53 protein-coding genes and 1 riboswitch (1 of these 54 running past the window's edge) are annotated in these 55,667 nt (G+C 72.1%); of the genes, 28 read left to right on the forward strand and 25 right to left on the reverse strand.

The window, feature by feature from the left end; all coding sequences use genetic code 11:
• The first annotated feature begins 166 nt into the window (after positions 1–166).
• A complete protein-coding gene (locus tag AB0J33_RS27945) occupies positions 167–862 on the forward strand; it encodes a cell division protein DivIVA (protein WP_363617528.1) in 696 nt (231 codons plus the stop codon).
• 133 nt (positions 863–995) lie between these two features.
• Positions 996–1,955 carry a class I SAM-dependent methyltransferase gene (locus tag AB0J33_RS27950; protein WP_363617530.1) on the forward strand — a complete coding sequence of 320 codons (960 nt, stop codon included), beginning with the start codon at positions 996–998 and terminating at the stop codon, positions 1,953–1,955.
• A gap of 20 nt (positions 1,956–1,975) precedes the next feature.
• On the opposite strand, the gene AB0J33_RS27955 is transcribed toward AB0J33_RS27950, so the two are convergent.
• Positions 1,976–2,638 (reverse strand): NAD(P)H-binding protein, encoded by a 663-nt coding sequence (locus AB0J33_RS27955; protein ID WP_363617532.1) that lies wholly within the window; start codon positions 2,636–2,638, stop codon positions 1,976–1,978.
• Between the two features lie 117 nt (positions 2,639–2,755).
• On the opposite strand from AB0J33_RS27955, the gene AB0J33_RS27960 reads away from it, so the two are divergent.
• From AB0J33_RS27960 to gcvP, 3 genes are all read left to right on the forward strand, one after another.
• Positions 2,756–3,823: a MerR family transcriptional regulator gene (locus AB0J33_RS27960; RefSeq protein ID WP_363617646.1), complete on the forward strand. Its 1,068-nt coding sequence runs from the start codon at positions 2,756–2,758 to the stop codon at positions 3,821–3,823.
• Positions 3,824–3,909: 86 nt separating this feature from the next.
• The gene (locus tag AB0J33_RS27965; RefSeq protein WP_363617534.1) at positions 3,910–4,752 is read left to right on the forward strand and encodes an NAD-dependent protein deacetylase; all 843 of its coding nucleotides are present in this window, start codon (positions 3,910–3,912) and stop codon (positions 4,750–4,752) included.
• Between the two features lie 90 nt (positions 4,753–4,842).
• Positions 4,843–4,941, forward strand: a riboswitch (glycine riboswitch).
• A gap of 74 nt (positions 4,942–5,015) precedes the next feature.
• Positions 5,016–7,838, forward strand: coding sequence for an aminomethyl-transferring glycine dehydrogenase (gene gcvP / locus AB0J33_RS27970; RefSeq protein ID WP_363617536.1), 2,823 nt, complete (start codon positions 5,016–5,018; stop codon positions 7,836–7,838).
• 147 nt (positions 7,839–7,985) lie between these two features.
• Here the strand turns inward: gcvP and AB0J33_RS27975 are convergent, their stop codons facing one another.
• Positions 7,986–8,186, reverse strand: a complete 201-nt coding sequence (locus AB0J33_RS27975) for a DUF5999 family protein (protein WP_007460326.1) — start codon at positions 8,184–8,186, stop codon at positions 7,986–7,988.
• Positions 8,187–8,282: 96 nt separating this feature from the next.
• Between AB0J33_RS27975 and AB0J33_RS27980 the strand changes: the two genes are divergently transcribed.
• On the forward strand, positions 8,283–9,530 hold the full coding sequence (locus AB0J33_RS27980; RefSeq protein WP_363617648.1) for a chorismate-binding protein: 1,248 nt from the start codon (positions 8,283–8,285) through the stop codon (positions 9,528–9,530).
• 32 nt (positions 9,531–9,562) lie between these two features.
• Positions 9,563–10,072, forward strand: coding sequence for a peptide deformylase (gene def / locus AB0J33_RS27985; protein ID WP_363617538.1), 510 nt, complete (start codon positions 9,563–9,565; stop codon positions 10,070–10,072).
• Here the strand turns inward: def and AB0J33_RS27990 are convergent.
• A complete protein-coding gene (locus tag AB0J33_RS27990) occupies positions 10,069–10,839 on the reverse strand; it encodes a TSUP family transporter (protein WP_363617540.1) in 771 nt (256 codons plus the stop codon). The genes def and AB0J33_RS27990 overlap by 4 nt on opposite strands.
• Positions 10,840–11,019: 180 nt before the next feature.
• On the opposite strand from AB0J33_RS27990, the gene AB0J33_RS27995 reads away from it, so the two are divergent.
• The 3 genes from AB0J33_RS27995 (at position 11,020) to AB0J33_RS28005 (ending at position 14,845) form a co-directional block, all read left to right on the forward strand.
• Positions 11,020–11,799, forward strand: a complete 780-nt coding sequence (locus tag AB0J33_RS27995; RefSeq protein ID WP_363617542.1) for an endonuclease/exonuclease/phosphatase family protein — start codon at positions 11,020–11,022, stop codon at positions 11,797–11,799.
• A 184-nt stretch (positions 11,800–11,983) separates the two neighbouring features.
• Positions 11,984–14,092 carry a M14 family zinc carboxypeptidase gene (locus tag AB0J33_RS28000; protein WP_363617544.1) on the forward strand — a complete coding sequence of 703 codons (2,109 nt, stop codon included), beginning with the start codon at positions 11,984–11,986 and terminating at the stop codon, positions 14,090–14,092.
• Between the two features lie 96 nt (positions 14,093–14,188).
• Entirely contained in the window at positions 14,189–14,845 is a 657-nt protein-coding gene (locus AB0J33_RS28005) for a fasciclin domain-containing protein (RefSeq protein ID WP_363617546.1), read from the forward strand.
• A gap of 37 nt (positions 14,846–14,882) precedes the next feature.
• Here AB0J33_RS28005 and AB0J33_RS28010 read toward each other — a convergent pair whose 3' ends face one another.
• Positions 14,883–15,884, reverse strand: a complete 1,002-nt coding sequence (locus tag AB0J33_RS28010; RefSeq protein ID WP_363617548.1) for a tyrosine-type recombinase/integrase — start codon at positions 15,882–15,884, stop codon at positions 14,883–14,885.
• Between the two features lie 431 nt (positions 15,885–16,315).
• Between AB0J33_RS28010 and AB0J33_RS28015 the strand changes: the two genes are divergently transcribed.
• The 3 genes from AB0J33_RS28015 to AB0J33_RS28025 all read left to right on the forward strand — a co-directional run bounded on the left by AB0J33_RS28015 (position 16,316) and on the right by AB0J33_RS28025 (position 20,024).
• The gene (locus AB0J33_RS28015) at positions 16,316–17,071 is read left to right on the forward strand and encodes a hypothetical protein (RefSeq protein ID WP_363617550.1); all 756 of its coding nucleotides are present in this window, start codon (positions 16,316–16,318) and stop codon (positions 17,069–17,071) included.
• A gap of 1,640 nt (positions 17,072–18,711) precedes the next feature.
• Positions 18,712–19,317: a response regulator transcription factor gene (locus AB0J33_RS28020; RefSeq protein ID WP_363617552.1), complete on the forward strand. Its 606-nt coding sequence runs from the start codon at positions 18,712–18,714 to the stop codon at positions 19,315–19,317.
• Between the two features lie 122 nt (positions 19,318–19,439).
• Complete coding sequence (locus AB0J33_RS28025) at positions 19,440–20,024, forward strand: response regulator transcription factor (protein ID WP_363617554.1); 585 nt, start codon at positions 19,440–19,442, stop codon at positions 20,022–20,024.
• Positions 20,025–20,042: 18 nt separating this feature from the next.
• On the opposite strand, the gene AB0J33_RS28030 is transcribed toward AB0J33_RS28025, so the two are convergent.
• From AB0J33_RS28030 to lanKC, 4 genes are all read right to left on the reverse strand, one after another.
• Positions 20,043–21,800, reverse strand: coding sequence for an ATP-binding cassette domain-containing protein (locus tag AB0J33_RS28030; RefSeq protein WP_363617556.1), 1,758 nt, complete (start codon positions 21,798–21,800; stop codon positions 20,043–20,045).
• A complete protein-coding gene (locus tag AB0J33_RS28035) occupies positions 21,797–23,524 on the reverse strand; it encodes an ABC transporter ATP-binding protein (RefSeq protein WP_363617558.1) in 1,728 nt (575 codons plus the stop codon). The genes AB0J33_RS28030 and AB0J33_RS28035 overlap by 4 nt, the downstream gene beginning before the upstream one ends.
• Before the next feature lie 73 nt (positions 23,525–23,597).
• Entirely contained in the window at positions 23,598–23,717 is a 120-nt protein-coding gene (locus tag AB0J33_RS28040) for a SapB/AmfS family lanthipeptide (RefSeq protein ID WP_013734295.1), read from the reverse strand.
• Between the two features lie 5 nt (positions 23,718–23,722).
• Positions 23,723–26,311: a class III lanthionine synthetase LanKC gene (gene lanKC, locus AB0J33_RS28045; RefSeq protein WP_363617560.1), complete on the reverse strand. Its 2,589-nt coding sequence runs from the start codon at positions 26,309–26,311 to the stop codon at positions 23,723–23,725.
• Positions 26,312–26,933: 622 nt separating this feature from the next.
• Here lanKC and zwf point away from each other — a divergent pair.
• Positions 26,934–28,313, forward strand: a complete 1,380-nt coding sequence (gene zwf, locus AB0J33_RS28050) for a glucose-6-phosphate dehydrogenase (RefSeq protein WP_363617562.1) — start codon at positions 26,934–26,936, stop codon at positions 28,311–28,313.
• Positions 28,314–28,352: 39 nt separating this feature from the next.
• Here zwf and AB0J33_RS28055 read toward each other — a convergent pair whose 3' ends face one another.
• Positions 28,353–29,030 carry a TetR family transcriptional regulator gene (locus AB0J33_RS28055; RefSeq protein WP_363617650.1) on the reverse strand — a complete coding sequence of 226 codons (678 nt, stop codon included), beginning with the start codon at positions 29,028–29,030 and terminating at the stop codon, positions 28,353–28,355.
• A 104-nt stretch (positions 29,031–29,134) separates the two neighbouring features.
• Between AB0J33_RS28055 and AB0J33_RS28060 the strand changes: the two genes are divergently transcribed.
• The 3 genes from AB0J33_RS28060 to AB0J33_RS28070 all read left to right on the forward strand — a co-directional run bounded on the left by AB0J33_RS28060 (position 29,135) and on the right by AB0J33_RS28070 (position 32,355).
• Positions 29,135–30,562 (forward strand): DHA2 family efflux MFS transporter permease subunit, encoded by a 1,428-nt coding sequence (locus AB0J33_RS28060; protein ID WP_363617564.1) that lies wholly within the window; start codon positions 29,135–29,137, stop codon positions 30,560–30,562.
• Positions 30,563–30,820: 258 nt separating this feature from the next.
• The gene (locus tag AB0J33_RS28065) at positions 30,821–32,233 is read left to right on the forward strand and encodes an OFA family MFS transporter (RefSeq protein WP_363617566.1); all 1,413 of its coding nucleotides are present in this window, start codon (positions 30,821–30,823) and stop codon (positions 32,231–32,233) included.
• Entirely contained in the window at positions 32,230–32,355 is a 126-nt protein-coding gene (locus AB0J33_RS28070) for a hypothetical protein (protein ID WP_363617568.1), read from the forward strand. Before AB0J33_RS28065 ends, AB0J33_RS28070 begins: the two co-directional genes overlap by 4 nt.
• Before the next feature lie 38 nt (positions 32,356–32,393).
• Here the strand turns inward: AB0J33_RS28070 and AB0J33_RS28075 are convergent, their stop codons facing one another.
• Complete coding sequence (locus AB0J33_RS28075; RefSeq protein WP_363617570.1) at positions 32,394–33,122, reverse strand: SDR family oxidoreductase; 729 nt, start codon at positions 33,120–33,122, stop codon at positions 32,394–32,396.
• A 79-nt stretch (positions 33,123–33,201) separates the two neighbouring features.
• On the opposite strand from AB0J33_RS28075, the gene AB0J33_RS28080 reads away from it, so the two are divergent.
• The 3 genes from AB0J33_RS28080 (at position 33,202) to AB0J33_RS28090 (ending at position 35,312) form a co-directional block, all read left to right on the forward strand.
• Positions 33,202–34,035 carry a patatin-like phospholipase family protein gene (locus AB0J33_RS28080; RefSeq protein ID WP_363617572.1) on the forward strand — a complete coding sequence of 278 codons (834 nt, stop codon included), beginning with the start codon at positions 33,202–33,204 and terminating at the stop codon, positions 34,033–34,035.
• Positions 34,036–34,080: 45 nt separating this feature from the next.
• A complete protein-coding gene (locus AB0J33_RS28085) occupies positions 34,081–34,542 on the forward strand; it encodes a peroxiredoxin (protein WP_363617574.1) in 462 nt (153 codons plus the stop codon).
• 83 nt (positions 34,543–34,625) lie between these two features.
• The gene (locus AB0J33_RS28090) at positions 34,626–35,312 is read left to right on the forward strand and encodes a hypothetical protein (protein WP_363617576.1); all 687 of its coding nucleotides are present in this window, start codon (positions 34,626–34,628) and stop codon (positions 35,310–35,312) included.
• A gap of 6 nt (positions 35,313–35,318) precedes the next feature.
• Here the strand turns inward: AB0J33_RS28090 and AB0J33_RS28095 are convergent, their stop codons facing one another.
• Positions 35,319–35,771: a MarR family winged helix-turn-helix transcriptional regulator gene (locus AB0J33_RS28095; protein WP_363617578.1), complete on the reverse strand. Its 453-nt coding sequence runs from the start codon at positions 35,769–35,771 to the stop codon at positions 35,319–35,321.
• Between the two features lie 97 nt (positions 35,772–35,868).
• Here AB0J33_RS28095 and AB0J33_RS28100 point away from each other — a divergent pair, with 97 nt between their 5' ends.
• Positions 35,869–36,312 carry a hypothetical protein gene (locus tag AB0J33_RS28100; RefSeq protein WP_363617580.1) on the forward strand — a complete coding sequence of 148 codons (444 nt, stop codon included), beginning with the start codon at positions 35,869–35,871 and terminating at the stop codon, positions 36,310–36,312.
• A gap of 147 nt (positions 36,313–36,459) precedes the next feature.
• On the opposite strand, the gene AB0J33_RS28105 is transcribed toward AB0J33_RS28100, so the two are convergent.
• The 3 genes from AB0J33_RS28105 to AB0J33_RS28115 all read right to left on the reverse strand — a co-directional run bounded on the left by AB0J33_RS28105 (position 36,460) and on the right by AB0J33_RS28115 (position 40,247).
• Entirely contained in the window at positions 36,460–37,653 is a 1,194-nt protein-coding gene (locus tag AB0J33_RS28105) for a GNAT family N-acetyltransferase (protein ID WP_363617582.1), read from the reverse strand.
• 168 nt (positions 37,654–37,821) lie between these two features.
• A complete protein-coding gene (cydB, locus tag AB0J33_RS28110) occupies positions 37,822–38,820 on the reverse strand; it encodes a cytochrome d ubiquinol oxidase subunit II (RefSeq protein WP_363617584.1) in 999 nt (332 codons plus the stop codon).
• Positions 38,821–38,834: 14 nt separating this feature from the next.
• Positions 38,835–40,247 carry a cytochrome ubiquinol oxidase subunit I gene (locus tag AB0J33_RS28115; protein ID WP_363617652.1) on the reverse strand — a complete coding sequence of 471 codons (1,413 nt, stop codon included), beginning with the start codon at positions 40,245–40,247 and terminating at the stop codon, positions 38,835–38,837.
• 164 nt (positions 40,248–40,411) lie between these two features.
• Between AB0J33_RS28115 and AB0J33_RS28120 the strand changes: the two genes are divergently transcribed.
• The 4 genes from AB0J33_RS28120 (at position 40,412) to AB0J33_RS28135 (ending at position 44,308) form a co-directional block, all read left to right on the forward strand.
• Positions 40,412–41,173, forward strand: a complete 762-nt coding sequence (locus tag AB0J33_RS28120; RefSeq protein WP_363617654.1) for a lysophospholipid acyltransferase family protein — start codon at positions 40,412–40,414, stop codon at positions 41,171–41,173.
• 175 nt (positions 41,174–41,348) lie between these two features.
• Positions 41,349–42,116, forward strand: a complete 768-nt coding sequence (locus AB0J33_RS28125; RefSeq protein WP_363617586.1) for a glycerophosphodiester phosphodiesterase — start codon at positions 41,349–41,351, stop codon at positions 42,114–42,116.
• Positions 42,117–42,134: 18 nt separating this feature from the next.
• Positions 42,135–43,526, forward strand: a complete 1,392-nt coding sequence (locus AB0J33_RS28130; RefSeq protein WP_363617588.1) for an MFS transporter — start codon at positions 42,135–42,137, stop codon at positions 43,524–43,526.
• 164 nt (positions 43,527–43,690) lie between these two features.
• Entirely contained in the window at positions 43,691–44,308 is a 618-nt protein-coding gene (locus AB0J33_RS28135) for a thymidine kinase (RefSeq protein WP_363617656.1), read from the forward strand.
• Between the two features lie 14 nt (positions 44,309–44,322).
• Here the strand turns inward: AB0J33_RS28135 and AB0J33_RS28140 are convergent, their stop codons facing one another.
• Positions 44,323–45,528 carry a low temperature requirement protein A gene (locus AB0J33_RS28140; RefSeq protein ID WP_363617590.1) on the reverse strand — a complete coding sequence of 402 codons (1,206 nt, stop codon included), beginning with the start codon at positions 45,526–45,528 and terminating at the stop codon, positions 44,323–44,325.
• Entirely contained in the window at positions 45,515–45,973 is a 459-nt protein-coding gene (locus AB0J33_RS28145) for a hypothetical protein (protein ID WP_363617592.1), read from the reverse strand. Before AB0J33_RS28145 ends, AB0J33_RS28140 begins: the two co-directional genes overlap by 14 nt.
• Before the next feature lie 138 nt (positions 45,974–46,111).
• Between AB0J33_RS28145 and AB0J33_RS28150 the strand changes: the two genes are divergently transcribed.
• Together AB0J33_RS28150 and AB0J33_RS28155 are read left to right on the forward strand one after the other, a co-directional pair.
• A complete protein-coding gene (locus tag AB0J33_RS28150) occupies positions 46,112–47,815 on the forward strand; it encodes an acyl-CoA dehydrogenase family protein (RefSeq protein ID WP_363617594.1) in 1,704 nt (567 codons plus the stop codon).
• 31 nt (positions 47,816–47,846) lie between these two features.
• The gene (locus AB0J33_RS28155; RefSeq protein WP_363617596.1) at positions 47,847–49,016 is read left to right on the forward strand and encodes a PQQ-binding-like beta-propeller repeat protein; all 1,170 of its coding nucleotides are present in this window, start codon (positions 47,847–47,849) and stop codon (positions 49,014–49,016) included.
• Between the two features lie 50 nt (positions 49,017–49,066).
• Here AB0J33_RS28155 and AB0J33_RS28160 read toward each other — a convergent pair whose 3' ends face one another.
• The 5 genes from AB0J33_RS28160 to AB0J33_RS28180 form a co-directional block, all read right to left on the reverse strand.
• Positions 49,067–50,065 carry a tyrosine-type recombinase/integrase gene (locus AB0J33_RS28160; protein ID WP_363617598.1) on the reverse strand — a complete coding sequence of 333 codons (999 nt, stop codon included), beginning with the start codon at positions 50,063–50,065 and terminating at the stop codon, positions 49,067–49,069.
• Positions 50,066–50,136: 71 nt separating this feature from the next.
• Positions 50,137–50,562 (reverse strand): Hsp20/alpha crystallin family protein, encoded by a 426-nt coding sequence (locus AB0J33_RS28165; protein WP_363617658.1) that lies wholly within the window; start codon positions 50,560–50,562, stop codon positions 50,137–50,139.
• 102 nt (positions 50,563–50,664) lie between these two features.
• On the reverse strand, positions 50,665–51,159 hold the full coding sequence (locus tag AB0J33_RS28170) for a GNAT family N-acetyltransferase (RefSeq protein WP_363617600.1): 495 nt from the start codon (positions 51,157–51,159) through the stop codon (positions 50,665–50,667).
• A 72-nt stretch (positions 51,160–51,231) separates the two neighbouring features.
• Complete coding sequence (locus AB0J33_RS28175) at positions 51,232–51,792, reverse strand: hypothetical protein (protein WP_363617660.1); 561 nt, start codon at positions 51,790–51,792, stop codon at positions 51,232–51,234.
• Positions 51,753–52,469: a DUF899 family protein gene (locus AB0J33_RS28180; RefSeq protein ID WP_363617602.1), complete on the reverse strand. Its 717-nt coding sequence runs from the start codon at positions 52,467–52,469 to the stop codon at positions 51,753–51,755. The genes AB0J33_RS28175 and AB0J33_RS28180 overlap by 40 nt, the downstream gene beginning before the upstream one ends.
• A gap of 137 nt (positions 52,470–52,606) precedes the next feature.
• Here AB0J33_RS28180 and AB0J33_RS28185 point away from each other — a divergent pair, with 137 nt between their 5' ends.
• Complete coding sequence (locus AB0J33_RS28185) at positions 52,607–53,527, forward strand: RNA polymerase subunit sigma-70 (protein WP_363617604.1); 921 nt, start codon at positions 52,607–52,609, stop codon at positions 53,525–53,527.
• Positions 53,528–53,538: 11 nt separating this feature from the next.
• Here the strand turns inward: AB0J33_RS28185 and AB0J33_RS28190 are convergent, their stop codons facing one another.
• From AB0J33_RS28190 to AB0J33_RS28205, 4 genes are all read right to left on the reverse strand, one after another.
• Positions 53,539–53,772 carry a hypothetical protein gene (locus tag AB0J33_RS28190; RefSeq protein ID WP_363617606.1) on the reverse strand — a complete coding sequence of 78 codons (234 nt, stop codon included), beginning with the start codon at positions 53,770–53,772 and terminating at the stop codon, positions 53,539–53,541.
• A 390-nt stretch (positions 53,773–54,162) separates the two neighbouring features.
• On the reverse strand, positions 54,163–54,576 hold the full coding sequence (locus AB0J33_RS28195; RefSeq protein WP_363617608.1) for a DUF6069 family protein: 414 nt from the start codon (positions 54,574–54,576) through the stop codon (positions 54,163–54,165).
• Positions 54,577–54,652: 76 nt separating this feature from the next.
• Positions 54,653–55,129, reverse strand: coding sequence for a MarR family winged helix-turn-helix transcriptional regulator (locus AB0J33_RS28200; RefSeq protein WP_363617610.1), 477 nt, complete (start codon positions 55,127–55,129; stop codon positions 54,653–54,655).
• A gap of 112 nt (positions 55,130–55,241) precedes the next feature.
• Positions 55,242–55,667, reverse strand: the 3' portion of a protein-coding gene (locus AB0J33_RS28205; protein ID WP_363617612.1) for a MarR family transcriptional regulator. Its footprint extends 90 nt past the window's final position; the window shows 426 of its 516 coding nt (coding positions 91–516); its start codon lies beyond the right edge, outside the window; it ends in the stop codon at positions 55,242–55,244.

The raw sequence follows: 55,667 nt of genomic DNA on the forward strand, positions 1-55,667 counted from the left end.
GCGCGAGGAGTGAGCTTGCGAGCCCCGCAGTCGCGAACGAAAGGCGGGCCCCGATGAGCGCGAGGAGTGAGCTTGCGAGCCCCGCAGTCGCGAACGAAAGGCGGGCCCCGATGAGCGCGAGGAGTGAGCTTGCGAGCCCCGCAGTCGCGAACGGAGGGCTGCACAGGTGAGCGCGACGCCGATCAGTCGGTATGACGGGATGCAGGTTTCCGGCGGTGTGCAGGTGCGGATCACCGCCGATCGGGTTCGGCGGTGGGAGTTCGGTGCCGCGTCGTTCGCCCGGCGGGGTTACGACAACGCTGACGTGGACCGGTTCCGGGTGCAGGTCGCTGACGAGTTGGACTTGTTGGCGACGCAGATCGCGACGTTGCGGGCGGAGAACGAGCGGCTGACCGACCGGGTGGAGTTGCACCGGCACGGGGTGATTCCGAGTACCGGGGCGGCGGCGAAGGTGCCGGCGGCACGGGAGGTGAATCTGCTGTCGGCGGCGCAGCGTGAGGCGGAGCAGATCATCGCGCAGGCGCACGACTACGCGCGGCGGGTCGCCGAGTACGCCCGGGTGCAGTATGAGAGTTATCTGCACGCGGCGGAGGCCGAGGCGAAGCAGGAGGCGGAGCGGGCGGTGGCGGAGTACCGCAGCGCGGCGGGGTCGAGCTTCGACGACACGGTGGCGACTCGGGAGGCGTTGCGGATCTTCGGCGAGATGATGGTGTCGCACATGCAGGCGGCGGCGCGGCATCTCGACGACGGCAGTGAGCAGTTGGCCCGCACCATGGATCGGATCGCGGCGGAGACGCCGGGGGCACCGTTCGTGGGTGGGGTGGTGGGGCAGTCGGCGTTGCCGCGGCACCAGCAGCGGTGAGCGTCGCGGCGGGGTTCGCTGACGGGACCGCGCTCGGCGCGTTGGTGGCGGTGGCATAGTCGGAGGTGCCAGGCGGGGTTCGTGATCCACGAGCGGGGTCGGCCCGTGACCCGCCCCTGGGAGAGGCGTCTTCGTGTCTGTGTCACCGTCCCCACCCGCCGGGTCGCCGGATCCGCTTGCCGCGTTGGAGGCGTCGGCGTGGGCCCTGGCCGCCGCGGTCGCCACCATGAGTGAGGCTCTGTCGGCGCCGCTCGCCGAGGTCGTCGAGGCGTCGCCGCACCGTAGTGCGGTGCTGGAGGCGGCGGGGTTGCTCTCCTGGGAGGGTGGGGTGCCGGTCGCGCACCCGTCGCTGGTACCTCCCGATGGGCCGACCGGGCTCAGCGCGGTGCAGGCGCGGTTGAGTTCGCTGCGGCAGGCGGTCGCCGCGGCGGCGCAGGAGGCTTCGACGCCGGGCGGGGTCGGCTGGGCGGAGTTGGACGACGAGGTGTTGCTGCATCAGGGTCGGGCGTCCGCGGCGACGGGGCGGGCGTTGGCGACCCGGGTGGTGCCGGAGTTGCCGGGGCTGGCGCAGCGGTTGGCCTCGGGGGACGCCTTGGTTCTGGACATCGGCACGGGTGTGGCGGCGTTGGCCGTCGCTCTGGCTCGTGAGCTGCCCCGGGCGTCCGTGGTGGGCATCGACGTTCTGCAGCGCGCGTTGGACCTCGCCGGTGGGGAGTTGGCGCAGGCGCGCGACGTCGCGGACCGGATCGTCCTGCGCCTGCAGGACGTCGCGGAGGTGGACGAGCCGGGGGCGTTCGATCTGGTCTGGCTTCCGGCCCCGTTTCTTCCCGAGGAGACGTTGACGCTGGCCCTGCCCCGGTTGGTCGAGGCGCTGCGGCCGGGTGGTTGGCTGGTGGCGGGGACCAATCCGCCCGCCGGGGATGCGTTGCGGGCGGCCGTGGGCCGGTGGAACGCGGTGCGCAACGGCGGCAACGCTTTTGACGCGGACCGGATGGCGCAGGTGTTGGCCGCGACGGGGTTGGCTGATGTGCGCCGGTATCCGACCGTCCCGGGAGGGCCGGTGCTGGTCGCGGCGCGCCGTCCGGACGCCTGAGGCTGCCGGGGAGGGTCAGCTCAGCGTCGGGTGGCGGCGGCGCGGATGGCGTCGGTGATCGGGGTGGGCCCGTCGACGAGTTCGAGGGTCGCGCCGGTGGTGCCGGGCGCGTCGAGTAGCGCGGCGAGGACGTGGGCGACGTCGGTGCGACTGATCGCGCCCCGGCCGGCGTGTCGGGTGAGGGTGACCCGTCCGGTGGGTGGGTCGTCGGTGAGCCGGCCGGGTCGCAGCACCGTCCAGGCCAGGTCGCGGCCGCGCAGGTCGTCTTCGGCGGCGCGTTTGGCGCGCAGGTACGCCGCCCACACGTCGTCGGTGCCGGGGGCGGGTGGGTCGTCCACGCCCATCGAGGAGACCAGTAGGTAGCGGTGGACGCCGGCTTGGGTGGCGGCGTCGGCGAGCAGCGCGGCGGCGGCCCGGTCGACGGTGTCCTTGCGGGCGGCGCCGCTGCCGGGGCCGGCCCCTGCGGCGAAGATCACCGCGTCGGCGCGGTCGAGGTGCGCGGCCAGTTCGGTGACCTGGGTGTGTTCCAGGTCGCAGACGACGGGGGTGGCGCCGGCGGCGCGCAGCGTCGTGGCCTGCCCGGGGTTGCGGATGAGGCCGACGGGGGTGTCGCCGCGGCCGGCGAGGTGGCGTTGCAGCAGCAGGGCGATCTTGCCGTGGCCTCCGGCGATGACGACGCGCATGGGCTCAACCTACCGGCGGCGCGGTGGCGGTGCCGGTAGCGGCTTGACCTTGCCCTTCGGGCAACGCTGAGCCTGGTGGGTGCCGGTCGCCGTGACCGGTACGAGGAGGATGTCGACGTGGGGCTCATGACCATCGGGGCGTTCGCCCGGGAGGTGCGGCTGACGCCGAAGGCGTTGCGCCTGTACGACCGGGTCGGGTTGCTGGTGCCGGCGGCGGTCGATCCCGAGTCCGGGTACCGGCTGTACGACCCGGCGCAGTTGCCGGTGGCTCGGCTGGTGGCCCAACTGCGTCGGATCGGCATGCCCTTGGCGACGATCCGGGTGGTGTGTGGCCTGGAGCCCGCCGCGGCGGCGGAGGCGGTCACCGCGTACTGGCGGCAGGTCAGCGTCGACACCGAGGCGCGCGCCCGGCTCGCCACCGTCCTCGTGGACCACCTGTCTGAAGGGGGCACCACCATGTCTGAGCCGAATCCGACCGTCGCCGTCCGCTCGGCGGCCCGTGCGGACATCGGGCTGGTACGCGACAGCAACGAGGACGCCGCGTACGCCGGGGAGCGGTTGCTGGCCGTGGCCGACGGTATGCGCGGGCCTGGCGGCGCGGCTGCCAGCGCCGCCGCGATCGACGCCCTCAAACGGGTGTCGCCCACCGACGTGCCGGGCGCTGACCTGCTGAGCGTGCTGGCGGGTGCGGTGGGCGACGCCGACCGCGCCGTTCGCGGGTTGGCGACCGACGCCGACCAGCCGGTGACCACGCTGACCGCGATGCTGTTCAGCGGTTCCCGGCTGGCGTTGGTGCACGTCGGGGACACCCGGGCCTACCTGCTGCGCGGCGGTGAGCTGTCCCTGCTCACGCAGGATCACACCTGGGTGCAGGACCAGGTGGATCAGGGCAGGCTCGACCGGGAGCAGGCCGCGACGCATCCCCAGCGGGCGGTGCTGGTGCGTGCCCTCGGTGGGGGTCGGCAGGTCGAGGCGGACCTGGCGTTGCGTACCGCGTTGCCCGGTGACCGGTATCTGCTGTGCTCCGACGGGCTGTCCGCGGTCGTCGACCGGGCCGACCTGCGCGCGGCGCTGGCGGCGACGGACGATCCGCGGGACACGGTGCGGGAGCTGATCGGGTCGGCGCGGGCCGGGGGCGCGCCGGACAACATCGCGTGTGTCGTCGCCGACGTCGTCGCGGTGTAGCCGCCGCTGCCCCGCGGCGGGCTCGGGTTGCCGGCCCGTCGCGGGGTTCGGCGTTAGCGGACGGGTTGAGGCAGCATGGAGAGGTGATGGAGAGCCTCGACGCGTTGACCTCGCTGGTGGCGGCCGGTGGGGTGGTGGTGCTCAGCGGCGCCGGCCTGTCCACCGAGTCGGGGATTCCGGACTACCGGGGGCCCAGCGGGGTGGCGCGGCGGCACACGCCGATGACCTTCCAGGCGTTCACCCGGGATCCGCTGGCGCGGCGGCGGTACTGGGCGCGTAGTCACCTGGGGTGGCGGTTGATCGCGGGCGCGGCGCCCAACGCCGGGCACCGGGCGGTGGCCCGGCTGCAACACGCCGGTCTCATCGACGCGGTGATCACGCAGAACGTCGACGGTCTGCACGGCGCGGCCGGCAGCACGTCGGTGATCGAGTTGCACGGTCGTCTGGACGAGGTGACCTGCCTGGACTGCGGCAACCTGACCTCCCGGGAGGAGTTGGACCGGCGGCTGCGCGAGGCCAACCCGGATTTCGTGGCCCGCGTCGCCGCGGTCAACCCGGACGGTGATGTGGATCTCCCCGACGAGCAGGTGGCGGCGTTCCGGCCGGTGGACTGCGGGATCTGCGGCACCGGGATGGTGAAACCGGACGTGGTGTTCTTCGGCGAGACGGTGCCGCCGCAGCGGGTGGCGCGGTGTTTCGCGGCGGTGGAGCAGGCCCGGTCGTTGCTGGTGCTGGGGTCGTCGTTGACCGTCATGTCGGGGCGCCGGTTCGTGATCCGGGCCGCGAAACGGGGCATCCCGGTCGCGATCGTCAACCAGGGTCCGACCCGGGGTGACGGCCACGCCACCGTGTGCGTGGACGCCCCGTTGGGCGTGGTGTTGCCGCAGGTGGCGGCGCGGGTGGGCGCCGGCGCGCCGCTCGGGGTGTGACCGGCCGGGCACCCCGGGTGCGTTCCCCGGGTCTCCGGGGGTAGGACATCTGCCGGAAACACCAACGCTGGTAGCGTTGGGCACGCCGGTAACACCCACGTGGGAGAGACCGCCCGACAGCACGCAGGGCGGCGCCGAAGGGGCAAATCCTCCCCGGAACCTCTCAGGCAAAAGGACCTCGTGGGCAGGCACTGTGGAGCGCCCCTGGTGGGTGCGACAGAGGGGGAGGCCGACACGTCGACCTCGCCCCGGGAGTGCCCCTGATGACCGTAGAGCAGTTCGCCACCCGTCACATCGGTCCCGGCCCCGACGACGAGCGTCGGATGTTGGAGGTCGTCGGGCACGACTCGATCGACGAGCTGATGGACGCCGCGATCCCCGAGGTGATCCGCTGGCACGGCACCCTCGACCTGCCCGACCCGGCCACCGAGGCCGAGACGATCGCCGAGCTGCGGGCGCTCGCCGCGCGTAACACCGTCGCCGTGTCCATGATCGGGTTGGGGTACCACGGCACGCACACCCCGGCGGTGATCCGCCGCAACGTGCTGGAGGACCCGGCCTGGTACACGGCGTACACGCCGTACCAGCCGGAGATCAGCCAGGGCCGGCTGGAGGCGTTGCTGAACTTCCAGACCATGGTCACCGACCTGACCGGATTGGCCACCGCGAACGCCTCGATGCTCGACGAGGGCACCGCGGCGGCGGAGGCGATGACCCTGGCGCGGCGGGCCTCCAAGAGCAAGAGCGGTGTGTACGTCGTCGACGCCGACGCGTTGCCGCAGACCATCGCCGTGATCACCAGCCGCGCCGAGCCGCTCGGTATCGACGTGCGGGTCCTCGACGTCGAGCGCGACGAGTTGCCGGCGGAGTTCTTCGGCCTGCACCTGCAGTACCCGGGGGCGTCCGGGGCGGTACGCGACCACGCGGCGCTCGTCGAGGCGGCACACGCCGTGGGTGCCCTCGTCACCGTCGCCGCGGACCTGCTGGCGTTGACGCTGCTGCGCGCGCCGGGGGAGATCGGCGTGGACATCGCCGCCGGCACCACCCAGCGTTTCGGCGTACCGATGGGCTTCGGTGGGCCGCACGCGGGTTACCTGGCGGTGCGCGCGGGCCTGGAGCGGATGCTGCCCGGGCGCCTGGTCGGGGTGTCGCGTGACGCGGACGGCAACCCGGCGTACCGGTTGGCGTTGCAGACCCGGGAGCAGCACATCCGGCGGGAGAAGGCGACCAGCAACATCTGCACCGCGCAGGTGCTGCTCGCGGTGATGGCCGGCATGTACGCGGTCTACCACGGTCCGGACGGGTTGCGCAGCATCGCGACGCGTACCCATGGCATGGCGGCGCGGCTCGCGGCCGGGTTGCGCGCCGGTGGCGTGGACGTCGCGGACGTCGCGTTCTTCGACACCGTCACCGCGACCGTGCCGGGGCGGGCCGCCGAGGTGGTGGCCGCCGCCGCGCAGCGGGGGGTGAACCTGCGGCTGGTCGACGCCGACCGGGTGGGGATGTCCTGCGACGAGACGACCACCGAGGCGCACCTTCAGGCGGTGTGGGCGGCGTTCGGGGTGCCCGCGTTCGACGGGGCCGTCGACGCGGCCCTGCCGGGCGCGCTGACCCGCGGCGGTGACTTCCTCACCCACCCGGTGTTCCGCAGCCACCACTCGGAGACGGCGATGCTGCGCTACCTGCGCCGGCTGTCGGACTTCGACTACGCCCTGGACCGGGGCATGATTCCGCTCGGGTCGTGCACGATGAAGCTGAACGCGACCACCGAGATGGAGCCGGTCAGCTGGGCGGAGTTCGCGCACATCCACCCGTTCGCGCCGGACGCGCAGACCGCCGGGTACCGGGAGATGATCGGTCAGCTGGAGTCGTGGCTGGCCGAGGTGACCGGCTACGACGCGGTCAGCGTGCAACCCAACGCCGGTTCGCAGGGTGAGCTGGCCGGGTTGCTGGCCATCCGCTCGTACCACGCGTCGCGGGGTGAGACGCACCGCGACGTGTGCCTGATCCCGTCGTCGGCGCACGGCACGAACGCGGCCAGCGCGGTGATGGCCGGCATGCGGGTCGTGGTGGTGGCGTGCGACGACGACGGCAACGTCGACCTCGTCGACCTGGACGCGAAGATCGACAAGCATCGGGACGCGCTCGCCGCGATCATGGTGACGTACCCGTCGACGCACGGCGTGTACGAGACCGGCATCGCGTCGCTGTGCGCGAAGGTCCACGACGCCGGTGGGCAGGTGTACGTCGACGGGGCGAACCTCAACGCCCTGGTCGGGTTCGCCAAGCCCGGCAAGTTCGGCGCGGACGTGTCGCACCTGAACCTGCACAAGACGTTCTGCATCCCGCACGGCGGCGGTGGCCCCGGTGTGGGCCCGGTGGCGGTGCGCGCGCACCTGGCGGCGTTCCTGCCCGGTGACCCGCTGGGCGCGCACGCCGACGCGACGCCGGCGATCTCGGCGGCGAAGTACGGGTCGGCGGGCATCCTGCCGATTCCGTGGGCGTACCTGCGGATGATGGGCGCCGAGGGGCTGACCCGGGCGACCGGCGTGGCGGTCCTCGCCGCGAACTACGTGGCGGCGCGGCTGCGCGGGCACTTCCCGGTGCTGTACGCCGGCAACAAGGGCCTGGTGGCGCACGAGTGCATCCTCGACCTGCGGCCGTTGACGAAGGCCACCGGGGTGAGCGTGGACGACGTGGCGAAGCGGCTGATCGACTACGGGTTCCACGCGCCGACGATGTCGTTCCCGGTGGCGGGGACGCTGATGGTGGAGCCGACCGAGAGCGAGGACCTGGCCGAACTGGACCGGTTCTGCGACGCGATGATCGCGATTCGGGCGGAGATCGAGCAGGTGGGTTCCGGGGCGTGGCCGCTAGGGGACAACCCCCTGGCCAACGCGCCGCACACCGCGGCGATGGTCACCGGTGACGAGTGGTCGCACGCGTACCCGCGGTCGGTGGGCGCGTACCCGGCCGGGGTGGACCGGGCCGGGAAGTACTGGCCGCCGGTGCGGCGCATCGACGGCGCGTACGGCGACCGGAACCTGGTCTGCTCGTGCCCGTCGCCGGAGGCGTTCGAGGACTGACGACGCCGCTGTCGTCGTACGACTGGCGGCGGCGCGCCGGGGCGGGCGGTACGAGCCGCCCCGGCAGCCGCGGCGACCTGGGCGGGCGTCCCTTACCGGGGGACTGGCCTGGCCGACGGCGGCTATTCGGTGACGCTCAGTGGTCGGTCAGGCGACGAGAGCGTGACGGGCGGGGCCGCGGTGCGGTGCGATGCTGCTGCCGTCGGGGAGCAGCTCGCCGGTGTCCTCGAAGACGATGACACCGTTGCAGAGCAGGCTCCAGCCCTGCTCACGGAAGCAGGCGAGGACCCGCGCGGCTTCCCGGTCGGTGGCTTCAGCGGAGGGGCAGGTCGGTTGGTGCTGGCACATCGGGTTCTCCGGACTGTGGGGGCACTGTGTCATGGTTCACATGACCAGTGACGCACAGTACCAAGCGAAAGTGTCCAGCATCGAGCAGGTATCCGCCTGGTGCCCGGGAAATCCACTGAACGGATGAGGAAGGTTGGACCATACGGCGTGGAAACGCTCCCAGACGTGTGCGCCGCGGCGGTCGGCCGGACCGCGTCGATCGACGTGCCCGCCGCACCGGCCGCGTGCCGGGGCGCGCTCACCGAACGCGCCCGCCTGCACTGGTCCCGCGGCGACGGCGGCGACCCCGCGGCCCTCGCCGAGGAGTTCCTCGCCGCGCACGGCCTACCCCTGCACGACCTGACCCGACCGGTCACCGGCCACCACGGCACCGGCGCCTGCGGCGCGGCGCTGTACCTGTCCGCCGCCGCCGGGGCGCTGCTCGCCGGCGCCCCCACCGCAGGACCCGAACCCGCGCCGACCCTGCCCGACCTCGCCGTCGTCGTCTACCAGCACGGCACCGCGCCAACCACCCCGCCCGACCCGCCGGCGCCCTGGCGGCTCGGCGAGTGGACCGAGAGCTGGACCCCCCAGCAGCACGCCGCCGCCGTCGACGCGATCCGCGCCGCCATCGGCCGCGGCGACGTCTACCAGGCCAACCTCGTCGGCCACGCCTCCGCCCCCTACACCGGCGACCCACTGCCCGCCCTGACCCGCCTCGGCGCGCTACCCGGCGCCCGCTACGGCGGCGTCCTCACCGGCGACGGCTGGGCCATCGGCTGCGCCTCCCCGGAAACCCTCGTCGAGGTCACCGACGGACACGTCATCACCCGCCCCATCAAGGGCACCCGCCCGGCCACCGCCGCCGGCCGCGCCGAACTGCTCGCCAGCGCGAAGGAACGCGCCGAACACATCATGATCGTCGACCTGGAACGCAACGACCTCGCCCGCATCGCCCGCACCGGCACCGTCACCGTCGACGACCTGTTCGCCGTACGCCGCTGGTGCGACCTGTGGCAGGCCGAATCGACCGTCCGCGCCACCGCCGCCGACGGCCTCGGCCTCGCCGACCTGCTCCGCGCCACCTGCCCCGGCGGCTCCGTCACCGGCGCCCCGAAACTCGCCGCCCTGACCCAGATCAACAACCTCGAACCCGTCGGGCGGGGCGCCAGCATGGGCGCACTGGGCTGGGTCGCCCCGGGCCGCGTCGACCTCGGCCTGACCATCCGCACCGCCGCCGCCGACGGCCGACGGCTGCACACCTGGGCCGGCGGCGGCATCACCTGGGACAGCGACGCAGCCGCCGAGGTCGCCGAGGCCGCCGCGAAGACCGCCCCGATCCGCGCCACCCTGGCCGGGCGCTGACCGCAGCACCGCACGGCGATACGCTGACCCGCATGACCATGCGGCCCATCCGGATCATCGGCGACCCTGTCCTGCGCACCGAATGCGAACCGGTCACCAGCTTCGACGCCGAACTGCGCGCCCTCGTCACCGACCTGATGGACACCCTGCTCGGCGCCCCCGGCCGCGCCGGTGTCGCCGCACCACAGATCGGCGTCAGCGCCCAGGTGTTCGTCTACGACGCCGACGGTCACCGCGGCCACCTCATCAACCCCACCCTGGAGCTGTCCGACGACCTCCAGGACGACGAAGAGGGCTGCCTGTCCATCCCCGGCCTGTACTTCCCGACCGTACGGGCCCTGCACGCCACCGCCCACGGCGTCGACCAACACGGCGAACCGTTGACCATCGCCGGCAGCGGGTTCCTCGCCCGCGCCCTGCAACACGAAACCGACCACCTGCGCGGCCGGCTCTACGTCGACACCCTGCGCGGCGACACCCGCCGACGCGCCCTGCGCGAGATCCGCGCCGGCCGCTTCGACTCACCCAGCCGCCGCGGCTAGGCCACCCACTGGTCGTGGCCCAGCTTCGCGACCAACGCCAGCACCACCACCAGCAACACCACCCGCACGAACCCGGACCCCCGCCGCAACGCCATCCGCGCACCCACCACCGCGCCGGCGATGTTGCACACCGCCATCCCCGCGCCCAACAGCCACCACACGTGCCCGGTCAACCCGAACACCACGAGCGCGCCCAGGTTCGTCCCCGCGTTGACGACCTTCGCCATCGCCGAACCGTGCACGAAGTCCGCGCCGATCACGGTGGTGAACGCCAACACCAGGAACGTGCCCGTACCCGGCCCGATCAACCCGTCGTACAGGGCGACACCCACCCCGGCCACCGCGACCACCACCGCCACCCGCAGCGGCGTCCGCCTCGCCGGCACCGCCACCACCCCCAGCCGGGGACGCAGCAACACGAACACCGCCACCGACACCAACACGACCAACACCACCGGCCGGTACGCCGACGCCGGCACCGCCCCGGCGAGAGCGGCGCCCACACCCGCGCTGAACACCGCCAACCCCGCCGCCGGCCCCGCCACCCGCCAGTCGAGCTTCGTCCGCCGGGCATACGTCGACGCCGCCGTGGCCGTACCGAAGATCGCGGCCAACTTGTTCGTGCCCAGCGCGGTAGCCACCGGCAAACCGGGGGCGGCCACCAACAACGCCGGCAGCAACAACAACCCGCCACCACCGACCACGGCATCGACCCACCCGGCCATCGCCGCGGCGGCCAGCAGGGTACTCAGCGATACGGCGTCCACGGGCGGCAATTCTCCCCACCAGCAAGGGCGCGACCGGCCCCGAGTGGCCAGCCTCACCTCACCGACCCCTGCTACGCCGCAACCACACCCCCAACGCGCCAACCGCCACGAACACCAGCACCGAGCACAGCAGCACCTTCACCACCCGGCAACCATGCCACGGCCACGTAAGGTGCAGGAGTGCGCCTGGCCACCTTCAACATGCTGCACGGACGGTCCCTCACCGACGGGCTCGTCGACTCCGACCGACTCACCGCCGCCATCCGCGCCCTCGACGCCGACGTACTCGCCCTGCAGGAGGTCGACCGCGACCAACACCGCAGCGGCAACCTCGACCTCACCGCCCTGGCCGCCCACGCCCTCGACGCGCCCCACCACCGCTTCGCCGCCGCCGTCGTCGGCACCCCCGGCGAACAGTTCCGCCCACTACGCCACGAGGACGACGGCCACGGCGAACCCTGCTACGGCATCGGGCTGATCAGCCGACACCCCGTACGCAGCTGGCAGGTCACCCGACTCAAACCGGCGCCCGTACGCTCACCGGTCTACGTACCCGGCCCCCGCGGCGGCCTCGTCCTGCTGCACGACGAACCCCGCGTGGTCCTCGCCGCCGTCCTGGACACCCCACACGGCCCACTCACCGTCGCCGCGACCCACCTGTCCTTCGTGCCCGGCTGGAACGCCCGTCAACTGCGCCAGACCGTCCGCGCCCTCCGCGCACTACCGGCACCCCGCGTCCTGCTCGGCGACCTCAACCTGCCCGCCGGCGCGGCCCGGCTCATCTCCGGCTGGCGCCCCCTGGGCCGACGCCCCACCTACCCGTCCGGGCAGCCCCGCGTCCAACTCGACCACATCCTCGCCGACCGGCACGCCCTCCAAACCCTCCCACCGGTACGCGCCGTCACCGCGCCACCATCCACCATCTCCGACCACCGACCCCTGCTGGTCGACCTCGGCTGACCGGTCGGACACGACACCACCGCGGTCCGAGGTGGGCTCACCGACACCACCGCGTTGCGTCACCGCCGCCCGGAGCCGGGGGAGCAGCACACCGAGTCGCAAGATTCCCTCAAGATCATTGCATCGACGAACCGCGACAACCATGCTGGTCGACACGCGCCACGATCAACTCCTCGGAGACCACATGAGACGTCAGCGACCCACCCTCATCGCCGTATCAACCCTCATCGCCGTCACCCTCACCACCGCACCCACCCCCGCCAACGCCCAACCCGCCGCGCCACCCGACCAGGTCACCGCCCTCACCGCCCACCAGGGCGACGGATACACCACCCTCGCCTGGCAACCCGTCGACGGCGCCACCGACTACCAGATCGAACGCACCCCCGTCGACGCCGACAACAACCCCACCGGCGCACCCACCATCGTCGGCATCTGGCGACCCAACCGCCAGATCAACCAGCAGGCACCCACCTTCGCCGACGCCGGCTACAACCCCGGCGACACCTTCCAGTGGCGCGTACGCGCCCGCACCGGCACCACCGAACAGCCCTACTCCGACCCGGTCACCGCCACCACCACCGCCCCCTGGGGCAACCCCGACACCCCCGGCCAGAACCTGCGCACCCAGTGGGAGACCACCCACGCCGCGCAATACACCAGCGACACCGACGAGTACGCCTACACCGCCGCCATCGACACCCTCAGCGACCGGGTACGCGTCGTCGAACTCGGCCGCACCGTGCAGAACCGACCCATCAACATGCTCGTCATCGGGCACCCCGCCCCGCCGGCCACCCCCGCGGCCGTCGCCGCCACCGCACCCGTGGCCATCAACTGCAACGTGCACGGCAACGAACCCGGCGACCGCGAGGCGTGCCTCATCATGGCCCGCCAACTCGCCTTCAGCACCGACCCCCGCGTCACCGACCTGCTCAGCCACACCACCGTCCTGATCGTCCCCACCATCAACGGCGACGGCCGCGCCAACAACACCCGCGGCAACTCCACCGGCCAGGACCTCAACCGCGACTACTCCCTGATCCGCCAACCCGAGACCGCCGCGTACATCAAAATGGTCCGCGACTACCGACCCGTCGCCGGCTACGACGGCCACGAATTCGGCAACTCCCGCGCCGGTGACCTGCCGATGCTGCCACCCCGACACCAGAACGTCGCCCAACCCATCTTCGACCAGTCCCAGGACATGATCGAAGGCCACATGTACGCCAAGGGCGCCGAAGCCGGCTGGTGGGCCTGCCCCTACGGCTGCGAAGGCGGCGGCAACGTCGGCCTCAGCGAGGAAACCATCCTGCGCAACACCCTCGGCCTCAAGAACGTCACCAACTCCCTGTTGGAACTGCGCAGCTCCGGCGGCCAGACCCGCCCCGACGAGGGCAACACCGCCAACAACCGACGCCGCAAGACGTACTCCGCCCTGTGGACGTTCCAGCAGTTCCTCGACTACCACCGCGAAGACCGCACCGACATCCTCAAGGCCCGCACCGAGGCCATCGAGTTCCAAGCCGCCAACACCGGCCGGCTGGTCTTCCGCGGCTCCCGCCCCATCCCCGCCCACCCGGCACCGCACCCCGGCGACAGCCCACCGCCGCTCGACGCGCCGCCCGCCGACCTGATCCTCGACAACGCACCCTGCGCCTACAAACTCACCGACGCGCAGTACAACGGCGCCCGCACCGACGGACCCGGTGGCGTCGGCACCACCGTCGCCCAGCGCATCGCCGCCCACGGCTGGAAGGTCATCACCATCGGCGACGACCACTACGTGCCCCTCAACCAGCCCGAACGCGGCCTCATCCCGCTTCTCCTCGACACCAAGGGCGTGGAGAAGCTCACCGACGGCGAACGCATCTACCCCACCCTCACCGGCCGCCGCAACGGACCCCTGGTCGTCACCGGCTTCACCTGCGCCGACGACGCCACCATCAACGGCCCGGTCACCGTCCGGGCCGGCGCGGCACTCGTCGCCACCGGAACGACCATCAGCGGACCGGTCAGCGCCACCGGCGCCGCCGGCGTCCTCCTCGCCGACGGCACCGTCAACGGCCCGGTCCGGATCACCAACACCACCGACGCCATCTCCATCATCGACGTCACCATCGCCGGCCCGGTCGACCTGTCCGGCAACACCACCGGCACCGACGCGCCCCTGCTGATCGGCAACACCGTTCGCGGCCCGCTCAGCTGCACCGGCAACAACCCCGCACCGACCAACCTGGGCATCACCAACACCGTCCACGGCCCCCGCACCACCCAGTGCGCCACGCTGTGACCGACAGCTAGACAACCGCCGTGCCGGCGGCGTGGGCCTGGTGCCCGCGCCGCCGGCACAACCCACCGAACAACCCCCGCACCCGTGGAGGCCGCCGTGCCGCACCCCGCCACCGCACCACGTCACCCCCGACGGCGGGCACTCGGCCTGCTCCTGCCGACACTGCTGCTCGCCGCCTGCACCGGCAGTCCCGCAGGGCCCCGCGCCGACGCCGCGCCAACGGCCACCGCACCCCAGGTCACCGGGCCGCTCTGCGCCGCCCTGCCCACCGGCACCGAACCCGGCAACCCGGCCTTCCTCGCCGGTCAACCCGTCGACCAGGCGCTGCGCTGGATCCCCACTCTCACCACCTTCGAAGCGGCCCTCCGCACCAGCGGCGTCCTCACCGAACTGCCCGCCGGCACCGGCGTCACCGTCCTGGCGCCGTCCGACGACGCCTTCGCCGCCACGTTCTCCGAGGACAACTGGGACGACCTGATGACCCACCACACCGACCAGCTCCGCACCCTGCTGAGGGCCCACCTCATCAGCGGAACCCACCCGATCGCCGAACTCACCACCGCCGGCACCGCCACCACCCTGGACGGCGTCACCGTCACCGTCACCCACACCGGGCCCACCGCCCGCCTCGGCGACCGCGCCGACACCGTCTGCGCCGACTACCAGGCCACCAACGCCCGCATCCACATCATCAACGCCGTCCTCGGCCCACTGCCCGCCACCGCCGACGGCACCGGCCACCGCGCACACTGACCGCGCTCACCCCGACGGCACCGGCCACCGCGCACGCTCACCCCGGCGGCACCGGCACCAGGCCCGCCAGCGCGCGGTTGGTCCGATTGGCCCGGACCGCATCACGCTGCTGCCCGGCCGTCACCTCGATGTACGTCTGCGACGACGCCAGCGACGCATGCCCCAACAACCGCATGATCTCCGCCGCGCTCGCACCGTCCTCCGCCAACCGGGTCGCGAAGGTGTGCCGCAACGCGTGCAACCGCGCACCACGCGGCACCCGGTCGCCGATGCCGGCCCGCCGATAACACGACTCCACCAGATACTGCAGACCACCACGGCGCAACGGCTCACCGCGCCGATCCACCAGAAACGCCGAGTCGGGCCGTACCGACCGCGAGCCGAAACGCCGCGCCCGACTGTCCAGGTAGTCCACCAGCACCCGATCCAGATCCGCCTCGATCGGCACCACCCGGGGCCGCCCACCCTTGCCGGCCACCTCGACCCGCCGCTCACCCGGCCGACCACCGAGCGAGTCGACCCGCAACGCGAGCAACTCCGACAGCCGCAACCCCGCGCAGAGCGCCACCGCCAACACCGCCACGTCCCGCTCCGGCCACGGGTCGCGCTGCCGACCGTCGTCCCGCGCGGCGGATGCGAGCAGCACCTCGGGGGTGTCCGCGCCGCGCAGCGGCTTGGGCTGGGGGAGTAGCGCCCGAGGTCGCCCGACCGCCGGCATCGGGTTACCCGCCACGAACCCGTCAGCGACCAGGAACGTGAAGAAGCTGTTCCAGGTGGACCAGGCCCGGTGCACCGACGCGGGCGCCCGGGGAGCGGCGAACCGGGCGAAGGCCGCCCGCATCACCCGGGGGGAGAGCGCGGTGATCGACAGGTCGGCCAGGGGGAGGGGAGGGGTGGCATCCTCCGCGACCAGGGTCGCCACCGCGTGCAGGTCCCTGCGGTACGCGGCCAGCGTGTGCGGGGAGGGCTTGCGGGTGGCCCGCGCGGTCAGGAACTCCTCGATCAGCACCCCGAGCGATTCGTCCTTTTTGTCATGCATAAGGGATATTATGCAGCATTTTCGGGTTTCCGGAAAGCCGCCCATGGAGGTCGGACAGGGGAGAAGGCTCGCCAGTGCGGGTGCGCCTGGGCGCCTGTCGACCTGCCCCACGGGTGGGGCAGGCGTAGCCCACCCGAACGGGTCGACGCACCCGGCGACGCGATGCTGGCCCGACGGCATGCCACAACCCTCATGTTCGGTGTGTCCACACGGCACCGGCGGCGATCCCGTTCCGAACCGTCCGCGCGCCCCGCGACTCGGGCAGCTCAACAGGCGGCGGGGAGGACACCTGCCGGCCGGCGTCCATCGCGACGCGGGAGTCCGTGACGGCGGCCCGCACTGCCAGGCGGCGTCACCCACCGGCTGCGAGGTGCCGGCCGCAGCGCGTGACAACAGGTGGCGCGGATCGGGAAACACGTATCGTGCGCGGCATGACGTCGCGTGCCGCCACCTGTCCCACCTGCGGTCGGCCCGGCACACCCACCGTCTACCGGGACCTGGACGGCCCGACGGATCTGGTCTGCTCCGCGGGGCACCGGTGGCGGGTCACCGGTCGACGCGGGTGGGCCGTACACGCGTCGCCCACCGTCGTCGGCCGCCCAGCCGGGGGCGTACCAACCGGGACGGAGCCCATGGACGTCAGCAAGGACGGCCGGACCTGGCGGATCGGCACGGCCAGCGACGTCGCCTGGCTCGCCGGGCACACCACCCAGGGCATCTCGATCACCACCGCGATCCCGCCGGTGTTCGACGCGTACGCCACGTTCCACCCTCCGGACGGGGTCGGCCCCGACGCCCACGAACACGCCGTGATCAACGAGCTGACCGCCTGCACCGCCGAGCAGCCCTGGTGGTTGGGCTACCTGGACACCGGCGCGCACGACGTCGTCTTCCCGCAGGCTCCGCGGGTGTCCCTCTACTGGGACTGGCCGTACGTGTTGGTCGAGGCCGGCCCGGAGCAGGCCCTGACCTGGCGGAGCGGTCACATGCGTGGTGACGGTCCGCTGCCGGATCTGTTCTTCCCGAAGGATCGTTCCTGGCTCGTCTCCGCGCTGTGGGACGACGCCTGGACCGACATCGGCGGCAGCGCCGCGCTGGTGGCACGTCTACGGGGCAACCCGCTGGTCAACGCCCGTCCGGTCGAGCCGGACGAGGACGCGTGCCCGCCGGGTCTGACCCGCGACTGACCACCGCTGCGGGGACGTCGGGGGGACCGCCAACCCACCTAACTTTACATAATGTTCATTATCGAATCGCTGTCGACGGGAGCGCGAAGCCTGGTGGGACGACATGGTTCCGCAGCAGGCGTATGGCTCGCCGTCGCACCGACGAACGAAGGCGACGGACGGTGATCGGAAGGTCGCCGGGTGCGTTCCTGCGTCCACATCGCTACGATGAGTCAGCAGTCCGAGGCGAAGGGGTCGTGTCCGCGTGCGATGTCCCGTCATTGGAACCGCGTCCACGCCCGCGCCGAGCCGAGTTTCTCTGCTCGCCGCCGACCAGGTTGGCACGTTCGTCCGACGGTGGGCGCTGCTCCTGGCCGCCGTCGGGGCTGGCGTTGTCGTGGCCGTCCTGCTTCAGGAGCCGGCCGCCGCGGACGGGCGTGACGACGGTTCCGGCGGCGGACGTCATCAGCAGGGCGGCGTCCTGGTCGAGCGGGTTGTCCGACTCGGTCTCAGCGAGGCTCCCGAGCGGCGTCACCAGCAGGTCACGACAATCGACGACGGTCGCCCCGGGGCGCCGAGCCGCGCCAGCGAGGTCGTCTCCCCCGGCGGCATCCGGCCACCGGCGGCGGCGCCAGGGCTGGACGCGCGCTCGTCCCGGGCGACGCCGCTCCCCCAGGTCGCCCTGGACGTGGCGCGCGGCGCGGCGCAGCGCGGAGAACGACTGCCGGATCCCCGGTCGGATACGACCGCTGACACACGGCAGCGTCGGGCCGCGCTCCCCGGCCGGGTCCCGATGGGCGTCGATTCCGTCCGGCCTCCGCGACCGGGTGTGCTCCCCGTCGACCCCATGCGGCCTGCGCGCCCGGTCGTGCTTCCCGTCGTGTCCTCCACGGCGGGGCTGGTCGCCGATCGGTCGCTGCACGCCGTGCGCGGCGTGCTCCACCCGACGATCGGGCCCGTCGTCAGCGTGCTCGACCGGGTCGTCGACGCCGCTCTCGGCGAGGTGATCGTTGTGCCGTCACCGCGGCTACCCACGCCGACAGCGCCCGAGGGCGCTTCCGCGGGTGTGTCCGACGCGCTGAGCCCGGCGCCGCCGGCCGCACCGGCCGCGTGGGCGTCGCCAGCGCGTACGACGGTCGTCGCGGTACGCGGCGCGGTTCCGCCGCCGACGCCATCGGCGCCGGTGGCGTTGGTGTTGGCTGTCGCTTCGGTGAGCGGCGCGGCTTCGGTCGGGCGCGGCGTCGGGTGGTCGGGTCCGGTGCCCGCCGGGGCGGGCAGTCCGGTGCGGCCGGTGGCACCGACCGATCACGATGCTGCCGGTGCGAGCGACAGATCGGCGCCCGGGTCGGGGGCCGGGTCGCCGGTGGTCCGGCCGTCGCCCAGCTGCTCTGCACAGGTTTTCGACGTGCTGCCACTCGTGGTGGGAGCCGGCTATTCGGCGGTGAGTGCGCGGCCTGGCTGACGTGGGCTGGATCGGTCGTGGGGGTTGGTCTGCTCCGGCAGGTCGACCGCTGGGCCGACTGGGTGCCCGTGCGTGTCGGTAGGTGACGGCGCTGCGGGCCGATGCCTGTCCGTCCGTCGCGCGTGACCGGCCGTGCCGAGCCCTGTGGGTTGTCCGGGGTGGTGACGGTCCGACGCGTACCTGAGATCGGAGAGACGTGGTGATCCACGTTGTTGTCGCCGAGGACATGGGTTTGCTGCGCGGGGCGCTGAGCGCCGCGCTGTCGGGTGAGGAGGACATGGAGGTTGTCGCCGATGTCGAGGGTGTCGGCGAGTTGGTGCGGGTGGTTCGGCGGTGCCGTCCGCAGGTGGTGGTGCTCGCGTTGACGCCGGATCTGCCCAATCCGGTGGAGGCGGTGGCCCGGATCGGTGTGGAGGCGCCGGAGGTCGCTGTGTTGGCGATGAGTCCTCGGTGGAGTCCGTCGCTGGTGGAGGCGGCGTTGGCGGCGGGTGCGCGGGGTCTGGTCGGCAAGGATGGTTCTCTGCCGGAGTTGGTGCGGGCGATCCGCACGGTTGCGGCCGGGGATCGAGCGTTGGACCCGAGCGCGGCGGCGGCGGTGTTGTGGCCGACGGAGAGTCCGTTGACGCCGAGGGAGATGGACGTGCTGCGGATGGCCGCCGAGGGTCTGCCGCTGAAGGAGATCGCTCTTCGGCTGCATCTGGCGCACGGGACGGTGCGCAATCACCTGTCGGCGATTCTCGCCAAGACCGGTGCGCGTAACCGGTTGGAGGCGGTGTGGCGGGCACGGTGTGACGGGTGGTTGTAGCCGGTCGACGGGGCGGGTCCGGTGGTTCGACCGGGCCCGCTCCCCCGTCGTGCGGATGGGTCTGATGCGTGTTTGAATGCTGACGATGAGTGATCGTTGCTGGGTGCACGGGAAGGTTCGTGATGATCCGTACCCTGCTCGCGTTGGACAGTGCCCTGGTGTTGGGCGCGCTGTCGTTCGTCCTGGCTGCCGAGGACGACATCCGGGTGGTGGCGAAGGTGGACCGGGGCGACGCGGTTCCCGCGGCCGTGCGGGATGAACGTCCCGACGTGGTGGTGGCTGATCTGGATTTCGTCGAGGGGGTCGATGCCAGCCGTCTCGGCCGGTGTCCGGTGCTGGTGTTGGCCCATCCGCGGCGGGCGGGTCGGCTGCGCGGGATGCGCTGCGGGACGCGGATGGTCGGCATTCTGCGCAGTGATGTCACTCCGCAGCGGGTGGTTGAGGGGATTCGGCTGCTCGCGCGACGGCAGCCGGTGCTCGATGCGGACCTCGTCGTCGCGGCGCTGCACGCGGGTGGTCCGTTGACCGGTCGTGAGACCGAGGTGTTGGCGTTGACCGCGCAGGGGGCGCCGGTGGCGGAGGTCGCGGTGTCGCTGGGGTTGAGCAGTGGGACGGTCCGCAACCATCTTGGTCGGATCGCCCGCAAGGTTGGTGCGCGTACTCGGGTGGAGGCGGTGCGGGTGGCGCGTGAGGCGGGCTGGATCTGACCGGTGTGGGTGGGCGGTTCACGTGGGTGGCAGCGGCGTGGCCAGGGGCGGCGTGGCGCGTTCCTCCCAGTGGCCGACGAGCAGCCGGTAGGCCGTGGAGTGGGTCAGCAGGTGCTCGTGGGTGCCGGTCAGGGGCGCGGCGTCGCCGAGGATCAGCACCCGGTGGGCGCGGATGGCGGAGCTGATGCGGTGGGCGATGACGACCAGGCTTCCGGGTCTGCGGGCGAAGGCGTCTTCGACGGTTGCCTCCAGCGCCGGGTCCAGGTGGCAGGTGGCCTCGTCGAGGATGATCAGCGGGGCGGGCGCGAGCCAGGCCCGGACCGCCGCGATGAGTTGTCGTTCGCCGCTGGAGAGCAGGGCCGGTGTGATCGGCGCGGTGAGGCCGCCCAGGCGGGTCGCGAGGGGACGTGCGCCGAGCGCGTCGATGGCGGCTTGCAGGGTGTGGTCGTCGGCGTCGGGTCGGAGGTAGCGCAGGTTGTCGGCGAGTGTGCCGGTGAAGACGTACGCCTCCTGTGGTACGAGCACCCGTTTGCGGGCGAGGATGGCTGGCTCGGTGCCGGTGACCGGGTCGCCGGCCAGGTGGATCGTGCCGGTCTGGGGTGTCAGTAGGCCGGCCAGGAGGGCGGCCAGGGTGGACTTGCCCGTGCCGCTGGGGCCCACCACGGCGAGGTGGTCCCCGTGGTGCAGGGTCAGGGAGAGGTTTTCCAGGACGGGTCGGGCGCGTGGGCCGTAGCGGAAGGTCAGGTCTCGGATCTCGACGGCTGGGGTGGGGTCGGTGGTGGTGCGGGGTCGGGTGTGGGGTCTGGTCGGGCGGGGTGGTTCGGGTTCGGGGTAGGTGCGCAGGATGTTCTCCAGGGTCACCAGGTAGCGCAGTCCACCGCCGCCGATGCCCTGCAGGAGGGTGTGCAGGGCGGGTTGCAGGCCGGTGGAGATGTAGATGAGTGCGCCCAGCACCGCGCCGGCGGTCATGCCCTGCTCGACCAGCCACGGTGTGGCGATCAGCAGGACGATGAGGGGGAGCCAGCCGCCGATGCCGAGGCTGAGGCTGCGGATCGCGGCCATCCGGGCGAGGGTGCGTTCCGCGTTGGCCTGGGCTGAGACCTGGTGTTCCACGTCGGTGGTCACGCGTGCTTGGGCGCCGCAGGCCAGTACGTCGCGGTGTGCGGTCAGCGCGGTGGCGGCGCGGTGGCCGAGGTGTTCGCCGGTGCGGACGTAGGCGCGCTGGTGGGCGATCATCGCCGGTAGGGCGGCGAGGAACACGGCCAGGCCGGCGGCCAGTGGTGCGGCGGCGAGCGCTGCCACGACGGGTGCCAGGGCGAGGAGGCCGAGGAGGGCTGCGCCGGCGGAGAAGAGGAAGCCGCGGGTGACCATGAGCAGGCCGGCGAAGGTGTCGCGGACGATCTCCAGTTGGTGGGTGAGGCGGGTGAGGGCGGCGTTGTCGGGGTGTCCGCCGGTTCGGGTGGCGTCGTGCAGCGCTCCGCGGACCATCTGGGTGGCGAGTTGGTCGCGGAACGGCTCGACGACGGCGCCGAGGCACCGGTATGTCCGGCCGGTGGCCGCGGCGCCGACGAGCACGGCGACGGCGAGGGCGCCCAGCCAGGTCAGGCCGGCGATGGGGCGTCCGGCGAGGAATCCCTCGTCGACGGCGCGGGCGATCAGGTAGCCGGAGAGCAGGGCGGGGATGGACTCGACGAGTGACCAGCCGCCGAGGCGGGTCAGGTCCCGTCGGCGGGCCAGTGCGGCGCGCCAGGTCACCTGTCGTACGCCGGGGTTCATGGGGTGCCGTGTGTCGGTGTGAAGACGGCGCGGTATTCGGGGTCGGCCCAGAGTTGGTGGTGTGGTGCGAGGCCGCGTAGCCGGCCGGTGTGCAGCCAGGCGACCAGGTCGGCGGCTGCTGCCGTGGTGGCGCGGTGGGTGATGAGGAGTCGGGTGCGTTGGTCGGTGTGTGTGGTGGTGGCCTGGGTGATGCGGTGTTCGGTGGCGGTGTCCAGGTTGGATGTGGCGTCGTCGAGGATGAGTAGTCGCTCGGCGGTGAAGGCGCGTGCCAGGCCGAGTCGTTGGGTTTCGCCGCCGGACAGCGGTGTGTGGGCCAGTGGGGTGCGGTAGCCGTTGGGGAGTCGTTCGACCACGTCGGCGATGGCGGCGCTCTGGGTGGCGGCGAGGACCGCGGGTGTGGCCGGGGTCGGGTGAGGTGGTGGTGTCGCTGACTGGGTCGGCAGGGCCAGCCCGATGGCGTCGTGGATGGTCGCGCCGATCAATACGGGTCGGTCGAAGGCGTAGCCCACGGCCCGGCGCAGCGCCGCCGGGTCGAGGTGGCGCAGGGGCACTCCGTCGAGGTGTACGTCGCCGGCGTCGGGGTCGTGTAGTCGTCCCGCGACCGCGGCGAGGGTCGATTTGCCGGCGCCGGACGTGCCGACGACGGCGACGGTGCATCCGGCTGGTACGTCCAGGTCGATTCGGTCCAGGATGTGGCGGCCGTCGTCGGTGTGCACGCTCACTCCGCGCAGTCGTAGTGCGCCGCCGCCGGGTGGTAGGGGGTGGGTGCCGGTCGGTGCGGTGGGCTGGGCGAGGACTTCGGCGATGCGGTGGGCGGCTGCGCGGCTGCGGACCAGGTGGTTGAGGGTGGCGAGGACGCCGCCGAGGCCGGCGCCGACGGCCGCGTAGCGGACCGCGGCGACCAGTTGTCCCGGTGTGAGCCAGTCGGCGGTGAGGGCGTATCCGCCGACGGCGACGACGCTGAGGTGCAGCAGTGGCGCGACGGCGGCGGTGCGTGCGCTCGCCTGGGCCAGCAGTGTCCATCCGCGTTGGCCGTGTCGGCCCAGTGTGGGGAGGGCGGCGAGGACGCGTTCTTGTTCGCGGTGGGTGGTGGCGGCGGCGGCGATGGTGCGGGCGCCGGTCAGTGACTCCAGTAGTCGGCCGGCGATGCTGCCCAGTTCGCGTTGGTAGTTGGCGGTCACGGTTGACGCGTCGGTGACGAAGGCGCGCATGAGGACGGTGAGGAGGCCGAGACCGGCGAGGAGGGTGACTCCGAGGGCCGGGTGGATGATGGTGAGCGCGACGACGCTGCCCAGCGGTGGGAGGATCGCCACCGTCGCCAGGACGAGGGCGTTGCCGGCCTGTCCGGTGTCGGCGGCCTGGCTGACCAGCCGGCCGACGAGGTCGCCGACCGGGTGGCGGCGGGTGGCGCGGACGTCGAGGGCGAACAGGTGGCGCAGGAGGTGGCGGCGTAGCCCTGCGGTGGCGCGGGCCGCGCCGAGTCCGGTGGCCAGGTCGCTGAGGGTGTCGACGCAGATGAGGGCGAGGACGAGTGCGCAGGCGCTGGCCGTCCACCAGCCGGAGCCGCCGGTGAGGGCGGTGTCGACGGCGTGGCCGAGGGCTGCCGGGAGGAGGAGTTCGGCGGTCGCGCCGAGTACGGCGACCGCCGCGAGTGTGGCGGTCCAGCCGCCGCCGGCCAGGGCTGTGCGCCGTAGCAGCCGGTCCCCCGTGGCGAACGCCGACATCGGTGCCTCCCGGTGGTGCGCGGTTGCCCTGGGTGGGTACGTCTACCCACCCAGGGCCCCGAGTGCGAGTGGATCAGTTGCAGGTCGTGACGGAGAGCGAGCTGTCGCCGCAGAGCAGCAGGCTCGCCCGGCTACCGCCACCCGTGCGGTCGGCCGGAGCCATCTCCAGGCCCTGGAGGTCCAGAAGCGCCATGTCGTTCACCTCCTTTCCTTCGTTGGTCGAGAAGATCGCCCTCGCGGTGACGAGGGGGTCTGTGCGCCCGGGAGGGGCGTGAGGAACGGCAGCGTCGGTGGCCCGTCGTGGTGGGCGCAGGCCAGCGCGAACAGCACGCCGGCGGTGCCGGTGCCGAGGTCCATGGACAGTCGCAGCAGCTGCTCGCCGGGGAAGGCGGTGCCGTCGCGGTATGGCAGCGCGTGCCAGGACAGCCGGTCCAGTTGCGCGTCGAGTTCCCGGCGGTCGGTGTCGTCTGTCGAGGCGGCGAGGTAGGTGATGATGCCGGCGCGGCCGGCGAAGAGCCCGGCCTGGGCGTAGAACGGTGAGCGTGCCGCGCGGCGGATCCCGGCGCTGGCCTCGCTGAACTGGTCGTCGGCGCGGTGGCGTAGGTACTGGTCGATGACCAGTCCGATGCCGACGCTGCCGTTGGCCAGGTAGGGCATGGTTCGCCAGCCTTCGTTGACCTCCAGCGCGCCGTCGGGGCGTAGCACGCAGCGGCGCAGGTCCTGCCGCAGGGCGGTGGCGGCGTGTTGGAGCAGGTCGTCGTCGCCGGTCAGCTCGTACAGTCGTAGCGCCATCAGCGCGGCGCCGGTGCGGCCGCGTAGCAGCCCGGCGTACGGGTGGCGTCCGCCGCTGGTGTCCGGGCCGGGGTCGTCGGCGAGTTGGTCGATGACGCGTTCGGCGGCCTGCCAGGCGGCGTCGCGTAGCGTCGTCTCGCCGGTGCGGGCGGCCAGTTCGGCGAGGTTGAGGGCGATCCCGGACAGTCCGCTGGCCAGGCTGTGGTCGAGCCCGTCGAGGGGTTGGTTGCGGCAGATGTCGAGGACGTCGAGGGCGTCCTGTCGGCGGCCGAGGTGTTCCAGGGCGTAGGCCACGCCGTGCAGGCCGTCGTAGAAGCCGCAGCGGGTGCCGGAGGGGGGTGCCGTTGCTCGTCGTACCAGCCATTGCTCGTGTTCGGGTCGGCGGCCGGCGCCGCTGCGGTGCAGGGCGTACAGGACGCCTGCCGCGCCGTGGGCGAGGTTGAGGCCGCCGGTGCGGAACTGTTCGATGTCACCGGGGAAGAGCCGGTCGTCGCGGTCGGGGGTGGCGCTGGCCAGGATGGCCGTGGTCAGCCGGTCCCGCGGGGTCGGCCAGTCGCCGAGGTGCGCGTGGGTGTCGGTGGTGGTGGGTGGTTCGCCGGTGATGTCGTGGACCGCCGGGTCGAGGAAGGACCGGGGCACCGGGAGGTTCGCGGCGATGATGTCGGCGAGGTGGCTCACCTTGGCGGGGGCGAGGCGGACCAGTTGGGTCAGCGGCAGGAACAGCGCCAGTCGCAGGCAGGCCAGGGCGTAGCGGTCGACCGCCGGTCCGGTGCGGTCCCGTGGTGCGGCGAAGCCCTGGTTGCGTAGCCCGGGTCGGCGGTGCCCGGTGATCGGGGCGGCGACTTCGAAGTCGACCAGGGCGACCCGGTCGTCGGGGCGGATCATGATGTTGAACAGGTGTAGGTCTCCGTAGACCAGGCCGCGTTGGTGGATGGCGGTGATGAGGTCGTCGACCTGTTCGTAGACGTGTCGGGCCCAGCGGGTGTAGGCCACCTTGTCGTCGTGCGTCGCGTCGGCGTCGATGAGGGGGTACCTGTCGACCAGCGCCTTGTTCAGTGGCCGGCCCTCGATGAATTCGAGCGCGAGGAAGCGGTGCTCGCCGAGGGTGAACTCGTCGTGTACTCGTGGGACCTGCGGCAGGTCGGCGAGTTGCCGCAGGGCGGTGGCCTCCTTCGTCAGCCGGGCGACGGCGTCGGTGCCGTCGGCGTCCAGGCCGGCGTGCGGTCGGGCTTCCTTGAGTACGACCTGGGTGTCGGTGCGCAGGTCCCGGCCGACGTACAGTCCGCCGCCGTTGGAGAAGTGGATGACCCGCTCGATGCGGTACGGCACTTCGTTGGTGTTGGTGTCGTTGCGGGCGGCGAGGTGTGGGCCGAGGAAGTCGGGCAGGGTGATCCAGGGTGGCAGGTGGAAGACGGGTTCGCGGCGGTCCGGCACGAGCGTGCCGGAGTCGTCCTCGATCGCGGGGACGACCTGGCCGTCCGGGGAGTGGCAGTAGCGGGCGGCGAAGCCCCCGTAGCGCACGTGGATCGGTCCGGTTCCGTAGCGTAGGTCGCTCAGGACGTACGGGCCGGGCTCTCCGGTCAGCAGTTCGTCGAGTTCCTTGCAGGTCAGCTCCAGCTCGGCCTCGTCGCGTGGGTAGACCGTGATGAACTTGCCGCTGGCGGCTCGCGCGGCGTACTTGGAGTTGCGCAGTAGCAGGGTGCGGGGTCCGCGCAGGAACTTGAAGGACAGATCACGGGGTACGCAGTAGTCCCAGACGGTGTCGAGGATGCGCTCGGCGTTCGCCAGGGTGGCCGATACGTGGATCTTCCAGCCCTGCTGTGGCAGCGAGCCGCCGTCCGGGCCGTAGATCAACCAGTCGTCGAGCGGTTCGCGGCGCCATCCGGGTGGCACCGGCCGGTCGGCGGCCGGGAAGAGGGGCTGTGCGACAGCGGTGCCGAGCGAGTCGTAGAACAGTCGGTCCGCGGCGCAGTAGCTGTCGTAGCGCTCGTCCACCGTCGCGCCTCCCGTCTCGAACCTGGCCGGCTGTCGTGCCGGCGTTCTGGATCGAGTCTCGTGGACGGGACGGGTCGGGCCACAGTGCAGTTAGTCATGAGCTTCGATGTGAGGTGCACAGGTGTTCGTGACAAAAGTCAGGGCTGCCGGGGCGGCGGCGTGTGCCGCTACGACCGTTACCGTCCGCGTGGGCGCGTGGCGATGAGCGAGGCTGCGGCAGGTGTTGGAGGACTGCTGGGGATTCCTGGCCGCCGTCCCGGAGACGCCGGGTGCGTACCGGACTTCCCCGAGTTGCCGCTGCCAGAGGCCGAGGTGCTGCTCTGGGAGAGGGTGCGGGGTCGCCCGCATATCCGTACCGTGGCAGGCTTTTCTGAGCCCTTCCCAGGTGCGGCGTTGGTGGGATGGGGTGGAGCCTCGGGATCCTGGGCCTTATGATGATCGAAGTTGTTCGATCATGTGGGGTCGGACGTTACCTGCGCCACACCTGGACCGTAATCCTTCATCAAGGTAAGCGCCGTCGCTGTCGCCGACCTCACGTGCGCCGCTCGTCAGGGAATGCCCGGAGCGGGTCGCGCGGTTCTCCGTTCGGAAGATCAGAATCACATGATCGAATGGAAGTGCCATGCACATGCGCTCAGATGCGGTAGTGCTGTTCGGTGTCACCGGTGACCTCGTCTCGAAGAAGTTGTTCCCGGCGCTGTACGAGTTGACCCGGCGCGACCGCCTCGACGTGCCGGTGATCGGCGTGGCCCGCTCCCCCTGGGATGACCAGCAGTTGGTCACCATGGCCCGTAAGTCGGTCGCCGAGGCGAACGACGAGGTCGACGACGAGGTCTTCGACCGGCTGGCGGGCAACCTCGCGATGATCTCCGGTAACTACGCGGACCGGGCCACGTACGAGCGGCTGGCCGAGCGGCTGCGGGGCGCTGAGCGACCGGTCTTCTATCTGGCGATCCCTCCGGCGGTGTTCGGTTCCGTCGTCGAGGGTCTCGCGGCGGTCGGTCTGGCCGACCGGGGTCGGGTGATCGTGGAGAAGCCGTTCGGGCGTGACCTGGAGTCCTCCCGCGAGCTGGAGCGCACGCTGGGCGCGGCCTTCGCCCCGGAGCGGGTGTTCCGCATCGACCACTACCTGGGCAAGGAGGCCGTCGAGAGTCTCTACGCCTTCCGGTTCGCCAACCGGCTGTTCGAGCCGCTGTGGAACAACGAGCACATCGACAACATCCAGGTGACCCTGGCCGAGGGGTTCGGCACGCAGGGCCGGGCCGGTTTCTACGACACGGTGGGCGCCACCCGGGACGTGTTGCAGAACCACATCCTGCAGGTGGTCGCGCTGATCGCGATGGAGGCGCCGGCAAGCGAGGACACCGAGGCGTTCCGGGAGGCGGAGTCCGCGGTGCTGCGGCAGATCGCGCCGCTGTCGCCGGAGTCCACCGTGCGGGGTCAGTACGCCGGCTACCGCGACGAGCCGGGTGTGCCGGCGGACTCGAACACGGAGACGTTCGTGGCGACCCGGTTGACGGTCGACTCTCCCCGCTGGGAGGGTGTGCCGTTCTACCTGCGGACCGGGAAGTCGCTGCCGGGGACGGCGACGGAGGTCGTGGTCGAGTTCAAGCAGCCGCAGCGGTCGCTGATTCCGGCCGAGCGGGGCACGGCGACCGCCGCGAACCTGCTGCGGTTCCGCCTCGGGCGCGGTGACGGCATCACGATGTCGATCCAGGCGAAGAGCCCGGGTGCCGAGGTGGCGAGCCGTCCGGTGGACCTGTCCGTCGACTTCGGTGCGGCCCTGGGCCGTCGTCAGGAGGCGTACGAGCGGCTGCTCGACGACGCGATGGACGGGCAGCACCTGCGCTTCGCGCGGGCCGAGACGATCGAGCAGGAGTGGCGCATCGTCGAGCCGATCCTGGATCTGCCGACGGCGGTGCAGTCGTACGAGAAGGGCGGTTGGGGTCCGGCGGACGCCGATGCTCTGGCCGGCGGTTGGCACACCCCGGACCTGCGGTAGCGGCGGCCCCGCACCGATCGTGGGCGGTGCGGGTCGGGGTCACCCGGTGGCACGGGTCGCCGGGCGGATGCCGCGGATGCCGGCGACGGCGAATTCGATGCCCAGGTCGTAGTAGCCGTCCCGGTCGCCGCGGAGCGTGAGCGCGTCGGCGGCGGCGAGGACGTGCGGGAAGCGTTGCGGCGCCAACGCCTGAAGTGCCGCCCGCTTGGCGCGCACGGCGTGGTCGCGGGTGTCCGGGTCGGTGCTCTCGGTGGCGCCGGGTTCGGTGGCAACGAGGGTCACCAGGGAGCAGAAGGCCTGGCTGCCGATCTCGGTGGCCTGCTCCGGGGGGTAGCCCGCCCCGTCGAGCAGGGCGAGCATGCGCTCCACCAGGATCAGGCCGGGCTCGGACAGCAGGATCCGGGTGGGGACCAGCCCGGCGACGGTGGGGTGCGGGCGTAGCGCGGCGAGGCAGGCGGCCAGGATGGCGCGGACCTGCTCGTCCCAGGGTGCGGTGCTCGGCTCGGGCAGGCGGATGTCGGCGAGCAGGCGGGCGGCGAGCGCGTCGAGCAGGTCGTCCTTGTCCCGGAAGTGCCGGTAGAGCGCCATCGGGGTGACGCCGTGTTCCTGGGCCAGCCGACGGATGGTGATCGCGGACAGGCCCTCGGCGTCGGCGATGCGCAGGGCGCTCGCGACGATCGCGGTGGGGTCGAGACGCTGCGGGGTGTCCTTGCTCATACGTGCCACAACTTCTAGTGTACTACGTACACAGGCCGGTATACGTTGTAGATGTACGGCGTACACGGCGCCGTGCGTGACGTCTTCTCTCCGATGGGATAGGCATGCGACGTAGTCCCTGGGCAACTCTGGCGGTGCTGTCGGTGGCGCAGTTCATCGTCATCCTCGACGTGACGATCGTGAACGTGGCGCTGCCCAACATCCAGACCGATCTCCGCTTCACCCCCGACGATCTGCAATGGGTGATCAGCGCGTACACCCTGCTCTTCGGTGGTTTCCTGCTGCTCGGCGGTCGTGCCGCCGACCTGCTCGGCGCCCGCCGCATCTTCATCGTCGGTCTGGTGCTGTTCGGTGCGATGTCCCTGCTGGCCGGACTCGCGACCTCGCCCGGTCTGCTGATCGCCGCGCGCGCCGTGCAGGGCCTGGGCGGCGCGTTGCTCTCCCCGGCGGCGTTGGCCATCCTCACCGTCACGTTCGCGCACGGACGGGAACGCAACATCGCCATGGGCATCTGGGGCGCCCTGGCCGGGCTCGGCGGAACACTGGGTGTGGTGGCCGGCGGCCTGCTGGTCGACGCGCTGAGCTGGCGGTGGGTGTTCTTCGTCAACGTGCCCATCGTCATCGCGCTCGTGGCGATCGTGCCGACCTTCGTGGCGGCCGTACGACACTCGCAGCCCGGCACCCGGACCTTCGACGCGCTCGGGGCGGTCCTCGGCACCACCGGCCTGCTCGCCGTCGTGTTCGGCGTGGTCCGGGCCGAGTCCGCCGGCTGGGGCTCGGCGCAGGTGCTCGCCACCCTCATCGGCGGGGTCGCGCTGCTGGCCGTCTTCGTCGGCGTCGAGGCGCGCTCGGCCGCGCCGTTGGTGCCGCTGCGACTGTTCCGCTCCCGGGCGCTGAGTGTCTCCAGCGGGGCGCTGGCGCTCAACGGCGCCGCGTTCCTGTCGATGTTCTTCCTCACCGCGCTCTACCTGCAGCAGGTCCGCGGCGCCTCGCCACTGACCGCCGGCCTGCAGTTCCTGCCGATGGGCGCGACGGCCATCGCCGGCGCGGCCGTCGCCACCCAACTGGTGCACCGACTCGGCACCCGCACCCTGCAGATCATCGGCGCGCTGCTCAGCGTGATCGGCCTGCTGCTGCTCAGTGGGGCGGGCGCCACCGGCTCCTACGCCGGCGAGCTGCTGCCCGGCCTGCTGCTGTTCAGTCTGGGCATCACGACGCTGGGCGTACCCGCCCAGATCTCCGCGATCTCCGACGTCGAACACCACGAGGCCGGCGCCGCGTCCGGTGTGGTCACCGCCGTGTACCAGGTCGGCGGGGCCCTGGGCTTGGCCATCGTCACCACGTTGTCGGTCACCCACGTCACCGACGCGCTCAGTCGCGGTGCCGGTCAGCAGCAGGCGCTGGTCGACGGGTTCCACCGTGGGCTGTTGATCGCCGCCGTCTTCGCGATCGTCAACCTGGTCGCCTCGCTCGCCACCCCGCAACTGCGTCCCGACGCCGAACGGGTCGCCGAGGCGGCGGTCGCGGCCTGAGGGCGCGCGGGAGGCCGGCACTGTCGGCCTCCCGCGGCGGCGTGATCGACTCGGCTTTCCGGCATGTCGTGGTGTCGCTTTGCCGTGACACCCCGGCTGTCCGGAAGCCGAGTCGATCACGACGCGCACCGCCTCGGCGCTGACTGACCGCTCAGCTCAGCGGAGCGACCGTCCGGCGACCGTGAGGTTTGCCGGGTACGAGTGCAGTGGGCACGGTGGGTGCGACGTTTCTCGTCCTCATCGGAGAGGAAGCAGCCCATGCTTTCCGCACTCGATCGTCGGCACACCGTCGCGCCGCCCGGCTACAGCCGGTGGCTCATTCCCCCGGCGGCGTTGGCCATCCACCTCTGCATCGGTCAGGTCTACGCGACCAGCGTCTACAAGAACTCGCTGATCGCCCACTTCGACACCAGTCAGACGGCGATCGGGGTGATCTTCAGCATCGCGATCGTGATGCTCGGGTTGTCCGCCGCGGTCGCCGGAACGTGGGTGGAGGCGAACGGGCCACGCAAGGCGATGTTCGTGTCCGCCTGTTTCTGGGCGGCGGGTTTCCTGGTCGGTTCGCTGGGCATCGCCACGAAGCAGCTGTGGCTGCTGTATCTGGGTTACGGTCTGCTCGGCGGCATCGGGTTGGGCATCGGCTACATCTCCCCCGTCTCCACCCTGATCAAGTGGTTCCCGGACCGGCCGGGTCTGGCCACCGGTTTGGCGATCATGGGCTTCGGTGGCGGGGCGATGGTCGCCTCTCCCCTGTCGCGGCAGCTGCTGTCGTTCTACGACGCCGGCTACGACCCGGCCAACGCGGGGTCGACGGCCTCGGGCACCGCACTGGTGTGGTTGTTCGTGACGCTCGGCCTGGGCTACTTCGTGATCATGATGTTCGGGGTGGCGAACGTGCGGGTGCCGGCGCACAACTGGCGGCCGGACGGCTTCGACCCGGCGAGCGTGGCGGCGAAACCGCTGGTCACCACGGCGAACGTGTCGGCGGCGAACGCGGTGAAGACCCGCTCGTTCTGGCTGCTGTGGGTGGTGCTGTTCTGCAACGTGACCGCCGGCATCGGCATCCTGGAACAGGCCAGCCCGATGATCCAGGACTTCTTCCGCGACAACGGCACCTCGGCGGTGACCGTCGCGGCGGCCGGCGGGTTCGTGGGTCTGTTGTCGCTGTTCAACATGGCCGGCCGGTTCGTGTGGTCGTCCACCTCGGACATCATCGGCCGTAAGCCGATCTACCTGGTGTACCTGGGCGTCGGCATGGTCCTGTACGCGCTGTTGGCGCTGGTCGGGCAGACCTCGACGGCCCTGTTCGTGCTGTTGGCGTGCGTGATCCTGTCGTTCTACGGCGGCGGGTTCGCCACCGTGCCGGCGTACCTGCGCGACCTGTTCGGCACCTTCCAGGTCGGGGCGATCCACGGTCGGCTGCTGACCGCCTGGTCGGCGGCGGGCATCGCGGGTCCGCTGATCGTCAACGGGTTCCTCGACGCGCAGGGCAAACCGGGCTCGTTGACGGCGGAGGCGTACCGGCCGGCGCTGTTCACCATGGTGGGGGTCCTCGCGGTGGGTTTCGTGGCGAACCTGCTGGTGCGGCCCGTGCCGCAGCGCTACCACGAACCGCCGGCGGAGCAGCGGACGACCGACGACGAGATGGCGCAGAGGAGCGGTACGCGATGAGCGACGACAGCCGTAACGGGCAGCAGGCCCGGTTGTGGATCTCCTGGTTGGTGGTGGCGGCGCTGCTCGGCTACGGGGTGGCGCAGACCGTCATCACCGCGGCGAAGCTGTTCACCCACTGAGCCGGATCCGGCGGTCTCCGATCGCGCGAACTGCGTGCTCAGAGACCGCCGGAGACGCGCAGCACCGTCCCGGTGGCGTACGAGGCGTCCGGGCCGAGCAGCCAGGCGATGGCGGCGGCAATCTCGTCGGGTTCGCCGGCACGGCCCAGCGGAATGCGGCCGACGGCGGAGTCGGCCCGGTCGGGCACCCCGGAGTCGGCGTGGATGTCGGTGCGCACGATGCCGGGTGCGACGGCGTTGACCCGGATGCCCCTCGGGGCCAGCTCCTTGGCCAGGCCGACGGTGAGGGTGTCGGTGGCGGCTTTGACGGCGGCGTAGTGCACGTACTCCCCCGGGCTGCCCAGGGTCGCGGCCGCCGACGAGACGTTGACGATCGCCCCGCCGTCGGTCAGCCGCCGCGCGGCCTGCTGGGCGCAGAGCACGTAGCCGACCAGGTTGACATCGACGACCCGGCGCAGGTCCTCGACGCGCAGCTCGGTGAAGGGCCCGATGAGGCTGGTGACTCCGGCGTTGTTGACCAGGCCGGTGAGCGGGCCGAGCTGACCGGCCGCGTCGAACAGGGCGGCCACCTGGTCGGGGTCGGTGGTGTCGGCGCGTACCGCGATGGCCTGCGCGCCGGCGTCGCGCAGATCGGCCAGGACGGCGGTGGCCGCGGCCTCGTCGCGGCGGTAGCAGAGCGCGACGTGGTGACCGGTCGCGGCGAGCCGGCGGGCGGTGGCCGCGCCGATGCCTCGGCCGCCGCCGGTGATGACGGTGACGGGTGCCACGGTGCCTCCCAGGGTCTGCGCAAGAGCTGCGCCGACGCTACCGTGACCGGCGCGGGTCGGCCGTCGAGAGGAGAGTCACATGCAACGGGCGTTGGTGCTCGGCGGTGGCGGGGTGACCGGGGTGGCCTGGGAGCTGGGGCTGCTGGCCGGGCTGACCGAGCGGGGCGTGCCGGTCACCGAGGCGGATCTGGTGGTGGGCACGTCGGCGGGGTCGATCGTCGGCGCGCAGGTGTGCTCCGGGTTGCCCGTCGAGCGGTTCTACGCCGAGCAGCTGACGCCGCCGTCGAGTGAGGTGGCGGCACGGTTGGGTTTCGCGGTGCTGGCGCGGCTGATCTGGGCCGGTGGTCGGACCCGCGACGCGGTGCGCTCGCGGGCGCGGATCGGGGCGATGGCGGTCGCGGCGCGTACCCCGTCGGAGGCGTCGCAGCGCGCGGTGATCGAGGCCCGCCTGCCGTCGCCGGATTGGCCGCAGCGACGACTGCTGATCACGGCGGTGGACGCGTCGACCGGTGAGTTCGTGGTGTTCGACAGTGACAGCGGGGTGTCCCTGGTGGACGCGGTGGGCGCGAGTTGCGCGGTGCCCGGGGTGTGGCCGCCGGTCACGATCGGCGCGCGCCGCTTCGTCGACGGCGGGATGCGCTCGACGGTGAACGCGGACCTGGCGGCGGACGCGCGCAGGGTGCTGGTGCTCGCGCCGACGTCGGCGGCGATCGGGCCGATGCCGCGGCTGTCGGCGCAGGTGGACGCGTTGCGGGCGGCCGGTTCGCGGGTGGTGGTGCTGACCCCGGACGCGGCGGCGCGCACGGCGATCGGCCGCAACGTGCTCGACGCTGCGCGGCGGGCGGGCGCGGCTCGGGCCGGGCGGGCCCAGGCCGATGTGGTGGCCGACGAGGTGGCGGCGCTCTGGGCGTGATCGCTTACGCTCACCGCGCGGTCGATCAGACGACGGAGGTGCGCGGTGGCGGGTGTGGGTGTCGGCGACGAGGTGCAGGATTTCGAGCTGCCGGATGAGACGGGCACGCCGCGGCGGCTGTCGGAGTTCCTGGCGGGCGGGCCGGTGGTGCTGTTCTTCTACCCGGCGGCGATGACCCGGGGGTGCACGGCGGAGAGCTGCCACTTCCGCGATCTCGCGGCGGAGTTCACCGCGTTGGGCGCGACGCGGGTGGGCATCAGTCGGGATCCGGTGGCCAAGCAGGCCGAGTTCTCGAAGCTGCACGGCTTCGACTATCCGCTGCTGTCCGACGCCGACGGCACGGTGGCGCAGCAGTTCGGGGTCAAGCGGCGGGTGCCGTTGGGGCCGTTGAGCATGAAGCGGATGACGTTCGTGATCGGCACCGACCGGCGGGTCGTCGAGGTGATCCACAGCGAGGTCAGCATGAACGACCACGCGGACCGGGCGCTGCGGGCGTTGGGCGGCTGAGTGGGCGTGGGCCCCGTGCGGCGGGTGTCGCAGTCGGCTGGTATCAAGACAGCAATCAAACAGGTGTACGGAAGAGGGTTGTGATGGATGCCGGCCAGGGTTTGTCCACTAACGAGGTGCAGAGCATCCGGGAGGCGTTGGCGGCCGGGCGTAAGCCACGGGTGGTGTTCACCGCGTCGGCGGGGCAGATCGCCGGTCAGGTCGGTCAGGTGATCGAGCTGACCGACCCCGAGGTGTCCGACGAGTTCGTGGTGGTGCGGTTCGGTCGCGACGAGTTGCCGTTCTCCCCCGCCGACCTGGCCGTGGCGCCCAAGGGTGTGGGCCGTCGGGTGGCGGAGCCGAAGCCGGAGCCCGAGCCGCAGGAGCCGCCCGCGGCGCCGACGCCGGAGTTCGTGTTGGACACGCCGCGGGTGCCCGCGCAGCGACAGGAGGAGCCGAAGGTGGAGCAGACGGAGAAGCCGCCGGCGCGGCGGGCGGTCAAGGCCGTCAAGCCGAAGGGCCCCGCCGGCCTCACGGTGACCCTGGCGTACGCCGACGGCGAGTGGACCGTCGCCGCCCAGCAGGGCAGCAAGGCACTGGCGAAGCCGTACGTGGTGAAGCCGGCCGAGGCGTTGAAGATGGTGGCCCTCGTCGACGTGCCGGGTGTGCAGGAGGCGGTGGAGCAGATCCTGGGCACCGAACGGGCCGAGGCGGAGCAGCAGGCGGAGAAGCTGCGCGCCGAACTGGCCGAGATCGAGGCCCGGTTGGCGGAGCTGCGCGAGGTCCGCTGAGGCGGGTCAGTGCCCGCTGTGGTGGCGCACCAGTCGGGTGAGCAGCCGCGTCAGCTGCTCGCGCTCGGTGGTGGACAGGGGGGCGAGCAGGTCGCGTTGGGCGCGCTCGACGGTGTCGCCCATCCGGCGGGCCTCGTCGACGCCGGCGACGGTGGCGCTGATGACGTTGCGGCGGCGATCGGCCGGGTCGGGGGCACGCACCACGAGCCCCCGGCCGGCCAGGTCGTTGATGACGGCCACCACGTCGCTGCGGTCGATGCCGCAGCGACGGCCGAGGTCGGCCTGACTCGCGGGCCCCTCCTCGGCCAGGGTGGCGAGCAGTCGGTAGTGGTAGCCGCGCAGGTCGTGCGCGGCGAAGCCCTCGCTGAGCAGCCGGGCGGCGTGGGTCGCGGCCTGGTTGAGCAGCCAACTCGGGGTGGTGCTGAGCCCGGCGGGTGACTGCGGGGCCGTGGAATCCATGGGCACAGACTACCAGGAATCATTGGCGCGACCCACGATCGGGTGCTACGTTGGCGACACCAACGTTGGTGTGTCCAACGTTTTGAAGGAGGCACCCATGTCCACCGTCCCCACCCTCAACGGCCAGGTCATCGGCCAGGCCCACTACGCCACCCGGGCCCTGCTCGAACGAGCCGCCACCACCCTCGGCGTCGAGTTCGAGCAGGTGCTCGTGCTCAACGCCCTCGCCCACGGCCCGGTCGAACGCGCCCAGCTCACCCAACGGATCACCAGCACCCTGAAGGTCGACGAGCAGGAGGTGCGACGGGTGCTCGCCACCCTCGTCGACGCGAAGCTCGCCCAGACCGACCCGGACGCGGCGACCCGGCTACGCCTGACCGACGCCGGTCACACCGTGCAGGCCCGCATCGCCGAGGCCACCGCGGGCATCAGCGCCCGTTTGTACGCGGACATCCCGACCGACGAGGCGAACGCCGCGGCCCGCGCGCTCACCCTGGTCACCCAACGGGCCAACGCCGAACTGGCCGCCACTCCTGCCTGACTAGTCCCCAGCCGACCGCCGGGGTGCCGACCCCGGAAACCAGTTGGGCGTCGGTCTCGCCGCGCGGTCAGGTCGGGATGGGACGGTCGGCGGCCCCGAGAGTCCGGGGCCGCCGGCCGGTCAGAACAGTCCGGGGCCGCCGGCCGGTCAGAAGTAGTCGAGCAGCTGCGCCGGGCCGCCGACGCCCAGCAGGTCCAGGGCGGTCGGGTCGGTGGCACCGGCACCGTGCAACAGCCCGGCCTGCGCGACCGAACGGGCCTGCGCCGCCCCGGCATACAGCAACGCGAACCCGCGCATGTCCAGCCGCAAATCCGCGTCCCCGTCCACGCGGGCCAGCTCGGCGGCGCCGTCGGCGACAGTCAACCGCCAGGTGCCGGTGTTCCAGTCGGCGAGCGGGTCGGTGAGGTGGAAGTCGACGACGCCGCGGGCGTACGCGGGCCATCCCCGTGCGCTCACCGCGCGAACCACGTCCACCGGCCGGTGCATCCACAGGTCCCGCTCGTGCTCGCGGGCGGACTCCAGCGGCAACTGGACGCTGACCGCGTCCCCGTCGAGCGGGCACAGTCGCAGGGTCGGTGCGACGCTGGCCCAACTGCCGAGCACGCCGACGAGCTCCCGGGCAGCCTCGGCGCTGACGGCCAGGGCCTCGTCGACGGTGAGCACCGAGTCGGCCCCGTAGCCCCGACCCCGCTGCCAGGTGGCGTAACCGACCAACTCGCCGCCGGCCTCGACGAGGGTCAGCCCGTCGCCGGGCAGGTCCCCCTTGGCGGCGAAGAAGTCGAACAGCTCGCCCCGACGGGTCAGCAGGCCGTTGCGGTGCCGGGTGACCCGCTCGTACAGGGCGGCGACGGCGCCCAGGTCGGCGGGCGTACCGGCCCGGACGGTGAGGTGCGACGCGGGCCGGTGCCGGGGCAACGCGGCGGTGGTCAGGTCGACGGTACGCAGCACACCGGCGGCCTCCCACCCACACGCACGGTAGGGGGCGGCAACGGTCGGGTAGAGCGCGCTGATCGCCGCCCCCCGGTCGCGGGCGCCGCGCAGCAGGGTGGTGAGCAGGGCGCGGGCCACGCCCCGGCCGCGGGCCTCGGGCGCGACGGCCACCCCGCCCACGTCGGCGGCCGACACCGCCCGCCCGGACCACCACTGGTCGTGGTGCAGGTCGACGGCCTTGCCGACGAGTCGACCGGTGTCGTCGAACGCGCCGTACCGGGTCATCCCGGGCACCGGGTCGGACGCGTGCGCCGGGCGCTGCGGGTCGGAGCCGAACGCGAACCGGCCCAACTCCCAGGCGGCCTCGAGGTCGTCGGCGGTGAGTTCACGTACGTGCACGGTGGCGGGCATCGGCACACCGTAGCGAGACGGCCCCGCCCCGACAGCTCAATTACCCGAGACCCGGGACACCCCCATCCCGCGCCGATCTTGCAGTTTCTGTTACGGCATAAGCCGCATGTCGGGTCATGTCAACGACAGAAACCGCAAGATCGACGGGGTTCTGGGGGTGGTCCGGGGTCAGTGCTGCGGGATGTTGGCCACGCCGATGCGCTTGCGGAACACCCAGTACGTCCACCCCTGGTAGCCCAGCACCACCGGAGTGAAGATCACCGCCACCCAGGTCATGATCTTCAGGGTGTACGGGGTGGACGCGGCGTTGCTGGCGGTCAGCGTGCCGGCCGCGTCCAGGGTGGACGGCAGCACGTTCGGGAACAGCGCCGCGAACAGGGTCGCCACGGTCAGACCGATCGCCACGGCGGTGCCGGTGAACGCCCAGCCCTCCAGGCGTACCCGGGCGGCGGCCAGCGCGCCGAGCAGGGCGAGGGCCGCGCCGACGGCGAGCACGACGGCGGCCGTGCCGGAACGGATGGTCAGCGTCCAGGTGAGGAACCCGACCAGGAGCACGGCGGCCCCGGCGCCCAGACGCACCGCGAGCGCGCCCGCGCGCTCGCGGATGTCGCCGGTGGTCTTCAGGGCGAGGAACACCGCGCCGTGGGTGAGGAACAGCGCGAGGGTGGTCGCGCCGCCCAGCAGGGCGTACGGGTTGAGCAGGTCCAGCAGACCACCGACGTACTCGTGGTCGGCGTCCAGCGGCACGCCCCGCAGGATGTTGGCGAAGGCGACGCCCCACAGGATCGCCGGTAGCAGCGAACCGACCACGATCGCGGTGTCCCAGCGGCGCTTCCAGGACGCCTCGGGTCGCTTGTGCCGGTACTCAAAGGCGACGCCCCGGGCGATCAGGGCCAGCAGGATCAGCAGCAGCGGCAGGTAGAAGCCGGAGAAGAGGGTGGCGTACCACTCGGGGAACGCGGCGAACATGGCGCCACCGGCGGTGATCAGCCACACCTCGTTGCCGTCCCAGACCGGGCCGATGGTGTTGATCAGGACGCGGCGTTCCCGGTCGTCGCGGCCGAGCACGGGCAGCAGCATGCCGACGCCGAAGTCGAAGCCCTCCAGGATGAAGTACCCGGTGAACAGCACGGCGACGAGGAGAAACCAGATGGTGGTCAGTTCCACGATGGGCTCCGGGATCAGTAGGCGAAGGCGAGCGGGCGCTCGGCGTCGTCGGTGTCGTCGGTGGGGGGCTGTTCGCTGACGTCCGGCACACCGGCCTTGGCGTAGCGCAGCAGCAGCTTGACCTCGATCACGGCGAGGGTGGCGTAGATCAGCGTGAAGGCGGTGAACGAGGTGAGCACCTCGGCCAACGACACGCTGCGGGACACCCCGTTGCGGGTGAGCATCTCGCCGAAGACGATCCACGGCTGACGGCCCATCTCGGTGAAGATCCAGCCGAACGAGTTGGCCAGCAGCGGCAGCACCGGCATGGCCAGACCGGCGCGCAGCAGCCACTTGCTGTTCGGGGTGCGGCCCTTGCGCTGACTCCAGAGCACCAGCAGGGCGATCGCGCCGGCCGCCATCCCAAAGGCGATCATGAAGCGGAAGCTCCAGTAGGTGACCGGGATGATCGGGGTGTAGCTGCCCGCGCCGTACTGGGTGGCGTACTGGGCCTGGAGGTCGTTGATGCCGTGCACGGTGCCGTGCGGGTCGCCGGTGCCCAGGTACGACAGCAGGTACGGGATCTTGAGGGCGAACACCTCGCGGGTGCCGTCGAGGCTGCCGATGGTGAGCACGGAGAACGAGGCGGGGCTCTCGGTGGTGTAGAGGCCCTCGGCGGCGGCCATCTTCATCGGCTGCACGTCCGTCATGATTTTGCCCTGGATGTCGCCGGTGAACAGCACGGCGGCGGAGGCGACCAGGACCACCCAGGAGCCGAACCTGGTGGCGAAGCGGTACGCGCCGGTGTCGGCGGAGTCGCGGTTGCGGATGACGTGCCACAGGCCGACCGCGACGATCAGTGACCCGGCGACCAGGAACGACCCGGCCAGGGTGTGCGGGAAGGTGATCAGGGCGACCTTGTTGGTCAGCACGGCCGGGAAGTCGGTCAGCTCGGCGCGCCCGCTGTCCGGGTTGATTCGGTAGCCGACCGGGTTCTGCATGAACGAGTTCGCCGCGAGGATGAAGTACGCGGACAGGTTGGTGCCGATCGCGGCGGCCCAGATGCTGGCCAGGTGTGCCCGCTTGGGCAGCCGGTCCCAGCCGAAGATCCACAGGCCGATGAAGGTGGATTCGAGGAAGAACGCGACAAGCGCCTCGATGGCCAGGGGTGCGCCGAAGACATCGCCGACGAAGCGCGAGTAGTCGCTCCAGTTCATGCCGAACTGGAACTCCTGCACGATGCCGGTGACCACGCCCATGGCGAAGTTGATCAAGAACAGCTTGCCGTAGAACTTGGTGAGCTTGAGGTAGCGCTCGTTGCCGGTGCGGTGCCACATCGTCTGCAGGATGGCCACCAGCACGGACAGGCCGATGGTCAGCGGCACGAAGAGAAAGTGGTAGACGGTGGTGACACCGAACTGCCAGCGGGCAACGTCCAACGCGTCCACCTGAAAACCCCCAGCCATCGGTACTACGCGACGTAGTAAATACTACTGCTCGTCGTAGACGGGTGGCGTCCGGCAGCCATCCGGGATCAATGACCCCGATCACCCCGGACAACCCGCCGACCCGCCCTCGCGGCCCCACCAACGCGTGCGACGATGGCGCGCTGATGAACACCTCCACCTGGCAGCCGCCGCTGATCTGGCGCGCCGCCCTCCTGCTGGCCCGGGGCCTGGTCGGCCCGCTCGCCCGCCTCGAGGTCACCGGCGACGTCCCCGCGCACCTGCGTCGCGGCCCGCTGGTGCTGGCCGCCAACCACATCAGCCCGTTCGACCCGGTGGTGCTGGCCGCCGCCTGCCAGACCCGCGGCATCGCCCCGCGGATCATGGCGACCGCCGGACTGTTCCGCGTCCCGGTGTTCGGCGCCGCCATGCGGCACGCCGGGCACATCCGCGTCGACCGGGGCACCAGCGCCGTGCACCGGGCCCTCGACGACGCCACCGCGGCCGTCGGCCGCGGCTCGGTGATCCTCGTCTACCCGGAGGGCCGCATCGGTCTGGACCCCGGCATGTGGCCCGAACGCGGCAAGACCGGCGCCGCCCGACTCGCCCTGACCTGCGGCGCCCCGGTCGTCCCGGTCGCGCAGTGGGGGTCGCACGAGGTGCTGCCCTACCAGGCGCCCCGGGGAATGCTGCGCGGCATCGCCCGTTCCCTGTGGCGTCGACCGGTGATCCGCGTGCACTTCGGCGCGCCCGTCGACCTGGGCGAGACGACCGCCGACACCCCCGGCGCCGCCCGCCGCGCCACCGACCGGATCATGGACGCGCTCACCGACACCCTCGCCCCGCTGCGCCCCGACGAACCGGACCTGCCCCGCCACGTCGACCCCGGCCGCCCGAGCGACCCCAGCCGCTCCCGCCGCCGCCACTGAGCCTGACGCCGACCCCATGATCGGCCCGATCTCCTGAATACCGGGGCGTCCGTGCCCCGGACACCCCGCCTTTCAGGAAACCGAGTCGAGCACCGCGGGACCGGGCGGCGCGCGAGCGGGCGACAGACGCCCGCCGGCCACCCGCCGGCCACCGACCGGGGGCATACTGCGTCGCGTGTTGACCCGATTCGGCTACCTCGACGCGCCCGCGCCGCTGGCGTTCGCCCACCGTGGCGGCGCCGCCGAGGGCGACGAGAACACCACCGAGGCGTTCGCCCGGGCCGTCGCGCTGGGCTACCGGTACGTGGAGACCGACGTGCACGCCACCGCGGACGGCGTGGCGGTGATCTTCCACGACCCAACGCTGCTGCGGCTCACCGGCGAGCCGGGGCGGATCGCCGAGATGAGTTGGGCCGACCTCGCCTCGGTACGCGTCGGCGGCGCCGCCGTCGTACCCCGCCTCGACGAGGTGTTGGACGCCTGGCCGCAGGTCCGCTTCAACATCGACGTGAAGGCCGACGGCGGCGTCGAGCCGACGGTCGCGACCGTGACCCGGGCCGGCGCCGGAGACCGGGTGCTGCTCGCCTCGTTCAGCGACGCCCGCCTGACCCGGCTGCGCGCGCTCACCGAGGGACGGGTCGCCACCAGCCTCGGCATGCGCGGCGTCGCCCGGCTGCGGCTGGCCTCCCTGCACGGGCGTCCGCTGCGGCTGCCGCCGTCGGTGGTCGCCGCGCAGGTGCCGCCGCGCTACGGGCGGGTGCCGGTGGTGGACCGCCGGTTCCTCGAATACTGCCACCGCATCGGCCTGCAGGTGCACGTCTGGACGATCGACGAACCAGCCCAGATGCACGAGTTACTGGATCGTGGCGTGGATGGCATCATGACCGATCACGTCGGCGTGCTGCGCGACGTCTACCGCAGCCGCGGCCACTGGGCCGCCTGACCCGTCGAAGGACCCCCGATGGCCGAGACCGTGACCCCCACGGTGGACGACACTTCGCCTCCGGCGAGCACCCGCCGGGAGCGGCGCGGCTGGTACATCTACGACTGGGCCAACTCCGCGTTCCAGACCACCGTCATCACGGTGTTCCTGGGCCCGTTCCTCACCACCGTCGCCGAGCTGGCCGCCGGGTGCGAGTTGGGCGCGGACAGCTGCGACGGGTACGTGCACCCGCTGGGCATCCGGGTGGCCGCCGGATCCTACTACCCGTACCTGATCTCGCTGTCGGTGTTCCTCACCGTGTTCGTGTTGCCGGTGATCGGGGCGATCGCCGACCGGTCGGCGCACAAGAAGCGGCTGCTCGGCGGGGCCGCGTTCACCGGTGCCGGCGCGACCATCGCGATGGCCTTCGTCACCGGCGACCGCTACCTGCTCGGCGGCGCGCTGTTCCTCGTCGCCAACATCTCCTTCGGCGCCGCCATCGTGGTCTACAACTCGTTCCTGCCGCAGCTCGGCGGCCCGGACGAGCGCGACGGCATCTCCAGCCGCGGCTGGGCGCTGGGCTACCTGGGCGGCGGTCTGCTGCTGGCGTTCAACCTGGTCGCGGTCACCCTGTTCAGCGAGGACGACAACCCGCAGCGCACCCTGGACCTGGCCCGCTGGTCGATCGTCTCCGCCGGGGTGTGGTGGGCGGCGTTCACCCTGGTGCCGCTGCGCTGGCTGCGCGAACGCCCCAGTAAGGCGGCCCTCGCGGCACGCGGCAACGTGCTCACCGACGGGTTCCGGCAGCTCGGTCACACCCTGCGCGAGGTCAAGGCGTACCCGTTGACGCTGTTCTTCCTGCTGGCGTTCCTGGTCTACAACGACGGCATCCAGACCGTCATCACCCTGGCCAGCCAGTACGGCACCGAGGAGCTGCGCCTGGAGCAGAGCACCCTGATCGTCACCATCCTGCTGGTGCAGTTCCTCGCCTTCGGGGGCGCGTTGAGCCTCGGCGCGTTGGCCCGACGCATCGGCGCCTGGAAGACCGTGCTGCTCAGCCTGGTGCTCTGGACCGCGGTGATCATCGGCGCGTTCCGGCTGCCGGCCGAGGCGCCGGTGCCGTTCATGGTCCTCGGCGCGGCCATCGGCCTGGTCCTCGGCGGCAGCCAGGCGCTGAGCCGGTCGCTGTTCAGCCAGCTCATCCCGGCCGGCAAGGAAGGCGAGTACTACGGCTTCTACGAGATCAGCGACAAGGGCACCAGCTGGCTCGGCCCGCTCGCCTTCGGCCTGGTGTTCCAACTCACCGCCTCGTACCGGGTGGGCCTGGTCTCACTGCTGATCTTCTTCGTGGTCGGGTTCCTGCTCCTCGCCGCCGTGCCGATCCGCCGTGCCATCGTCGCCGCCGGCAACACGCCACCCCGGGTGCTCTGAGCACGGAACCCGCGCCCGACCGATCCGGGCCGGTCAATGGGCTAGGCTGCCCGACCGTGACCGACGACGACGCCACCGCCCCGACCTGCCTGGCCCACCCGTTCCCCGGGCAGCCACACGCCCCGGCCGGGTGCGCGGCCGCGCGGGGGCTCGACGGGCGTCCGGTGCACGCGGCGGCGTTGAAGTTCTTCTGGGGGCCGATGGACTGCGGCAAGTCCACGATGGCGTTGCAGATGAACTACAACCACGCCCGGCAGGGCCGGCGCGGGCTGGTCACCACCCGCATCGACCGGTCGCTGGGCCCGCAGGTCACCACCCGCATCGGCCTGGCCCACGAGGCCATCGAGGTCACCGACGACCTGGACCTGCGGGCCCTGGTGCGCGGCCGGTGGGCCGACGGGGTACGCGTCGACTACCTGATCTGCGACGAGGCGTGCTTCTACACCGTCGAGCACGTCGAGCAGATGGCCGAGTTGGTCGACAGCTACGACGTGGACGTGTTCGCGTTCGGCCTGGCCACCGACTTCCGGTCGCGCTTGTTCCCCGCCGCGCAGCGCCTGTTCGAGCTGGCCGACGAGGTGGCCCGCATCCAGGTCGAGGTGCTGTGCTGGTGCGGCCGGGAGGGACTGCTCAACGCCCGCGTCGTGGACGGGCAGGTGGTCCGCGAGGGCGCCCAGGTCGTCATCGGCGACACCGTCGACACCGCCGAGGTGCGCTACCAGGTGCTGTGCCGCCGGCACTACCGCAGCGGCGACCTCGGCCCGGGCAACACCGCCCGCTGAACCCCGACGCGCGGTCAGGACGGCCGGCGGGCCGCCGCCCGAACCCGGACGCGGTCGGTCATGATCACGGCGACGGTCACCACCAACGCCGCCGTGGCGCACGCCGCGACCGGCGCCTCCAGCCCCACACCGACCGGCACCAGCGCCAGCAGGACCACCACCGCCGTGATCCGGCTGGTCGGCAGGGTCCGCCACAGCACCGCCTTGTAGGCGGCGTGCCCGGTCAGGAACAGCGCCGGGCCGCCCAGGGTGAACAGCGCGGTGGCCGCGGTGGCGGGGGCGCCGGGTTGGCGCAGGAGTTGCTCGTCGCCCGCCGAGGTGACGATGATGCCGGCCACCATCACCGGGTGCAGATAGTTGAACGCGACTCTGCTCAGCGCGCCGGTGCGCTCGCCGGCTCCCGCGATCACCTCCGTCGCGGCCGGGGCGGACCGGGCGAAGTACACCCACCACAGCGCCACCGAACCGGCGAACGCCAGCACGAACGCCGCGGACATGGTCAGGTCCAGGTGCTGCGCGAGCGTGCTCCCGGTGACCAGGATCGACTCACCCAGGGCAATGAGGATGAACGCCTGGCACCGCTCGGCCAGGTGCCCGCCCTCCACCATCCACCGTTTCGCGGGGCTACGACCCCGACCGGGCACCGGGAACCCGCTCTGCAGGCCGATCACCTCGATCACGACCGCCGCCGTCCACAGCGTCTCCTGAAAGGCTCCGCCGCCGAGCACCACGCCGAGCACCACGAGCACCGACGTCACGACGAACCACGGCAGAGCCTTTTGGAACCCGTCCACCAGCCACGGCTGGCCCCGCACCGCCCACAACGCGAACAGGGTCCGGCCCACCTGCACGGTCACGTAGACCAGCGCGAAGACCACCCCGTCGCCGCCGAACGCCTCGGGGATCGCCGCCGAGAGCAGCAGACTGCCCAGCATCAGCGCGATCAGCAGCGCCCGTACCGGCGCCTGGTCGGGGCGCAACCAGTTCGTTCCCCAGGTGGTGTAGATCCACACGAACCAGACCAGCGCCAGCAGAAGCGCGGTGCGGGCGGCACCCCGCCAGTCCGGGTGCGCGATCAGGTAGTGCGCCAACTGGGTGGTGCTGAAGATGAAGACCAGGTCGAAGAAGAGTTCCGTCGAGGTGGTCGGCTGCACCCCCCGACGGTCGCGCAGCAACCAGGGCCGCCTCGGCTGCACGACCGAGGGCTCAGAAGGGGTCACCGCACACCCGCCAGCCCCCGTCCTCGCGGATCACCGGCAGGCGACGTTCCTCGCTGAGCCCGCCGTCGCGGGTCACCTTCACGGTCACCGTGCCCTGCGGTCGCCCGCTGCGGGTGGCGACCGACACATCGGTGATCTCGTAGTCGGTGACCATCGGCGGTGTCCGTACCCAACTGGTGAAGCCGATCGCGCTCCACCGGCTGCGCGCGTCCTTGCAGAGCCGCTCGTACGCCCGGTCGCTGTCACCGAGGGCCACCTCGTTGAGGAAACCGTCGGCGGTCTCCCGGATCGGGCCGGCGGCCTGCCGGACGGTCTGTAGGTTCCAGGCTCCCAACCCGGCCACCCCGACGCAGCACAGCGCCACGCCGAACCCGGCGAACGCCAACCCGGTGCGCATCGGGCGGCGACGCCGGGCCGGTCGGCTCCACGGCTGGCCGGCACCCACGACTACCGACCGTAGAGAATGCGGTAGCACCGAATCACGACAAGCGGGAAATCGGGTCCGGCGACTCACCCTGTTCGGATCGGCCACACATCGTCTACCGTCGGCGCACACCCCCCGAGCAGTGCCAGGAGCCGATCGATGAGCCGCTTCGTGCAGCCGGTACCACCCCCCGTCGACCCGTACGCCGGTGATGCCCTGCTGCGGTCCTGGCTGGAGCGTCACCTGGGCCCGGGCGGCCACGCCGCCGCGAAGGGCCGTCTCGAGGACCTGGCCGCCGACGTCGCCGGGCCGCTACGCGCGGCGCACGCCGACGCGGAGGCGCACCCGCCGACGTTGGTCCGCTACGACCCGTGGGGCGCGCGGGTCGACCGCATCGACACCTCCGCCGGCTGGCAGGCGCAGCGCGCCGCCGCCGCCCGACACGCCGTGGTCGCGCTGCCCTACCTGCCGGACGCCCGGGGCACCTGGGGTGCCGCCGCGCGGGTCGTGCAACACGCCCTGCTGCACCTGTACGGGCCGGAGTCGGCGACGTTCTCCTGCCCGGTGGCGATGGCCGACGGCGCGGCGGCGCTGCTCAGCATGCCCGACGTCGATGCCACGGTCCGCGACGCGTGGCTGCCCCGGCTGATCTCCACGGACTCGGACGCGGCGATCACCAGCGGGCAGTGGATGACCGAGTCGCAGGGCGGCTCCGACCTGGGCCGTTCCAGCACGATGGGCCGCCCGGCGGCGGATGGTTCGTGGCGGCTGACCGGGGAGAAGTGGTTCTGCTCCGCCGCCGACGCGGCGATGGCGGTGGCGTTGGCGCGGCCGGAGGGCGCCGGGCGGGGCAGCCGGGTGCTCGCGCCGTTCCTCGTCCCCCGGTACGCGGTCGACTCACCGCTGGCCGACAGCCCTGCGCCGGGCGCACCCGCGCCGGGTGTCACGGTGCACCGGCTCAAGGACAAGCTCGGCACCCGGGCGTTGCCCACCGCCGAGATCGGCCTGCACGACGCGTACGCCCTCCCGCTGGGCGACCCGACGGTGCCCGGTCTGGTCCGGGCGATGACCCTGGTTGTGGTGACCCGGGTGCACAACGCCGCGGCGGCGGCCGGCGGGATGCGACGGGGTCTCGCCTACGCCCGCGCGTACGCCGACGTGCGGCACGTCGCCGGCGGCCCGCTGGCGTCCTCCCCCCTGCACCGGGCCACCCTGGGCACCCTGGCGGTCGACGCGGCGGGCGCGTTCGCCCTCGCCGGGCACGCGTTCGCCCTGCTCGGTCGGGTCGAGGTCGGCGCCGACCCGCAGGCCGCGGCGGAGCTGCGCGTCGTCGCGCCGCTGGCGAAGCTGGCCACCGGCCGGCTCGCCGTCAGCTCCGCCAGCGAGTACGTGGAGAGCTTCGGTGGGGCCGGTTACGTGGAGGACACCGGTGTGCCCCGGCTGCTACGCGACGCCCAGGTGCTGCCGATCTGGGAGGGCACCACCAACGTGCTGGCCCTGGACGTGCTGCGCGCGCTGACCCGGGAGGACGCCGGGGCGCCACTGCTGAGCCGGCTCGCCACCGCCGTCGACCTGGCCCGGCCACTGTCGCCGGTGCTGGCGGACACCCTGGCCACCACCGCCGCGCAGTTGGCGGAGACCATCACCGCGGTCACCGCCGACCCGAGCGCGTCGACGGTGCTGGCGGGCGCCCGTGGCCTGGCGTTGCGCCTGGCGTACGCGCTGACCACCGCCCTGCTGGTCGAACACGCGGCGTGGGGTGACGAGCAGGCGGATCTGGCCGCCCGGTTGTGGGCGCGCCGCTGGCTGCGGCACGAGGAGATCGCCGAGGACGCCCACCACCACCTGGATCTGCTCTGCTGACCGGTCGGCGCGAGCGGACGGGTGGGTGCCCATGTCGGTGCTGATCGAGCTGGGCGACGAGCGGGGCGTTCCGCTGCTGGACGACAGCGGGCCACCGCCGGAGCTGTCCCGCCGCTGGTGGGTGGCGTTGTTGGTGGCGGCCTGCGCCCTGCTCGGCGGCGCCGCCCCGGCCGCGCGTCTGACGCCCCAGGTCGGGCCGGCGGTGCCCACCCTGGCGACCGTGCTCGGCGCGGGGCCGTTGCTGCTGGTCGTCGACCCGGGCACGAACCCGCCGACGCTGAGCGCCTATGACTCGGCCGCGCCGGACGGCCCGCCACGGTGGCGGGTCACCGTGGCGCCCGCCGCCGGGTGGTCCGCCGAGGTCGCCGGTGACCTGCTGCTGCTCGTCGAGCGCGACCAGACGCGGGGGGCGCGGATGACCACCGCGCGGTCGATGCGGACCGGCCAGGCGGTGTGGCGGCGACCCGAGCGGGTGTACGCGGCCGGGGACGCGGCGGTCGCGGTGAGCGAGGTCCGCAGCGCCTCCGAACCGGGCCGGCGGGTGGAGGGCACGGTGCACGGCGTCGACCCGGCCACCGGCGCGACCCGGTGGTCGGTGCCGCTGCCCTCCACGGCGGTGCTGCGGGCGCTGCCCGGCCTGCCCGCGCGGGTGCTGCTGGTGCAGGACGACGGGCTGACCCGTTTGCTCGACGCCCGCGACGGCACCGAGCGCGGGCGGGGACGACTTCCGCCGGCCGACTACGGCCCGGACAATCCCCAGGTCGCCGACGAGCACCTGGTGCTGCGCCATCCGAGTGGCGGCGCGGTGACCCTGAGCGGGTACGACCTACCCGGGCTGACGCCCCGCTGGCGGATGCCGGTGCAGCCGGGTGAGGTGACCCTGCGGCCCTGCCAGGGCCTGATCTGTGGGCAGGACGAGCAGGGGCGCTGGGCGATCGACGCGGGCACCGGGGCGCGGGTGTGGACGTGGCCGGCCGGGGCACGCTGGCGCACGGTGGCCGGCCCCCGCGTGCCGGCGGAGCCGCTGGTGGTGCTGGGGATGGCAGCGGACGGCAGGCGTGCCCTGGTCGCGACGGTGGGACGCGACGGTCATCGGGTGTCCGCGGTGCTTCCGGCGGGTCTGACCGACTGCCGACGGGTCGGAGCCGGGCTGGTCTGCCGCGACGGCACCGCCCGCGTGACGCTCTGGCCCCTGACCTGATCTCGCACGCGCGGCCGGAGCCACCGGCCCGGAATCGTCCGGCCCGCTGCTCAGCCGCGACGACGCGACCGGGCCGCCCACACCGCGTAGGCGGGATCCCGGTCGAGGTTGTGCCGGTCCCGGTCGTAGCGGCGGGTGGTGCGCGGGTCGGCGTGCCCCATCGCGTCCTGCACGTCCTCCAACGGGACGCCCTCGGAGCGGGCCGTGGTGGCGAAGGCGTGCCGCAGCGAGTGCGGGGACAGCTTCGCCCAGGCCGGGATGCCGGCGGCTCGGGCGAGCCGGCGCACCATCCGGAACACCGAGTGCCGGTCCAGTCGGGCGCCGCTGGCGGTGACCAGCAGCGGGCCGGTCAGCTCGGGCACCGGCACGCCGGTGGCGGCGGCCCGCTGGGCCAGGTAGGCGTCCACGGCGTACCCGGTGCCGGGGGTGAGGGCGCGGCGGCGTTGCTTGCCGCCCTTGCCGACGAAGCGCACGCTGCGGTGCCCGCGTTCGGTGCCGAGGTCGGTCAGGTCCAGCGAGATCAGCTCGCCGACGCGCAGGCCCAGGTCGGCGAGGAGCGCGATCGCCGCCCGGTTGCGGATGGCGGTCACGCCGGTGTCCGCGTCGGCGGCGCTGATCAGGGCGTCCACCTCCTCGGGGGTGAGCCCGACGGTGGCGGAGTGGTCCCGGTCGACGCGGGGACGGTCGGCGCCGGAGACCGGGTTCGCCGGCACGGCGCCCAGTTTGACGAGGAAGTCGTACCAACTGGACAGCGCGGAGAGCCGGCGCGCGACGGTCGCCGGGGTCAGTGGGCGGCCACTGCGGGCGCCGACGCTGCTCTCCAACGCGCGGGCGTATTCGTTGACGTGCAGGAATGTGGCCCGCAGCGGGTCCAGGTCACGCCCGGCGCACCAGCGGAGCCAGCCGGTGACGTCACGCCGGTACGCGTCGCGGGTGTGCTCGGACAGCCGCCGGTTGCGCAGCCACGCCTCGGTGACCTCGACCGGCCCGTTCGGCAGCGCCGGTGGCGCGGTCGGGCGGGCGAGCACCGGAGCGTCGGAGAACGGCATGTGAAAAAGGCTCTCAGCCTCGGGTGGGATCGGCGTGCAGGCGCGCCGGTCCCACCCGGCACCGTGTCGGATCAGGCGTTGATCTGCCGGCGGCTGTCGCCGTTGGCCTGGATGGTCACCCGGCGGGGCTTGGCGCGCTCGGCGACCGGGATGCGCAGCGTCAGCACCCCGTTCTCGTAGCCGGCCTCCAGCTTGTCGGTGTCCAGCGTGTCGCCGAGGAACAGTCGCCGGGTGAAGGTGCCCATCGGGCGTTCGGCGGCGACCAGTTCGACGCCGTCGCCGGTGGGCCGGCGACGCTCGGCGCGGACGGTGAGCACATTGCGCTCGACGGTGCAGTCGATGCTGTCCGGGTCGACGCCGGGCAGGTCGAACGCCGCGTAGAAGTGGTCGCCGTCGCGGTAGGCGTCCAGGTGCATCGTCGCGGGACGTGCCGCCGTACCGAAGAACTGCTCGGCGAGCCGGTCGATCTCGCGGAACGGGTCGGTACGCATCAACATGGTCATGCCTCCTCGGTTCTCCTGGCCGAAGGTGTTGAGTTGAGCCGGGTTGACTCAACTTCCTCTTCTTATTTAGCGCGTCCACGAGCCGACGTCAACCGCTCACACCAACCGCTTCTCGAACCAGTGCTCGGCGTAGCGGTCCCGCGAGTACGCCGGGATCTCGGCGTAGCCGTGCCGGGCGTACAGGGCGCGGGCCTCGACCAGGTCATTGCGGGTGTCGAGCCGGATCCGGTCCGCCCCGGCCGCGCGGGCCCGTTCCTCGACGGCGGCCAGCAGCGCGGCGCCTCCACCGGCCCCGCGGTGCTCGGGGCGGACGAACACCCGGGTCAGCTCGGCCCAGCCCGGCCGCCAGCGCAGTCCGGCGCAGCCGGCCAGGTCGGCCCCGTGGTGGGCGAGCAGCAGCAGCCCGTCCGGCTCGGCCAGGTCGTCGCTGGGCATTTCGGCCAGGGCCGCGTCGACCTCGCCCGGCAGGGCCGGGCGACGGTGGTAGCGCACCACCATCTCGGTCATGTACTCCCGCAGCAGGAGCGCGGCGTCGGGCTGGACGGGTCGAACAACGCTCGTCGTCCAGGTTGACCGGGCGGTGGTGGTCACCTGTCGATCATCACCGCCCGGTCAACGGCTTATTACTCCAACGTCACTTGATCTGCCGGCTGGCTTACTCGGCTAGCTCATGAAGAAGACCATGGCCGCGAGGCTTGCCCCCATGGCCAGGTGCTCCCAACGGAGCAGGTCCGTGATCGGTCGATTGCGCAGCCGGACGAGTGCGGCCGCCATCCAGCAGAGGTAAGCCGCCGTGGCGGCGCGTAGCAACACGAGCGCCGCGTCATGGCCGGTGACGATGCCGTGGTCCATCCGGGGCCCGGCGGCTATGTGGTGGATAGCCATCGACCCGCCGTGTTGATGCATCAGCACGGCGAGCGCCATGAGCACGGCCCCGGCCGTACGGTGCCACTCCACCTCCGGGCCGGGCTCGGTCGGACCGCTGGTGACGAGTGCCACCGCGAAGGCGAGGAGCAGCAGCGCGCCCGCGTACTGCACAACCGGTGCGGCGTCGAGGGTCACCGCGACCATGACAGCCACCATCGCACCCGCGAGCATCCGGGCCCTGCGGGACGCGCCCGCCCGCGGCACGACGCAGCAGCAGGCCGACACCGCGGCCGACCCGAGCATGATCATCTCGAGCGTCAGGACGTCACCGCCGGCGTAACGCCGGGGCGTGACCATTGGGCGGTGGGGCGGCCGTTGAGCCGCCACGGGTGACCACTGACCCGCGGCCAACCTTGGGGTGAGTTTTCCCAGTTCTCTTGCCGGCCGTACACGGTGAGGTCCAAGGCGTGGTAGCTGGTCGTCAACGCCTCCACGCCCCGCCCGGTGGTCCAGTAGGTTTCGTAGACCTGGTCGCCGTCGCGCAGGTAGCAGGCGATGAACCCGAATTCGCGACCGTCGGCCAGAGCCGGGTCGGAGTCTTTCGCCGAATACCAGGGGAACGGGTAGCCCATGAACTCCGCGAACGGGGCACTTTCGTCGTAGGGGCCCTGGCAGAACACGACGTAGGTGACGTCCCGGGCATGCAGGTAGTCCAGCATCTGCATGTGACAGGTCGAGAAGGTGCACCCCTCACACTGATCCCCGTACGGTTTGCCGTCGTGCCACATGTGGAAGTAGGCGATGAGCATCCGGCGGCCCTCGAAAACCTCCACCAGCGGGGTGTCCCCGCCGGGGCCCTGGACCGTCACCGTCGGCATCAAGGTCATCGGCAGCTGACGACGAGCGGCTGCGATCGCGTCTCCTTCGCGGGTATGGGCCTTCTCCCGGACCAGCAGTTCGTTGCGCTCGCGCAGCCAGGTCTCCCGGTCGACGACCGGGGGTGTGGCTGCGCTGGACGCGGGGGTTGCCGTCATGGCTGTCTCCATCGTGGTGTGGGGATTGGTCACCGGTACAGACGACCGAGTCGGCGATCGTCATCGGTGACCGATGACGGATGGGGTCCGCGGTCGTCAGTACGGTTGTGAGGACCATTCAGCCCCGGGGAGTTCACATGTCCGACTCGCCTGACGAGCAGGCGGTCTGGCTGCAGCGCGCCTTCGACGAGCACCGGCGCGAGCTACACGTGCACTGCTACCGCCTCGCAGGGAACGTCACCGACGCGGACGACCTGGTGCAGGAGGCCTTCCTGCGTGCCTGGCGAGCTCGCGACCGCTTCGAGGGTCGGGCGTCGGCGCGCACCTGGTTCTACCGGATCGCCACGAACGTCTTCCTCGACAGCCGCAAGGCGGCCGGTCACCGGACGGTTCCGTATGGTGACCCGCTGGAGTGGTCCACCGAGCTCGGTCCCTATCCAGACGCCCTGTTGGCCGACGATCCGCAGACCGGTCTCGCCGCCCGGGAGACCGTCGAGCTGGCCCTGATCGCAGCGCTTATGTACCTGCCGCCGCGGCAGCGGGCGGCCTTCGTGCTGCGCGACGTCTACGGCTGGACGCCGCAGGAGATCGCCGGCGCGCTCGACACCGCAGTAGCGGCCGTCAACAGCCTCCTCCAGCGGGCCCGCCACACCCTCCGGCGGCGCGCTCCGTCGGACCCACAGGACTGGCGCCGCCCGCAGCTCACCAGCGAGGACGAAGAGATCCTGCGCCGCTACGCCAACGCGAAGGACCCGGATACGGTCCGGGCACTGCTCGCCGAGGACGTACGGATCACGATGCCGCCCGAGCCGCCGGTCGTCGGGATCGACGCGGCCGCGGAGTTCCTCGGCCGACCGCTCGACTGGCGTACCTTCCCCACCTCGGCCAACGGGCGCCCGGCACTGATCAACTATCTCCGCCGGCCCGGCAGCCCGCACTATGAGGCGCTGGTCGTCGACGTACTCCGGATCGAGAACGGGAAAATCGTAGAGAGCAACGCCTTCATCGGTGCCCGTCACGTCGCCGCCTTCAGCATGCCCGTCACGCTCGAGCCCTAGACGAGTAAGTCTCAAGCTAAGCGGCCGAGTCTGCGCTGGTAGTGAGATCGCCGGGCTCGGGCTTGGGCGTAGCGGTCCTCGGCGCTCGGATCGCCCTCGGTCAGCGCCTCGGACGTGAGGGTGCCGACCGTCGCGCCGTCGCGGGCGGGCAGTTCCTGGCGGGCCAGACCGATCGTGCCCGCCCGCTGCACGGTGCCGTCGTCCGGCGTGATCAGCCCGGCGAGGACGTGCAGCAGCGTCGTCATGCCGCGACCGGGCGGAGACGGTGACCGAGACGTCGGTCAGGACTCGACGTGCCCGCGGGTCACGGTGACGTCGGTGGCGCGTACGTGCGCGCTGCCGGCCTCGACGGGCCGGGACATGGGTTCGGGGTTCGGGATGAGGTTCAACGGTGCTCCGCAGCTCGCGATGGAGCCGGGCAGCAGCTAACGGCCGCCCGGCCGGAACCGGGACGGCGAGCGCGAACTCAGCAGAGGAAGGGCGCCGCCGTCAGCGGGCGGAGCGGACCTTCTGCGACCAGATACCTCGTGCCATGACGGCGATGTTAGCAACCTCGGCGCATCAACTCCCGAGGGTTTCGCCCACCCCGTGGTCAGCGCGACATGAGGTGGGCGGGGGAAATACCGGCGTGCCGCCTACCGGCGCGGGCGGGGCAGCAGGGCGATCAACGCGACCGCCACGGCCACGTGCGTCGCGCCGAGGGCGAGTTTGGCGCCGCCGGTGGCCTCGACGCTGAACACGGGGACGAAGGACAGCACCGTCACGACGATGGCCAGCGAGATCCAGACCGGTCGGGCGACGCGGGTGGCGAACCGCTCCAGCAGCGCCAGCGCCGCCCAACCGAGCAGGGCGGACGCCAGCGCGATGACGGCGATCGCTCCGGCGCCGATGACGGTAGCGGGCTGCCCCGGGCTCTCGATGGTGTAGTCGACTCCGGCGACAGCGCCGATCGACCAGATGATCAGGGGCGCCACCACGGCGGCGGCAACGCCGAGGGCGCGGCGGCGCAGCGATGAGGTGTCGCGGGTCGTGACGGTGGCAGCACTCATGACGGCTCCTCGTTCAGGGGAAGCGAACGAGTACGACCGTAACAGATAGTCTTGTTCGGAACTATCTTTGTCGGAACTAACAGTTGGATCGACTGCCCGGCGCGTACGGGGAGGTGTTGGCCAGCGGCCCGTTCACCAATGCCAGGAGCGCCCGCAGGAACGCCTCCCGGTCCTGGTCCGGCAGGGTCGCGAGCAGGTCGTCCTGGATGCGCCGGACCACCTGTTGTGCCTGCCGCAGGACCTGCTCCCCCGCTGGCGTGACCGCCACCAGCCGGGCCCGCCGGTCGGTGGGCACCGGACGGCGCTCGGCCAGCCCGGCCCGTTCCAACTGGTCGAGGGTCACCACCATCGTGGTCTTGTCCACACCGCACCGCTCGCCGATTTCGCGCTGGGTCAGGTCACCGGTGTGGGCCTGCGCCAGCACGTAGTGCGCCCGCGGCGAGATGCCCAACTCGGCCAGCCCTGCGGCGTGTTCGGTCTGCAACGCGTGACTCGCCCAGGAGAGAAGGAACAACAGGTCGGGTGGGCCGTCCGTGGGCGTGCAGGAGGTCATGCGCCGAGGCTAGCAAGATCCTCCGCGACGAGACGGTTCGCGACGCGGACGATCAGAGCCGCTGGTAGATGCCGTGCTCGCGGGTGAGCAGCCGCTCGTCGATCAGATCCGCTCAGTCGGCCTGCGGCGTGCGCCGCGGCTGCTCGGCGACGAGCAGCACCCGGCGCAGCAGGTCGGAGAGGTGCCGCCGCTCGGTCGCGGTGAGCGCGCCGAGCAGGCGGTGCTCCTCCGCGCCCTGGACCTCCATCGCTCCGCGCCACGCGGCGTGACCCGCCTCGGTGAGTTCCACATCAACCCGCCGCCGGTCGACTGTTGACGGAATCCGGCGCACGAACCCCCGCCGCAGCAGCGCGTCCACCCGTGCCGTGATCGAGGCGGGGGCCATCGCGAGATCCGCAGCGAGATCCGAGGGCGCGGCTCGGCCACGGCGGCCGGCCAGGGCGTGCAGGGTGTCGTACTCGTGTGCCGGCAGGTCGAGATCGACCAGGACCCGCTCCTTGACCGCCCGCAGGTGCCGGGTCAGCCGGATCATCCTGGT

This window comes from Micromonospora sp. NPDC049645 (assembly GCF_040675155.1).
Lineage (GTDB): Bacteria > Actinomycetota > Actinomycetes > Mycobacteriales > Micromonosporaceae > Micromonospora.

Bases quoted from the DNA above. Each gene is read 5' to 3' on its own strand.
- AB0J33_RS27955 (WP_363617532.1), bottom strand. From the start codon at position 2,638: ATGCGCGTCGTCATCGCCGGAGGCCACGGCAAGATCGCCCTGCTGCTG.
- AB0J33_RS27965 (WP_363617534.1), top strand. From the start codon at position 3,910: ATGGAGAGCCTCGACGCGTTGACCTCGCTGGTGGCGGCCGGTGGGGTG.
- gcvP (WP_363617536.1), top strand. From the start codon at position 5,016: ATGACCGTAGAGCAGTTCGCCACCCGTCACATCGGTCCCGGCCCCGAC.
- AB0J33_RS27975 (WP_007460326.1), bottom strand. From the start codon at position 8,186: ATGTGCCAGCACCAACCGACCTGCCCCTCCGCTGAAGCCACCGACCGG.
- def (WP_363617538.1), top strand. From the start codon at position 9,563: ATGACCATGCGGCCCATCCGGATCATCGGCGACCCTGTCCTGCGCACC.
- AB0J33_RS28000 (WP_363617544.1), top strand. From the start codon at position 11,984: ATGAGACGTCAGCGACCCACCCTCATCGCCGTATCAACCCTCATCGCC.
- AB0J33_RS28010 (WP_363617548.1), bottom strand. From the start codon at position 15,884: ATGCATGACAAAAAGGACGAATCGCTCGGGGTGCTGATCGAGGAGTTC.
- AB0J33_RS28015 (WP_363617550.1), top strand. From the start codon at position 16,316: ATGACGTCGCGTGCCGCCACCTGTCCCACCTGCGGTCGGCCCGGCACA.
- AB0J33_RS28025 (WP_363617554.1), top strand. From the start codon at position 19,440: ATGATCCGTACCCTGCTCGCGTTGGACAGTGCCCTGGTGTTGGGCGCG.
- AB0J33_RS28030 (WP_363617556.1), bottom strand. From the start codon at position 21,800: ATGAACCCCGGCGTACGACAGGTGACCTGGCGCGCCGCACTGGCCCGC.
- AB0J33_RS28035 (WP_363617558.1), bottom strand. From the start codon at position 23,524: ATGTCGGCGTTCGCCACGGGGGACCGGCTGCTACGGCGCACAGCCCTG.
- AB0J33_RS28040 (WP_013734295.1), bottom strand. From the start codon at position 23,717: ATGGCGCTTCTGGACCTCCAGGGCCTGGAGATGGCTCCGGCCGACCGC.
- zwf (WP_363617562.1), top strand. From the start codon at position 26,934: ATGCACATGCGCTCAGATGCGGTAGTGCTGTTCGGTGTCACCGGTGAC.
- AB0J33_RS28055 (WP_363617650.1), bottom strand. From the start codon at position 29,030: ATGAGCAAGGACACCCCGCAGCGTCTCGACCCCACCGCGATCGTCGCG.
- AB0J33_RS28060 (WP_363617564.1), top strand. From the start codon at position 29,135: ATGCGACGTAGTCCCTGGGCAACTCTGGCGGTGCTGTCGGTGGCGCAG.
- AB0J33_RS28065 (WP_363617566.1), top strand. From the start codon at position 30,821: ATGCTTTCCGCACTCGATCGTCGGCACACCGTCGCGCCGCCCGGCTAC.
- AB0J33_RS28070 (WP_363617568.1), top strand. From the start codon at position 32,230: ATGAGCGACGACAGCCGTAACGGGCAGCAGGCCCGGTTGTGGATCTCC.
- AB0J33_RS28080 (WP_363617572.1), top strand. From the start codon at position 33,202: ATGCAACGGGCGTTGGTGCTCGGCGGTGGCGGGGTGACCGGGGTGGCC.
- AB0J33_RS28090 (WP_363617576.1), top strand. From the start codon at position 34,626: ATGGATGCCGGCCAGGGTTTGTCCACTAACGAGGTGCAGAGCATCCGG.
- AB0J33_RS28095 (WP_363617578.1), bottom strand. From the start codon at position 35,771: ATGGATTCCACGGCCCCGCAGTCACCCGCCGGGCTCAGCACCACCCCG.
- AB0J33_RS28100 (WP_363617580.1), top strand. From the start codon at position 35,869: ATGTCCACCGTCCCCACCCTCAACGGCCAGGTCATCGGCCAGGCCCAC.
- AB0J33_RS28105 (WP_363617582.1), bottom strand. From the start codon at position 37,653: ATGCCCGCCACCGTGCACGTACGTGAACTCACCGCCGACGACCTCGAG.
- AB0J33_RS28120 (WP_363617654.1), top strand. From the start codon at position 40,412: ATGAACACCTCCACCTGGCAGCCGCCGCTGATCTGGCGCGCCGCCCTC.
- AB0J33_RS28130 (WP_363617588.1), top strand. From the start codon at position 42,135: ATGGCCGAGACCGTGACCCCCACGGTGGACGACACTTCGCCTCCGGCG.
- AB0J33_RS28150 (WP_363617594.1), top strand. From the start codon at position 46,112: ATGAGCCGCTTCGTGCAGCCGGTACCACCCCCCGTCGACCCGTACGCC.
- AB0J33_RS28155 (WP_363617596.1), top strand. From the start codon at position 47,847: ATGTCGGTGCTGATCGAGCTGGGCGACGAGCGGGGCGTTCCGCTGCTG.
- AB0J33_RS28160 (WP_363617598.1), bottom strand. From the start codon at position 50,065: ATGCCGTTCTCCGACGCTCCGGTGCTCGCCCGCCCGACCGCGCCACCG.
- AB0J33_RS28165 (WP_363617658.1), bottom strand. From the start codon at position 50,562: ATGTTGATGCGTACCGACCCGTTCCGCGAGATCGACCGGCTCGCCGAG.
- AB0J33_RS28175 (WP_363617660.1), bottom strand. From the start codon at position 51,792: ATGGTCACGCCCCGGCGTTACGCCGGCGGTGACGTCCTGACGCTCGAG.
- AB0J33_RS28180 (WP_363617602.1), bottom strand. From the start codon at position 52,469: ATGACGGCAACCCCCGCGTCCAGCGCAGCCACACCCCCGGTCGTCGAC.
- AB0J33_RS28185 (WP_363617604.1), top strand. From the start codon at position 52,607: ATGTCCGACTCGCCTGACGAGCAGGCGGTCTGGCTGCAGCGCGCCTTC.
- AB0J33_RS28190 (WP_363617606.1), bottom strand. From the start codon at position 53,772: ATGACGACGCTGCTGCACGTCCTCGCCGGGCTGATCACGCCGGACGAC.
- AB0J33_RS28195 (WP_363617608.1), bottom strand. From the start codon at position 54,576: ATGAGTGCTGCCACCGTCACGACCCGCGACACCTCATCGCTGCGCCGC.
- AB0J33_RS28200 (WP_363617610.1), bottom strand. From the start codon at position 55,129: ATGACCTCCTGCACGCCCACGGACGGCCCACCCGACCTGTTGTTCCTT.